45 protein-coding genes and 3 pseudogenes (1 of these 48 running past the window's edge) are annotated in these 47963 nt (G+C 59.7%); 27 read left to right on the top strand and 21 right to left on the bottom strand.

From position 1 onward, the window contains the following. The 5 genes from AACY49_RS14245 to AACY49_RS14225 all read left to right on the top strand — a co-directional run. On the top strand, positions 1-1658 hold a 1658-nt coding region (locus AACY49_RS14245), incomplete at its 5' end, for an RHS repeat-associated core domain-containing protein (protein ID WP_339524543.1). Continuing rightward, on the top strand, positions 1655-2074 hold the full coding sequence (locus AACY49_RS14240) for a DUF6896 domain-containing protein (protein WP_339524541.1): 420 nt from the start codon (positions 1655-1657) through the stop codon (positions 2072-2074). The genes AACY49_RS14245 and AACY49_RS14240, both read left to right, overlap by 4 nt. A gap of 325 nt (positions 2075-2399) precedes the next feature. Then, positions 2400-2735 (top strand): hypothetical protein, encoded by a 336-nt coding sequence (locus AACY49_RS14235; protein ID WP_339524539.1) that lies wholly within the window; start codon positions 2400-2402, stop codon positions 2733-2735. A 356-nt stretch (positions 2736-3091) separates the two neighbouring features. Next, positions 3092-3442, top strand: coding sequence for a hypothetical protein (locus tag AACY49_RS14230; protein WP_339524537.1), 351 nt, complete (start codon positions 3092-3094; stop codon positions 3440-3442). A gap of 350 nt (positions 3443-3792) precedes the next feature. Then, entirely contained in the window at positions 3793-4116 is a 324-nt protein-coding gene (locus tag AACY49_RS14225) for a hypothetical protein (protein WP_339524535.1), read from the top strand. A 98-nt stretch (positions 4117-4214) separates the two neighbouring features. Here the strand turns inward: AACY49_RS14225 and AACY49_RS14220 are convergent, their stop codons facing one another. The 3 genes from AACY49_RS14220 to AACY49_RS14210 all read right to left on the bottom strand — a co-directional run bounded on the left by AACY49_RS14220 (position 4215) and on the right by AACY49_RS14210 (position 8241). Beyond that, a complete protein-coding gene (locus AACY49_RS14220) occupies positions 4215-5807 on the bottom strand; it encodes a DHA2 family efflux MFS transporter permease subunit (RefSeq protein WP_339524533.1) in 1593 nt (530 codons plus the stop codon). After that, a complete protein-coding gene (locus AACY49_RS14215; protein WP_339524531.1) occupies positions 5804-6925 on the bottom strand; it encodes an HlyD family secretion protein in 1122 nt (373 codons plus the stop codon). Before AACY49_RS14215 ends, AACY49_RS14220 begins: the two co-directional genes overlap by 4 nt. Positions 6926-7089: 164 nt before the next feature. Beyond that, a complete protein-coding gene (locus AACY49_RS14210) occupies positions 7090-8241 on the bottom strand; it encodes an MFS transporter (RefSeq protein WP_339524529.1) in 1152 nt (383 codons plus the stop codon). Positions 8242-8409: 168 nt separating this feature from the next. Here AACY49_RS14210 and AACY49_RS14205 point away from each other — a divergent pair, with 168 nt between their 5' ends. Then, positions 8410-9402 (top strand): diaminopimelate epimerase, encoded by a 993-nt coding sequence (locus AACY49_RS14205; protein WP_339524527.1) that lies wholly within the window; start codon positions 8410-8412, stop codon positions 9400-9402. A gap of 101 nt (positions 9403-9503) precedes the next feature. On the opposite strand, the gene codA is transcribed toward AACY49_RS14205, so the two are convergent. The 5 genes and pseudogenes from codA to AACY49_RS14180 all read right to left on the bottom strand — a co-directional run bounded on the left by codA (position 9504) and on the right by AACY49_RS14180 (position 14423). Next, the gene (codA, locus tag AACY49_RS14200) at positions 9504-10748 is read right to left on the bottom strand and encodes a cytosine deaminase (RefSeq protein WP_339524525.1); all 1245 of its coding nucleotides are present in this window, start codon (positions 10746-10748) and stop codon (positions 9504-9506) included. A 13-nt stretch (positions 10749-10761) separates the two neighbouring features. Next, positions 10762-12033, bottom strand: coding sequence for a cytosine permease (codB, locus tag AACY49_RS14195; RefSeq protein ID WP_320393887.1), 1272 nt, complete (start codon positions 12031-12033; stop codon positions 10762-10764). Positions 12034-12283: 250 nt separating this feature from the next. After that, a pseudogene (locus AACY49_RS14190) lies at positions 12284-12589 on the bottom strand (alpha/beta fold hydrolase); the annotation flags it as partial. Between the two features lie 312 nt (positions 12590-12901). Then, positions 12902-13258 (bottom strand): 6-carboxytetrahydropterin synthase QueD, encoded by a 357-nt coding sequence (queD, locus tag AACY49_RS14185; protein WP_258699920.1) that lies wholly within the window; start codon positions 13256-13258, stop codon positions 12902-12904. 85 nt (positions 13259-13343) lie between these two features. Continuing rightward, on the bottom strand, positions 13344-14423 hold the full coding sequence (locus AACY49_RS14180; protein ID WP_258699921.1) for a patatin-like phospholipase family protein: 1080 nt from the start codon (positions 14421-14423) through the stop codon (positions 13344-13346). Between the two features lie 243 nt (positions 14424-14666). Here AACY49_RS14180 and AACY49_RS14175 point away from each other — a divergent pair, with 243 nt between their 5' ends. From AACY49_RS14175 to AACY49_RS14145, 8 genes and pseudogenes are all read left to right on the top strand, one after another. Beyond that, positions 14667-14975: a PepSY domain-containing protein gene (locus AACY49_RS14175; protein WP_258699922.1), complete on the top strand. Its 309-nt coding sequence runs from the start codon at positions 14667-14669 to the stop codon at positions 14973-14975. Next, on the top strand, positions 14975-15295 hold the full coding sequence (locus AACY49_RS14170; RefSeq protein WP_339524521.1) for a PepSY domain-containing protein: 321 nt from the start codon (positions 14975-14977) through the stop codon (positions 15293-15295). Before AACY49_RS14175 ends, AACY49_RS14170 begins: the two co-directional genes overlap by 1 nt. Before the next feature lie 3 nt (positions 15296-15298). After that, positions 15299-15967 carry a response regulator transcription factor gene (locus tag AACY49_RS14165; RefSeq protein ID WP_258699924.1) on the top strand — a complete coding sequence of 223 codons (669 nt, stop codon included), beginning with the start codon at positions 15299-15301 and terminating at the stop codon, positions 15965-15967. Further along, positions 15964-17277: a sensor histidine kinase gene (locus tag AACY49_RS14160; RefSeq protein ID WP_339524519.1), complete on the top strand. Its 1314-nt coding sequence runs from the start codon at positions 15964-15966 to the stop codon at positions 17275-17277. The genes AACY49_RS14165 and AACY49_RS14160 overlap by 4 nt, the downstream gene beginning before the upstream one ends. A gap of 246 nt (positions 17278-17523) precedes the next feature. Continuing rightward, positions 17524-18840 (top strand): Na+/H+ antiporter family protein, encoded by a 1317-nt coding sequence (locus AACY49_RS14155; protein WP_258700694.1) that lies wholly within the window; start codon positions 17524-17526, stop codon positions 18838-18840. Between the two features lie 204 nt (positions 18841-19044). After that, positions 19045-19869 (top strand): annotated as a pseudogene (locus AACY49_RS31835) (cache domain-containing protein); the annotation flags it as partial. Between the two features lie 36 nt (positions 19870-19905). Beyond that, complete coding sequence (locus AACY49_RS31830; RefSeq protein WP_445262642.1) at positions 19906-20727, top strand: methyl-accepting chemotaxis protein; 822 nt, start codon at positions 19906-19908, stop codon at positions 20725-20727. 95 nt (positions 20728-20822) lie between these two features. Beyond that, entirely contained in the window at positions 20823-20981 is a 159-nt protein-coding gene (locus AACY49_RS14145; protein ID WP_086945083.1) for a metallothionein, read from the top strand. Between the two features lie 132 nt (positions 20982-21113). On the opposite strand, the gene AACY49_RS14140 is transcribed toward AACY49_RS14145, so the two are convergent. The 3 genes from AACY49_RS14140 to AACY49_RS14130 all read right to left on the bottom strand — a co-directional run bounded on the left by AACY49_RS14140 (position 21114) and on the right by AACY49_RS14130 (position 23489). Further along, positions 21114-21341, bottom strand: coding sequence for a DUF6555 family protein (locus AACY49_RS14140; protein WP_258699927.1), 228 nt, complete (start codon positions 21339-21341; stop codon positions 21114-21116). Positions 21342-21473: 132 nt separating this feature from the next. Further along, positions 21474-22508: a purine-nucleoside phosphorylase gene (locus AACY49_RS14135; protein WP_339524515.1), complete on the bottom strand. Its 1035-nt coding sequence runs from the start codon at positions 22506-22508 to the stop codon at positions 21474-21476. Between the two features lie 24 nt (positions 22509-22532). After that, positions 22533-23489 carry a nucleoside-specific channel-forming protein Tsx gene (locus AACY49_RS14130; RefSeq protein WP_339524513.1) on the bottom strand — a complete coding sequence of 319 codons (957 nt, stop codon included), beginning with the start codon at positions 23487-23489 and terminating at the stop codon, positions 22533-22535. 308 nt (positions 23490-23797) lie between these two features. On the opposite strand from AACY49_RS14130, the gene selD reads away from it, so the two are divergent. Both selD and mnmH read left to right on the top strand, forming a co-directional pair. After that, on the top strand, positions 23798-24832 hold the full coding sequence (gene selD / locus AACY49_RS14125; protein ID WP_339524511.1) for a selenide, water dikinase SelD: 1035 nt from the start codon (positions 23798-23800) through the stop codon (positions 24830-24832). Then, entirely contained in the window at positions 24832-25932 is a 1101-nt protein-coding gene (gene mnmH, locus AACY49_RS14120; protein WP_339524510.1) for a tRNA 2-selenouridine(34) synthase MnmH, read from the top strand. The genes selD and mnmH overlap by 1 nt, the downstream gene beginning before the upstream one ends. Positions 25933-25977: 45 nt before the next feature. Here the strand turns inward: mnmH and AACY49_RS14115 are convergent, their stop codons facing one another. Further along, positions 25978-26649, bottom strand: a complete 672-nt coding sequence (locus AACY49_RS14115) for a histidine phosphatase family protein (protein WP_408980623.1) — start codon at positions 26647-26649, stop codon at positions 25978-25980. Between the two features lie 317 nt (positions 26650-26966). Here AACY49_RS14115 and AACY49_RS14110 point away from each other — a divergent pair, with 317 nt between their 5' ends. From AACY49_RS14110 to hemB, 3 genes are all read left to right on the top strand, one after another. Then, positions 26967-27674, top strand: coding sequence for a glutathione binding-like protein (locus AACY49_RS14110; protein ID WP_339524507.1), 708 nt, complete (start codon positions 26967-26969; stop codon positions 27672-27674). A gap of 23 nt (positions 27675-27697) precedes the next feature. After that, a complete protein-coding gene (locus AACY49_RS14105) occupies positions 27698-28540 on the top strand; it encodes a PhzF family phenazine biosynthesis protein (protein WP_339524505.1) in 843 nt (280 codons plus the stop codon). A gap of 134 nt (positions 28541-28674) precedes the next feature. Then, positions 28675-29649 carry a porphobilinogen synthase gene (hemB, locus tag AACY49_RS14100; protein WP_258699935.1) on the top strand — a complete coding sequence of 325 codons (975 nt, stop codon included), beginning with the start codon at positions 28675-28677 and terminating at the stop codon, positions 29647-29649. Positions 29650-29779: 130 nt separating this feature from the next. On the opposite strand, the gene AACY49_RS14095 is transcribed toward hemB, so the two are convergent. Continuing rightward, complete coding sequence (locus AACY49_RS14095; protein WP_339524502.1) at positions 29780-31318, bottom strand: FAD-dependent oxidoreductase; 1539 nt, start codon at positions 31316-31318, stop codon at positions 29780-29782. A 198-nt stretch (positions 31319-31516) separates the two neighbouring features. On the opposite strand from AACY49_RS14095, the gene AACY49_RS14090 reads away from it, so the two are divergent. Together AACY49_RS14090 and AACY49_RS14085 are read left to right on the top strand one after the other, a co-directional pair. Beyond that, positions 31517-32611 carry a DUF1615 domain-containing protein gene (locus tag AACY49_RS14090; protein WP_258699937.1) on the top strand — a complete coding sequence of 365 codons (1095 nt, stop codon included), beginning with the start codon at positions 31517-31519 and terminating at the stop codon, positions 32609-32611. A 214-nt stretch (positions 32612-32825) separates the two neighbouring features. Next, entirely contained in the window at positions 32826-33446 is a 621-nt protein-coding gene (locus AACY49_RS14085) for a glutathione S-transferase (RefSeq protein ID WP_339524499.1), read from the top strand. 22 nt (positions 33447-33468) lie between these two features. On the opposite strand, the gene AACY49_RS14080 is transcribed toward AACY49_RS14085, so the two are convergent. Beyond that, positions 33469-33909 carry a CBS domain-containing protein gene (locus AACY49_RS14080; protein ID WP_258699939.1) on the bottom strand — a complete coding sequence of 147 codons (441 nt, stop codon included), beginning with the start codon at positions 33907-33909 and terminating at the stop codon, positions 33469-33471. A gap of 243 nt (positions 33910-34152) precedes the next feature. On the opposite strand from AACY49_RS14080, the gene AACY49_RS14075 reads away from it, so the two are divergent. Beyond that, entirely contained in the window at positions 34153-36513 is a 2361-nt protein-coding gene (locus AACY49_RS14075) for a DNA polymerase II (protein WP_339524551.1), read from the top strand. Here the strand turns inward: AACY49_RS14075 and AACY49_RS14070 are convergent. The 3 genes from AACY49_RS14070 to AACY49_RS14060 form a co-directional block, all read right to left on the bottom strand. After that, entirely contained in the window at positions 36478-36948 is a 471-nt protein-coding gene (locus tag AACY49_RS14070; RefSeq protein WP_339524496.1) for a DUF1810 domain-containing protein, read from the bottom strand. The two genes, AACY49_RS14075 and AACY49_RS14070, sit on opposite strands and share 36 nt — an antisense overlap. A gap of 30 nt (positions 36949-36978) precedes the next feature. After that, on the bottom strand, positions 36979-37800 hold the full coding sequence (locus tag AACY49_RS14065) for an aldo/keto reductase (protein WP_339524494.1): 822 nt from the start codon (positions 37798-37800) through the stop codon (positions 36979-36981). Between the two features lie 110 nt (positions 37801-37910). Beyond that, positions 37911-39059: an aldose epimerase family protein gene (locus tag AACY49_RS14060; RefSeq protein WP_339524492.1), complete on the bottom strand. Its 1149-nt coding sequence runs from the start codon at positions 39057-39059 to the stop codon at positions 37911-37913. A 248-nt stretch (positions 39060-39307) separates the two neighbouring features. On the opposite strand from AACY49_RS14060, the pseudogene AACY49_RS14055 reads away from it, so the two are divergent. Then, positions 39308-39660: pseudogene (locus AACY49_RS14055) on the top strand (hypothetical protein). 249 nt (positions 39661-39909) lie between these two features. Further along, positions 39910-40695, top strand: coding sequence for a sulfite exporter TauE/SafE family protein (locus tag AACY49_RS14050; RefSeq protein WP_339524490.1), 786 nt, complete (start codon positions 39910-39912; stop codon positions 40693-40695). Here the strand turns inward: AACY49_RS14050 and AACY49_RS14045 are convergent. Beyond that, positions 40677-41072 carry a VOC family protein gene (locus tag AACY49_RS14045; protein ID WP_339524488.1) on the bottom strand — a complete coding sequence of 132 codons (396 nt, stop codon included), beginning with the start codon at positions 41070-41072 and terminating at the stop codon, positions 40677-40679. The two genes, AACY49_RS14050 and AACY49_RS14045, sit on opposite strands and share 19 nt — an antisense overlap. 164 nt (positions 41073-41236) lie before the next feature. Between AACY49_RS14045 and AACY49_RS14040 the strand changes: the two genes are divergently transcribed. Further along, the gene (locus tag AACY49_RS14040; RefSeq protein ID WP_258699946.1) at positions 41237-41773 is read left to right on the top strand and encodes a DUF4174 domain-containing protein; all 537 of its coding nucleotides are present in this window, start codon (positions 41237-41239) and stop codon (positions 41771-41773) included. 225 nt (positions 41774-41998) lie between these two features. On the opposite strand, the gene ampC is transcribed toward AACY49_RS14040, so the two are convergent. Next, positions 41999-43153 carry a class C beta-lactamase gene (gene ampC / locus AACY49_RS14035; RefSeq protein WP_339524485.1) on the bottom strand — a complete coding sequence of 385 codons (1155 nt, stop codon included), beginning with the start codon at positions 43151-43153 and terminating at the stop codon, positions 41999-42001. A gap of 160 nt (positions 43154-43313) precedes the next feature. Between ampC and AACY49_RS14030 the strand changes: the two genes are divergently transcribed. Next, positions 43314-44186 (top strand): LysR substrate-binding domain-containing protein, encoded by an 873-nt coding sequence (locus AACY49_RS14030; protein ID WP_258699948.1) that lies wholly within the window; start codon positions 43314-43316, stop codon positions 44184-44186. 39 nt (positions 44187-44225) lie between these two features. Here AACY49_RS14030 and gudD read toward each other — a convergent pair whose 3' ends face one another. Together gudD and AACY49_RS14020 are read right to left on the bottom strand one after the other, a co-directional pair. Then, positions 44226-45569 carry a glucarate dehydratase gene (gene gudD, locus AACY49_RS14025; RefSeq protein ID WP_339524483.1) on the bottom strand — a complete coding sequence of 448 codons (1344 nt, stop codon included), beginning with the start codon at positions 45567-45569 and terminating at the stop codon, positions 44226-44228. Between the two features lie 24 nt (positions 45570-45593). Beyond that, positions 45594-46940 (bottom strand): MFS transporter, encoded by a 1347-nt coding sequence (locus tag AACY49_RS14020; protein WP_339524481.1) that lies wholly within the window; start codon positions 46938-46940, stop codon positions 45594-45596. A gap of 369 nt (positions 46941-47309) precedes the next feature. On the opposite strand from AACY49_RS14020, the gene AACY49_RS14015 reads away from it, so the two are divergent. Further along, positions 47310-47963: the 5' portion of a FadR/GntR family transcriptional regulator gene (locus AACY49_RS14015; protein ID WP_339524479.1), read on the top strand. Its footprint extends 60 nt past the window's final position; 654 of the gene's 714 nt are visible here — the first part of the coding sequence; its start codon is at positions 47310-47312; its stop codon lies beyond the right edge, outside the window.

Genomic DNA, 47963 nt, shown 5'->3' with positions numbered 1-47963 from the left:
GCCGACTGACCAGTGTCGACGACGGCCACGACCATCCGCTGGAATTCGAGTACGACCAGCAGGACCGCCTGATCACCGAGCATCAGGGCTGGGGCACCTTGCGTTATGCCTACGACGCCTGCGGCCAGCTCAACCGCCTGCGTCTGCCGGACGGCAGCAAACTCGATTACCACCACGCCAAGGGTGGCGCACTTACGGCCATCGACCTCAACGGCGCGCGGCTCACCACCCACCAATTCGCCTTCGGCCGCGAGCAGCAGCGTCAACAAGGTCAGCTCACCAGCCAATACCACTACGACGAACAAGGCCGGTTACAAGCCCACGCCATCAACCAGCAATCCAGTCCGCTGTACATGCGTCACTACGGGTACGCAGTCAACGGCAACCTGGCAACCATCGCCGACAGCCGTCATGGCCAGCGCAGCTATTACTACGACGCACTCAACCGCCTGACCCGCGTGCGCCACACCCGCGATGACCCACCGGAAACCTTCGCCCACGACCCGGTCGGCAACCTGCTGATGCAGGACCGCCCCGGCCCGACCACCATCAAAGGCAACCGCCTGCTGATGCAGGGCGACCGCCACTACGACTACGACGCCTTCGGCAACCTGATCCGCGAACGCCGAGGCACCGCGCAAAAACTCGTCACCGAATACCGTTACGACTGCCAGCACCGGCTTATCGGCGTCACCACCCCGGACGGCCGATGCTCCAGCTACCGCTACGACGCCTTCGGCCGCCGCATCGCCAAAACCGTCGACGGCAAAACCACCGAGTTCTTCTGGCAAGGCGACAACCTCATCGCCGAAAGCAGCCGCGAACACTACCGCAGCTACGTCTACGAACCCGGCAGCTTCCGCCCCCTCGCCATGCTCGATGGCAAAGGCCCGCGCAAGGCCTGCCCGTTTTACTACCAACTCGATCATCTCGGTACGCCGCAGGAACTGACCGATTTTGGTGGTGAGATTGTTTGGTCGGCGAAGTACAACGCCTACGGCAAGGTCACGCATCTGGCGTTCGGCGGGGGCGAGCAGCTCGACCAGCCATTGCGTTTCCAAGGTCAATACTTCGACGCCGAGAGTGGTCTGCACTACAACCGGCATCGGTACTATGATCCGGAGGTTGGTCGGTATTTGACGCCGGACCCAATCAAGTTGGCGGGTGGGCTGAACCAGTATCAGTACACCCCGAATCCGACGGGGTGGGTTGATCCGCTGGGGTTGAGTACCTGCCCAGGGGGAGATGGATGTGAGAAACCATCGTTTGGAGAGCAGGATCCGACCGGCAAGGCGGTAATTGACGAAGGTGAGCCTCGTCTGCCTTCTGTGATCCGTGATGTTGATCCAAACAGTCTAAAAAGGACTCATGCGATAGAAGGTAAAGCTTCGACGAAACAAGTAGAAGCAATCGCCAGCAAAATGCAAAAAAATGGGTACGACGATGATTGGCCGATTGATGTTGTGGAGCATAATGGAAGTCACTATATAGTTGATGGGCATCATAGAGCTTCTGCGGCCAGACGAACTCACACAAAAGTTACCATCGTGTTGATAAAGGATCTCGCTGGTCATCACGGTGCTTTTAATGCCTTGGATGAAGTAATGGAGTCCGCTGATAGCGTGGGGCATGACAGATTGATGAGGCCAAGAAGATGAAGAATAAGGATCTGGACTGTTTAATTGACGATTTTTTGATTCAAGTCGATAGAGCTACCGACTTGCTTGAGGAAAAATTTGGTAGAAAATGTATTCTTCGGCTTTGGCGGATAAATGAAATCTCACAGCGAGGTATGGTTACAGATAGTATTGGTTATGAGTTGCATGGAGTCGGTTGTAGGGTGAGTTTTCCGGATATGTGCGTCGACTTCGATTATGGACCCGACGAAAGGGTTGATGGGTTTGATGCATGGAGACTTTATGTGTATGCATGCGAGGTTCCCAGCCTGCATCCGAAGTATATAGATCAGAGTGTATTAGAGCGCGACTTCAAAGAGTATATAGAGCTTGGTAAAGTTGAGAGGGTTTCTGGCTCTATGTCGAGTCTATATTTCAAAAATAAAATGCGATGGTAAAAATGCTTTCAAGAGCGGATTTAGGTGGAATGTATGCAGGGCAAATAAATCTGCCCCCTTTGCCCATACAAACAATCACCCAAGGACGAATCTCCCGGATTCTGACAGATTGGTTTCAGCGGACGGTAAGAGAAGCATTCGATACGGAGCACATGAAATGGGTGGCAAGCCGAGTAAGCATCATTACCACGATGAGAAGTGGACACTCCAGTTAAAGGAGGATGTTATGAACGTTGAAAATACCGTTGTTCGCGTCCCATTACTGAAGAAATAAGTATGAAAATAACCATAGATCTCGTGACTCTCGTTGCTAAAGAAGTTCTAGTTGGGTATTTCAACCAATGTTGGGTCCGCAACCGCAGTATGGCGTGCTGCTCCACCGAAAGTTGGTGAACAGTATGATGTCGAATTAGAAGTCGATGATGAGTTTGTTCGGGGGGAGAATGCTTGTTCTTCGCTCAATAGTGCTCACTCTATTGGAGGGATGGATGGCGTCGTAACTATGACGGGGACTTTAATCTCAAATGATATGGAGGGCGGCGCAGTTGTTGGTGTGGGTGGGTCAATAGTATTTATTGAGTTGATTGGATGTGCGGAAGCTGACTCGGTGTTCGTGGATTTAAAGGTTAAGAGTGTGAATGTTTTTCCGACAGGTGTCTGAAGAGATTCAGCAGTTTTCAATTGTTGTCGCGAAAAATAGTTGGGAGGGTGAGAAGCTACAAATAAATCCATCCCCTCTTTGAATAATCTTTGGTGTGAAAGGGGGCGGCATGCCGAGTACCAAATAAATCTGTCCCATTTCGGTCTGTCCTAAGGGTGAAATTCGGGCAGGGTATTTGCAGTTAATGGGTAATAGTCGAAGAGGTGAAGCCAAATTTGCATTCGTCGGTACGAACAATAGCCAGGAGATTACGACGTTGCATACAAAAAGCGGAAAAGACTTCTGGAGGGCAATAAGCGGTGATGCGCGAGATAAAATTGTGAGACCTGCTAATGACTAAAAAATACGAGGCACTAGTGGTCGAAATCGACGAGGTCATCGAGGAGTCGGTTGTATTGTTTGTCAATGGTGTGATTATTAAATGCTTCTCGAGCTACTGTCCTTTTAAGATTGAGCTGGGGAAACAATATGAAGTGGAATTCGATCTGGTCTTGCCTGATTGTGATTTTGTTGTCGTGGCACAAGAAACGAGTACGCTAGTTGAGATGATTGGAGACGGTTTTTCATGCGCTCTTTATGGATATTTGGATGGAAGTGTTTTCCGATCTTTTGTTGACTTCGCGGATCAAGAGATCCACTACGAATACCCTCACCTCAATGAGCAGTATGTAAAAATCACGGTCGATCGAATTGACGTATCCTTCTGATGGATGCGGGGGAATTTCCGGGCGACGTCGTCGGAAGTTTCCTTCAACTCGTAGCGGTTTCCATGAACTGGTGTGAAATGTTTTCCATCGATAGTCTCTGGTGGTCACTGAAGATTCAGTGGCAGGGTGTAGGAACCCTTCAATACCGTTAGAGCTACATTGACGTCGATGCTTGGTTTGCGGCCGTTAACGTGCGTCCGTAATATCTGTTGCGGCGGCTATGCGCGGGCACGCTTCGGCGTGGTCGAGTTTTGCTCTAAGGGTCTCGATATTCCTACCCCGTGCATAGCTGCCACCCTAGCCTGTAGGAAGGCCTAAGGCAGCTCCATTTCTTCCTTGGAGCATCTCAAATGAAAAATCTTCACCCCGATCCACCCTACGAAAAACCAATTCCCCACCCCAAAAGCCGCTTCATGGCGCTCACCAGCAACTGCACCGACATGCCCACCCTGTTCGTTGATACCCACGCGCCGCTCGATATCCTGACCGACGCCGCCAGCTATCGAATTCGTGCTGTCACCCAAGTGCTCGAAAACATGTCCATGCGCGGCTCGGTCGAGTGCGACTCGATCATCCTCAGCGACTTCGCTTTGCTCTGCGCCATTCCGTTACGGGACGGGTGCGATGTGCTGGATGTGATAGGGCGACGGTTGAGGGCACGGCCTTCGGAGTAGCGGCGGGACGGTGCGGCGTTCCGACAAGCTCCCTCGCCACAGGATTTTGAATGGCCGGGATGTTTTGGGGCCGCTTCGCGACCCAACGGGGGCAAGCCTCAATGAGCATCTGCACTCGGCGCGGCCGGTGGTTGTACCTTGTGCATCAAGGGCACCATCGCCGTGGCGAGGATGAGACAGACCATGATCATCAGGAACGCGTCACCGTAGGTTTGCGTCTGCGCTTCGCGGTAGGTCAGCAGCCACAGCTGATGCAGGCTGGCGGTGACGCCGATGTCACCGCTTTGGCCGAGGGCGGCAAAGTTATGGCCGACCTGGGACAGCCACTGATTGAGTGCTTCGTTGGTGCTGTTGAGGTTCTCCGCCAACCGGGTGAAGTGCAGGTTGGTGCGGTCATTGAGGATCGTGGCGCACGCAGCGATACCCATCGCGCCGCCGAGGTTGCGCATCAGGTTGAACAACCCCGACGCATGTTTGAGCCGTGACGGTGCCAACCCGCCGAGGGTCAGGGTCACTGCGGGTGGCACTGCCAGTTGTTGCGCGATCCCGCGCAGGGCTTGCGGCAACATCAATTCTTTGGCCCCCCAGTCGTGGGTGATCGGGCTGAAATCCCACATCGACAGGGCGAACAGCCCAAGGCCGGTCATCATGATCCAGCGCAGGTCGACGCGGTTGGCCAAAAAGGCGTACAGCGGAATCGCCAGAATCTGGAACACCCCGGTGGAAAAAACCGCCAGGCCAATGTCCAGCGCGCTGTAACCGCGCACGCGGCCGAGAAACAATGGCGTGAGGTAAATCGTCGCGAACAGGCCGATCCCCGTGACGAACGAAAAGAAACAGCCGAGGGCGAAGTTGCGGTCCTTCAAGGCACGCAAATCGACGATCGGGTTGGCCACGTGTAGGGTGCGACCAATGAAGGCTAATCCAGCCAGGCCGCTGATCCAGGCGGTGGTCAGAATCGTGCTGTCGCTGAACCAGTTCCAGCGTGGGCCTTCTTCGAGGGTGTATTCCAGGCAACCGAGAAACACCGCCAGGAACAGCATGCTCAGGTAGTCGGCACCTTTGAGCAGCGACAATTCCGGCTGGTCGATTTTCACCAGCATCGGCACCGCCACGGCAACGAAAATCCCCGGCACCAGGTTGATGTAGAACAGCCAGTGCCAGGGCGAAATGTCCGTGATCCAGCCACCGATTACCGGCCCCAGCGTCGGTGCCAGCGAGGCCACGGCACCAATGGTCGCGGCGGCGATTACCCGTTGTTTGCCGGTGAAGAAAAAGAACGCCGTGGTAAACACCAACGGAATCATCGAACCACCGAGAAACCCTTGCAGGGCGCGGAAGGCGATCATGCTCTGGATGTTCCAGGCCGCGCCGCAGAGCAGGCTGGCTAAAGTGAAGCCCACCGCCGAAGCGCAAAACAACCAACGGGTCGAGAACACCCGGGACAACCAGCCCGACAGCGGAATCACGATGATTTCGGCGATCAGGTAACTGGTCTGCACCCAGGCGGTTTCGTCGGTGCCGGCCGAGAGCCCGCCGCCGATGTCACGCAGCGACGCCGAGACGATCTGGATATCCAGCAGCGCAATGAACATGCCGATGCACATCGTGGCGAAGGCGAACACCTTGGTCGCCGTCGCCATGTTGGCGGCGTTGAACGGCTGCGCGGGGGCGGCGAGGGCGCGGCTCATGGCGCGCTGGCCACGGTTGGGGATTCAGGCTCGGCGCGGGTGTCCACTTCGGCAGTCACCGACAGACCGGGACGCAGATGACCGAGCACGCCATCGGCCGGGTCGAGAAGGATCCGCACTGGCACTCGCTGGACGATTTTGGTGAAATTACCCGTGGCGTTTTCCGGTGGCAGTACGCTGAACTGCGAACCACTGGCCGGCGCGAGGCTGTCCAGATGACCGTGGAATTCACGCCCTTTGAGCACGTCTGCATGAACGATCACACGCTGGCCCGGCGTCATTCGGGCCAGCTGATCTTCCTTGAAATTGGCATCGACCCACAGCCCGCTGGCCGGTACCACCGACAACAGTTGCGAACCGGCCTGGGCGTAAGCACCAACCCGTGCCCGGCGATTGCCGATCACGCCATCGACGGGGGCTTTCAACTCGGTGTAACCGACGTTCAACTGCGCCAGATCACGCTCGGCCCGCGCTTGTATCAACGCCGCGCGGGCTTGCTGTTTCTGGGTATCGATCACGTTCAACTGACGTTGCGCGGCCAGCAGTTCGGCCTGGGCCCGGGCACTCTGCGCCTGGGCAGTCTTGAAGGTGGCGTTGGCTCGTTGGGCGCTCTCCACCGAGACGGCGTTGCTGCCAACCAGTTTTTTGTAGCGAGCATCATCGTCCCGCGAGCGGGCGGTTTCAGCGCCTGTGGCATCAATGCCGGCACGGGCCTGGCCGATCACCGCGTGTTGCAGTTGTTCGGTGGCGTCGAGGTTGGCGAGCAGCGCTTCTTCGGCGGCCACCGCACCTTCGGCCTTGGCCAGGTTGGCGCGGTAATCGCGGGCGTCGAGACGAATCAGCACATCGCCGGCCTTGACCCTCTGGTTGTCGGTGACCAGCACCTCTTCGATGTAACCCGCCACCTTCGGCCCGATCACCGTCACATCGCCGCCGATGTAGGCGTCGTCGGTTTCTTCGATGAAGCGGCCGGCGGTCCACCAGTGAGTTGCGTACAGCCCGGCGAACACCAGGGTCGCGATGGCCGCCGTTAGCAGGATCAGCCGTTTGAGCAGGGGAGGCTTGGGTGGGCTCACCGGGACAGCAAGGTCGGGTTCAAGGCTGGGCATGCTGGTCATGGAGATTACCTGTGAGAAACGCTTCTTTATTACGAGCGTAATATGTCGCAGGTAATATTTACTGGCAATGGGTATCTGCTGCCGGTCGTCGTTTATTTAATCCACGCGCCAGGGGGGATGCCGGTCATGTCCTTGAAGAACGCCATGAATCAGTTTGCGACGTCTCAAACCTTCAACACCTTCCCGCCAATCGCCACGGCCACCAGCAATACCGCCATCAACCCAAAGGCAAAACTCAAACTGCTGCCATGGGCGATAAAGCCGATCACTGCGGGCCCGGCGAGAATTCCTGCATAGCCCAACGTGGTAATGGCCGGCACGGCGATGCTTTCCGGCATGACGGTCTGTTTGCCCACGGCGGTATAGAGCACCGGCACAATGTTCGAACAGCCAGCCCCCAGCAGCGCATAACCCACCAGCGCCGCTTCCCAGCTTGGTGCAAGTGTCGCCAATGTCAGGCCCGCCGCGGCCGTCAGGCCACCAAACACGATCACTCGTGTGGCACCGAGGCGCCGGACAATGGTATCGCCGGTCAAGCGCCCGACGGTCATGGTCAGCGCAAACGCCGCATAACCCAGCCCCGCATACGCCGTGTCGATCCCACGCTCCTGCGCCAGGAACACCGCGCTCCAGTCGAGCGCCGCGCCTTCGGCCAGGAACACGATGAAGCACATCCCGCCAATAAACAGCACGATGCCATGGGGCACGGCAAACGCCGGGCCGGAGCTTTCACTGCCGTAAGGCAACAGGTGCGGCGCGGCTTTAAGCAATGCCAGCACTAGAACCACGATCACCACCAACATCGCCCCCAGCGGCGAAAAACCCAAACCGAGCAGGGCGCTGACACCCGCCGCGCCGACGATCCCGCCGAGGCTGAACAGCCCATGAAAACCCGACATCATGGTCTTGCCGCTGGCTCGCTCGACGATCACCGCCTGCAGGTTCACCGTCGAATCCACCGTGCCCAGCCCGGCGCCAAACATGAAGAGCGCGGCGATCAACGCCGGAATCGTAGACACCGTAGCCAACAGTGGCAGTGCCGCGCAGATCAACAAGGTCCCGCCGCTCAACACCCGACGGCAGCCAAAACGCGAAGACAAAATCCCGGCCATCGGCATCGCCAGAATCGAGCCCACCCCCAGACACAACAGCAACAGCCCGAGGGTGCCTTCATCCAGCCCCACCCGCGCCTTGGCGTAAGGCACCAGCGGAGCCCAGGCCGCGATGCCGAACCCGGCGATGAAGAAGGCGATGCGCGTGGACATCTGCTCCAGACGTCCGGGAACGAAGGTGGCTTGGGTGTTGAGGTTGGTCATATCGATCCTTGGCAAAAAACGTCGCGTCCCCAAAGGACAGTGAGCAACCGCATAGGGTTCGATCGTCACGTCCGGGTGGGTCGCAGTCAGGCAGGGTGACATCCTTGCACAGCCAGCCGTTGTTTCGCGATATTGTCGACGGATCAATTGTTCATGCAGGGGGGCGCCATGACGCGGATGTACGATGCTCGGGGCAATATCTACGCGGTGGTGGCGCCTGACGCCCTGCGCAGTAGCGGTATCAAGCTGCCTGAACAGGCTAGCCAGGCCGCGCAAACCCGTGAGGCCTGGGCGTTGCCGGCCATCGAGGCATTCTGCGCCTGGGCGCCCGGTACGCAACCGCCCGGCAGCAAGGCGCATCGCTGCGATGGCCTGCTGGTGGGGCCGTTTCAATCGTCGCCGCCCTTTGACCTGCTGATCCTCAACACCGACGGCACTCTGGCCGAGCGCAGTGGCAATGGCTTGACGATTTTTTCCCAGACCCTTAGCGAACAAGGGCTGATGCCGACGGAAGAGGCCTGTCTGCTCCGGGTTCATCACGACAAGAGCGATGCGGTTTCGCCAGTGGAGACTTCAGTGAAACCCGCTGAAATCGATGGCGTGCAAGGGTTCTGGCTGGACCTGGGACAGCCGTCGTTCGGGCCTGAAGCGGTGGCTGCGCAAGGGGTTGAACCCGTGACGTTGATGGGGCGCGAAGTCAGTCATGTACGGCCGTTGTCGGTGCTCGATCCTGCCTGGAATCACAGCCAGTTTGTGCGCATCGGCAATTCGCATTGCGTGACATTGGTAACAGGCGCCGATGCGTTGCCGAGTAACGCGCAGATGCGCGAGCCAGAATTGGCCGAAGGATTGACCCGCATCGCCTATGCCATGCCGACCGGGGCAGGGCAGCCGTGTGTGGCAGGGGTGAACCTGCAATGGGCGATGCTTGAATCCGAGGGGCGAATCGTTGCGCGGGTGTTCGAGCGTGGCGAAGGGCCGACCGCGTCCTCAGGCACCAGCGCCAGTGCGGTGGCGTGCGCGGCATGGCGCGTGGGGTGGGTGGCGGCCGGGGAAGTGAAGGTGGTCATGCCTGGCGGCACGGCGCCGATTTTGCTGGAAGAACGGGGTGGTGAATTGAGTCGGGTGAGGTTGTTTGGTACGGCGCGGTTGATGGGGTGAATTCAACATCGCCATCGCGGGCAAGCCCGCTCCCACAGGTTCAGCGTGACCCCTGTGGGAGCGGGCTTGCCCGCGAAGAGGCCCGCACAGTCAGCGAAAACTCAGAGCTGATCCGCCCATTCCACCACCGGCATCTGCCGCTTCATCAACACCTTGCCCCCACGAATCGAATACAGCGGCAGACCCTGGCTGCGAATCACCTCGTAATCGCTGTCCGCCGACAGAATCAGCAGATTCGCCGGTCGCCCTTGTTCCAGCCCATAGTGGTCGCCCAGGTTCATGGCCTTGGCGCTATTGTCAGTCACCAGGTCCAGCGCACTTTGCAGATTGCGATAACCGAGCATGTGGCAGATGTGCAACCCAGCCTCCAGCACCCGCAGGATGTTGCCGTTGCCCAGCGGATACCACGGATCGACGATCGAATCCTGGCCGAAACACACGTTCATCCCCGCCTCGAGCAACTCATTCACCCGGGTCACGCCCCGGCGTTTCGGGAAGCTGTCGAAGCGTCCTTGCAGGTGAATGCTTTCGGTGGGGCAGGAGACAAAGCTGATCTCCGAATGCCCGAGCAGCCGAAACAGTTTGGCGCAGTAGGCGTTGTCGTAAGAGCCCATGGCCGTGGTGTGGCTGGCGGTGACGCGCGAACCCATGTCGCGGCTGCGGGCCTCTTCGGCCAGCACTTCAAGGAAGCGTGAGTGCGGGTCGTCGGTTTCGTCGCAATGCACGTCCACCAGACAACCGGTGCGCTCGGCCAGATCCATCAGGAACTTCACTGAACTCACGCCCTGATCCCGGGTGTATTCGAAATGCGGAATGCCCCCGACTACATCGGCGCCCAGGCGGATTGCTTCTTCCATCAGCTCCCGGCCGTTGCGGTACGACTCGATGCCTTCCTGAGGAAACGCGACGATTTGCAGGTCGATCAGATGACGGCTTTCCTCGCGGACTTCGAGCATTGCCTTGAGCGCGGTCAGTTCCGGGTCAGTGACGTCGACGTGGGTGCGCACATGCTGGATGCCATGGGCGGCGAGGGTCTGGATGGTCTTCTTGGCGCGGGTCTTGGTGTCTTCCTGGGTGATCGTTGCCTTGCGCTCGCCCCAGCACTCGATGCCTTCGAACAGCGTGCCGCTCATGTTCCAGCGCGGCTCACCGGCGGTCAGGGTGGCATCGAGGTGAATGTGCGGCTCGACGAAGGGCGGCACCACCAGATTGCCGCCAGCGTCCAGATCATCAGGCCCCAGGGACGGGGCTTCGGTTTGCCGGGCGATGGTGTGAATCAGGCCGTTTTCCAGGTGCAACTCATGCAGGCCTTCTTGGTTGCGCAGGCGGGCGTTGATGATGTGCATCAGGCGAATCCTTTTAGAGATCTTGGAGTGGTGCGTCGGCGGTACGGGCACCCAGTACCCCGGTCAATAGCACATACGTTAGCGCGGCGGCGGCAATCCCTACCAGTGGCGCGACCCACGGCGAACTGAATGCCGCCACTGTGCCGACCGCGTAAGCGCTCAGCCCCGGCCAGTTGAACGCGGGCAACTGTGTGTCGGCCAAACGAGGGTAGCGGCCTCGATAGCGAAAGAAAAAGTCGGCCATGATCACCCCGCCAATCGGCGGAATCACCGTGCCCAGCAGAATCAGGTAAGGCACCAGCATGTCGTACATGCCCAGCAGTGCCAGCAGCGTGCCGATCACCGCACCGGCCAGGGTCACGGTTTTGCGCCGGCTGGTGCGCAGCAGGTTGCAGCCGGCGACGGCGAAGTTATAGATGGTGTTGTCCTGGGTGCTCCAGATGTTGAGCAGCAACATCGCCATCGCGGCCATGGCGAAGCCTTGCAACAGCAGCACTTCGACCACGTCTGGTTGCTGATAAACGATGGCCCCATAGGCACCGATCAACACCATCAGACCGTTGCCGACAAAAAACCCGATCAGGCTCGCCAGCACCGCCACCCGCGCCGAACGGGAGAAGCGCGTCCAGTTCGTTGCCTGCGTCGCGCCACTGACGAACGTGCCGAACACCAGGGTAATGGCGGTCGACCAATCCAGGGTTCCCGTCGGAACCACCGCGAGCAAACCCTCGAGGCCGCCGACTTTCACCGTCGCGGCCCACATCGACAGCATCAGCAGCAACATCATGGCCGGCACGGCGATGTACGACAGAATCTCCAGCCCGCGATAGCCGATGTACGCCGTGGCGCAGAAACCCAGGCCGAACAGCGCCATCAGCCCCAGAACGGTGCCCTCGCTCAGTTCGAAATATTTGCCGAGTACGACGGCGGCGGTCGCGGTGCCCCAGGCGTACCAGCCAATCTGGGTGAAGCCGAGGATCAGGTCGCTGAGCTTGCTGCCCACTTCACCGAAGCAGAAACGTCCCATCAGCACCGAGTTGAGGCCGCTCTTGAAGGCGATGTAGCCAAGGCCCGCAGCGTAGATGCCCAGCAGCAGATTGCCGAGGATTATCACTGTCATCATCTCGCCGAAACTGAATGCCACACCGAGTTTGCCGCCGGCAAACATGGTTGCGGTGAAGAAGGTAAAACCCAGCAGCACCATGGCCGTGGAGGCGAGCCCTTTGCGGGCATGCATCGGGACTTCGCTTAAGGGGTAATCGTTGCCCGGATCGTTCTGCGTCATGTGGCGTTCCTTGCTGGATGGAGGACGCGGGGGGTGTTGCAGTGCTCGTGCCAATGACGCGAGGGTGCTGTTACTTATAGCCGAGCAGGCGAATTTGGCCGCAGAAGGGCTCGAAAGCGGTGCACCTGAAGGAACACAGGACTCATGTGGGAGCGAGCCTGCTCGCGATAGCGGTCCGCCAGTCACCCTTGATGCTGGATGTGCCATTGCTATCGCGAGCAGGCTCGCTCCCACAGTCAATGCGGTTTTTTCAGGGGGATGTGTGTTGCGGCAAAAACCGCAGCAGCGCCGCCACAATCACCTCTGGGGCATCCTCCTGAACCAGATGCCCGGCATTGGGGATGGCATGAAACTGCGATCCCGCAATCATCTGATGCAACGCCCGTCCGCGCTCGATGGGAATCCACTGATCGTCCTCCCCCCAAAGAATCTGCACCGGGCAGCGAATCGTCGGGTACAGGCCTTCAACCTCGCGGGTATAACGTTCATCCATCTGCGCGATCTGCCGATAGAACGCCGCTTGCCCCGGCTCCCCCAGCCAAGGCCGCACGTACGGCGTAGTGAACGGAGTGCCCGTTGAAGCGATAGGTTTGAGCCAGCGGCCAGTCAGTCATGGGGGCGTCCTCTTGGCGTGTGCGAACCCAAAAGCATAGGCATAAAAAAACAGCCATTGAAGGCTGTTTCTTTATTCACTGACGAAACGCAGTTCTTGTGTGATCGGCTTTTGTGGGAGCTGGCTTGCCTGCGATGGCATCAACCCGGTTCGACATTAAACCGAGCCGTCTGCATCGTCGGATCGCCGCCCGGGGCAAGCCCGACTCCCACACAAGCCGATCACACAAGGGATTTTCGTTGTCTTTAGCTCGGTTCACTCACCGCGATAGATGCAGCCGCTGGTGCAGGTCTCATGAATCCGGATCGTGCTGAGTTCCGGCAACAACGGCTTCAACTCATTCCAGATCCACTTGGCCAGTACTTCGCTGGTCGGGTTTTCCAGGCCGGGAATGTCGTTCAGGTAATTGTGGTCCAGGCGCTCGTAGAGCGGCTTGAAGATCTCTTTGATCTCCGAAAAGTCGCGGATCCAGCCTGTGTGTGGATCGAGGTCGCCGCTCAGGTGAATCGCCACTTTGAACGAGTGACCGTGCAGGCGGCCGCACTTGTGGCCGTCCGGCACATGGGGCAGGCGGTGGGCGGACTCGAAGGTAAATTCTTTGAAGATTTCCACAGTGATGTTCAGCTCTTTCAGGTGGCGATCGCCGCGGCGATGCAGGCAGGAGGCGAGTTTACCAGAGCTCTGGGCAAAACACTGACTAAAGGGTCAGCAAGCGCTCGCCGAGGCGACCGTTGGCGGCCAGTTCAAGGAACTCATCGCCCAGGCGACGGCTTTCGTCCATCGTCGCGCGCCAGTACTTCTGCCGGCTCGGGGCATCGCCCATGAAACGCTTGAAGTCGTTACGGTCCGGCAGTTTGCCGTAGGGCAGGCGCGACAGGTATTCCTTCGAAGGCGCCAGCAGCAGAACATCCTGCAAGCGCGCCGGGCAGGCGCGGCGCCACGGCAGCGTCTTGTCGAACCAGCCGGGAATCACCCGGTCGGTGAAGTGCGGGTACAGCACGATGTCGTTGCCGCTGTAGGGCAGGTCGAGGTGATAGTCCAGCAGACCGCCATCGCGGAACGTCCCCGCGCCTGCGCCCGGCAGGTCGCGCACACCTTGCATGACCATCGGGATCGAGCCCGAGGCGAGCAAGGCCTGGCGCAGGTTCCCGGCATCCAGCGAGATGAAGCGCGACGGGAAGTCATTCAGCGCGTTAACCGGTGGTGACAGGCGAGGGTCGTGGATGATCAGCCGCTCGAAATGCCGTGATAGCCGTGCGCGACCGCGCAGGTTGTCGGCGATCACCGACGACAGGCCCAACCCCAGTCGGCCGCGATGATCGTCGGCCAGCAGGCCGTGGCTTTTGACCACCATGATGTTCAGTCGGTAGTGGGTATTATCCAGAATCGAGGCATCGCGGCCGTCGAGCAAGTCATCGAGCATGCGCCGGGAACTCTGGCTGATCTGCGCCATGGTCACACCCTTGGCGAAGTTCTGTTCGGTGTACAGATGACCGAGGCGGCGCAGGCCTTCGGCGGCATCCGGCAGGCAGGCGCTGGCGAACCGCCAGGCACCCACCGACGCGCCGATCAGCGAGCGCTCCCGGGGCGCCGCCGGCAGCCACTCGCCGAACAGCGCCAGGTCCAGACCCTGAATCCCCAGCGCTTTCGGACCACCGGCGGCGCCTGGCAGCGTACCGACATCGGCAGCGCTCAAACCGTTGGCACGGATGCGCGCCAGGGCACGTGGGCCGGCCTTGAGGGTCAGGGACGGGAACTTGATGTGGAACGCGGTCATACCGGTCTCGATGTCTGGCAAGCGGGGGATTATGTGGGAGCGGGCTTGCTCGCGAAAGCGCTGTAGCAGTCGACATTTTTGTTGAATGTTGAACCGCCTTCGCGAGCAAGCCCGCTCCCACAGGTTTTGTATCGGGCTGCGATGTCGTGTTGCCATCTTTGATGATGGCAATTCAGTTTCAATTAAGTTCGAATCGCTAAGGTAGCTCCCGTAGGCAACACATAAAAAATACGGAACCACCCCATGAAAATCCTGACTGCCCTGTTCACCGCCTCCATCATTGGCCTGACCGCCAGCATCGCCCACGCGCGTGACCTGGGCCCCGACGAAGCCCTGAGGCTGCGCGACGCTGGTACCATTGTGTCTTTCGAGAAGCTCAACGCTACCGCATTGGCCAAACATCCCGGTTCGACCGTCACCGAAGCCGAGCTCGGAGAAGCGTACGGCAAGTACATCTATCAAGTGGAATTGCGCGACGCCCAGGGCATTGAGTGGGACCTGGAATTGGATGCCGTCAGCGGGCAGGTTCTCAAGGATCATCAGGACACGTAATGAAGGTGTTTTTTTTAAATCGACGTACCAGCAGTCGCATGGCGCTGGTACTTCTGGCTTTTTGCTCGACGGTCATGGCCCGCGACCTGGATCAGGACGAGGCCCTGCGCCTGCGCCAGCAAGGGGTGATCCTGCCGCTGGAGCAGCTGTTGCAGCAAGCGCTGGACCGTTACCCCGGGGCCAAGCTGCTGGAAGCCGAGCTTGAAGAAAAACACGACGTTTATATTTATGAGGTCGAGCTGCTGACCACTGAAGGCGTGGTGCGCGAACTGGACCTGGACGCCATCACCGGCCATTTATTGAAAGACAAGGAAGATTGACCGATGCGTTTGCTCCTGGTGGAAGACCACGTGCCGCTGGCGGACGAATTGATGGCCGGCCTCAACCGGCAGGGTTACGCCGTGGACTGGCTGGCCGATGGCCGCGACGCGGTGTACCAGGGCAGCAGCGAACCGTATGATCTGATCATCCTCGACCTCGGCCTGCCGGGTTTGCCGGGGCTCGAGGTGCTGGCGCAGTGGCGGGCCGGTGGCCTGGCCACGCCAGTGCTGATCCTCACGGCGCGGGGTTCCTGGGCCGAACGGATCGAGGGCCTCAAGGCCGGCGCCGACGATTACCTGAGCAAACCCTTCCATCCGGAAGAACTGCACCTGCGCATTCAGGCGTTGTTGCGCCGCTCCCACGGCCAGGCCAATCAGCCGACGCTCAAGGCCGCCGGGCTGCACCTGGACGAAGGTCGCCAGTGCGTGACCCGCGACGGCGCCGACATCCAGCTCACCGCCGCCGAGTTCCGCCTGCTGCGCTATTTCATGCTGCACCCCGAACAGATCCTTTCCAAAAACCACCTCGCCGAACACCTTTACGACGGTGAAACCGAGCGCGATTCCAACGTGCTGGAAGTCCACGTCAACCACCTGCGGCGCAAGCTCGGCCGCAGTGTGATCGAAACCCGGCGCGGTCAGGGTTATCTGTTCGGCGGGCAAGCCCAGTGAGGTCGATCCAGCGCCGTTTGAGCCTGGGCCTGATCAGCGTAATGGTGATCGTCGGCCTGGTGCTGGCGCAAACCAGCCTGTGGCTGTTCGAAGTGGGTTTGCAGCGCTACCTCGAAGCCGGGTTGCGCAACGACAGCGAAAACCTGCTGGTGGCGCTGGTGCGTGGCCCGCAGGGGTTGCAACTGGATGAGCGGCATTTGGCGCCGGCCTATCAGCGACCGTTTTCCGGGCATTACTTTCGCATCGACTTTGCCGACAGCCAATGGCGTTCCCGCTCGTCATGGGATCAGGACCTGCCGCGGCTCGACCATCCCGGCTTGCACAGCAATTTGCAATTGGGGCCGGGAGGGCAGCAGTTGTTGGTGTTGCGTTCGGACTATCGTCGGCTGGGCCAAGCGATCTCCATCAGCGTCGCTCAGGATTACACCCCGGTGCGTGAGAGTTTCCGGCGCATGCAACAGGTCGGCCTCGGGCTGGGGCTGGCGGGGTTGTTGCTGATTTTGCTGTTGCAGCGGATCACCGTGCGCCGCGCCTTGCGCCCGCTGGAAAAGGCCCGCGAACAAATAGCCCAGTTGCAGCAGGGTCAGCGTTCGCAACTCGACGAAGCAGTGCCGGTGGAGCTGGAACCGCTGGTGGCGCAGATCAACCATTTGCTGGCCCACACCGAAGACAGCCTCAAACGTTCGCGCAATGCGTTGGGCAACCTCGGCCATGCCTTGAAAACGCCGTTGGCGGTACTGCTGAGCCTGGCTTCAAGCGAGCAGCTCGATGCGCACCCGCAGCTGCGCAAAGTCATTCAGACGCAACTGGAACAGGTCCGGCAGCGACTCAATCGCGAACTCAACCGCGCCCGCTTGTCCGGTGATGTGCTGCCGGGGGCATTGTTCGATTGCGACGCCGAACTGCCGGGGCTGCTGGCCACGTTGAGCATGATTCACGGTGAACACCTCGACCTGAGCTACCGGGCGCCGGCCGGTTTGCAACTGCCGTGGGATCGCGAAGATTTGCTGGAGTTGCTGGGCAACCTGTTGGACAACGCCTGCAAATGGGCGGATGCCGATGTGCGCTTGAGCGTGGTCGAAACGGCAGAAAGGTTTGAGTTGAGCGTGGAAGACGATGGACCGGGGATTCCCGAAGACCAGCGCGAACAGGTGTTCAGTCGCGGTACCCGGCTCGACGAACAGACCGATGGGCATGGACTGGGGTTGGGCATCGTGCGCGACATCGTCGACACTTGGGGCGGGGTGTTGCAGTTGCAGGAGAGCGAGTGGGGCGGGTTGAAGGTGACGATCGAATTGCCAAAGCGCTAACACCACTCTGAAGGACCCCACAGTGGGTCTTCAGTGGACGCAGAATTTACGTCACACGCGAAACTGATCCATCAAGCGCTGTTGCTGATTCGCAATCCATTACATATCGGCAATGGCCGTTCGCTTTGACAAGGGAACGATGCTGCGGCACAGTGCGCGCCCTCTAATAAAACCCTTCCTTTAATCCGCTGGCGGCTCATGCAGACTGCCGGCCGGACTCATTCCGTTTGCCTTGAGGTAACGATGATTAATGCAGTAATTGCCGCGGTCGGCATCATGCTGATACTCAGCCTGTCCCGCGTGCATGTGGTGATCGCGCTGATCGTTGGCGCGCTGGTGGGTGGCTTGACCGGTGGTCTGGGCATCGACGCGACGCTCAAAGCCTTCAACAACGGCCTCGGCGGCGGGGCGACGGTGGCGTTGTCCTACGCCTTGCTTGGCGCGTTCGCGGTGGCCATCGCCAAGTCTGGCCTGGCCCATGCGCTGGCCGACAAAGCCCTGGCCATGGTCGATCGCCAGCACGCCAACGGTGGCGGCAATGTCAAATGGCTGCTGATCGGCTTGCTGTGGGTGGTGGCCATCGCCTCGCAGAACATTTTGCCGATTCATATCGCTTTTATCCCGTTGCTGGTGCCGCCTCTTTTATATGTGCTGACCAAACTGCAACTGGACCGTCGGTTGATCGCCTGCGTCATCACCTTTGGGCTGATCACGCCGTACATGTTCCTGCCCGTGGGCTTCGGCAATATCTTCCTCAATGAAATCCTGCTGGCCAACGTCGCCCGTAGTGGCGTAGACATCAGCGGCATCAACGTCACCCATGCCATGGGCATTCCGGCGCTGGGCATGGTGTTTGGCCTCGGGGCAGCGTTCATCAGTTACCGCAAGAAGCGGGTTTACGACCTGGAAAAGATCGAGCAGGTCGAACAGGTCGCGGTGCAGTACAACCCGTTGAGCCTGATGGTCGCCGGGCTGGCCATTGCCGCCGCGTTCATCATTCAGCTGCTGCTGGACTCGATGATTATCGGGGCGCTGGTGGGTTTCCTGATCTTCTCGGCATCGGGCATCGTCAAGTGGCGTGAAACCGATGACCTGTTCACCGAAGGCATGAAAATGATGGCGATGATCGGCTTCATCATGATCGCCGCGTCCGGGTTTGCCGAAGTGATGAAAGCCACCGGTCATGTGCAGACACTGGTGGAGTCCTCGGCCTCATGGATCGACCACAGCAAAGGCATCGGTGCGCTGTTGATGCTGCTGGTGGGCCTGTTGGTGACCATGGGCATTGGCTCGTCGTTTTCCACGGTACCGATTCTGGCGGCGATTTTCGTGCCGTTGTGCGTACAGCTGGGCTTCAGCCCGATCGCCATCGTGTGCATCGTCGGCACTGCCGGCGCATTGGGCGATGCCGGCTCACCGGCGTCGGATTCGACCCTGGGCCCGACCTCCGGTCTGAACATCGACGGCCAGCATCACCACATCTGGGACACCGTGGTCCCGACTTTCCTGCACTACAACCTGCCGCTGCTGGCGTTCGGCTGGGTGGCGGCGATGGTCCTGTAAAACACCCCGGATCAAATGTGTGCGGGCTTGCTCGCGAAAGCGGTGTGTCAGGCGGCATCAGTGTTGACTGTGCCACCGCCTTCGCGAGCAAGCCCGCTTGAGTCTTGCGCAGGACTTAGACTCCCACAAGGACCACATTCAACTTTTGCTGCGGCGTGCCGTTATAGCCTTTAACCACGCCAACAAAATCACAGAGTGAACGTCATGCGCATGAGTCTGAAGGCCAAAGTTCTGTCCCTTGCCGTCCTCCCGGTGCTGCTCTTTGCGCTGGTCATCAGCCTGACCACACTGTTCATTCTGCAAGAGCAGGCCAGCAAGGAAGTCGAGGAGACCCGTCAGCGCCTGCTCAGCGATGCCAAGGCGACCTTGCAAAGCTACGTCGCCGTGGCCATGACCACGATCAAACCGCTCTACGACGCGGCCGCCCCCGGCGATGACGCGGCGCGGGCCCAGGTGATCAAGTTGCTGTCGAGCATCACCTACGGCAAGGACGGCTACTTCTTCGGCTACGACTCCAACATCGTGCGTCTGTTCAAGGCCAACAGCCCTGAAGGCCTGGGCCAGAGCTTCAAGGACAATCGCGACCCGAACGGGGTCTACATCAACCGCGATCTGGTGAAAGTCGCCAAGGACGGTACCCACTACCTGCAATACAGCTCGACGATGCCCGGTAACACCCAAGTGCTGGTACCCAAGCTTGGCTACACCGAATACCTGCCCAAGTGGGACATGGCATTCGGCACCTCGATCAATCTCGACGGCATCGAGGCTCAAGTGGCGGTGGTCGAGGCCAAGGTCCAGGAACGCATGCAAGGCGTGGTGCTGAGCATTGTCGGGATTGCCGTGGTGGTGCTGCTGGTGATCGCCGCTGCCGGGATGCTGCTGGCCAATACCATCCTGCGTCCGCTGAACCTGATGAAGGCCAACCTCGATGACATCGCGGCGGGCGAGGGCGACCTGACCCGGCGCCTGACCATCACCAGCCAGGATGAACTCGGCGAACTGGCTGGCTCGTTCAACCGTTTTGTCGACAAGATCCACGGTTTGGTGCGTCAGATCACCGAAATGACCTCGCAACTGACCGGGTTGGTAAATCAGGTGTCCGATCAGGCTCAGCGCTCGGATCAGGCCATGGAACGTCAGCGGCACGAGACCGATCAGGTGGCCACGGCGATCAATGAAATGTCGGCGGCAGCCCAGGAAGTGGCCAAGAGCGCGCAAAACGCGGCAGTCGCGGCCCAGCAGACCGACGAAGAGGGCCAGGCCGCCAAGCGCGTGGTAGCCGGCAGCATCGTGAAGATTCATGCGCTGGTGAACGACATTCGCAGCAGCGGCGTGTCCCTCGACAGCCTGCAGAAAGATGTGTCGTCAATTGTCAGCGTGCTCGGGGTGATCCGCTCGATTGCCGAACAGACCAACCTTCTGGCGCTCAACGCCGCCATTGAAGCGGCCCGCGCCGGTGAGGCCGGGCGTGGTTTTGCGGTAGTCGCCGACGAAGTTCGGGCGCTGGCCAGTCGCACACAGATCAGCACCCAGGAAATCCAGGGCATGATCGACCGCTTGCAGGCCGGCACCCAATCGGCGGTCGAGTCCATGCGCCGCTCCAGCGAGGCCGGCGACGGCACCTCGGCCCAGGCCAACGAGGCCGGGGCCTCTCTGGACGCCATGGCCCAGCTGATCGGCACCATCAACTCGATGAATGCCCAGATTGCCAGCGCCGCCGAAGAGCAAACCGCCGTGGCCGAAGAGATCAACCGCAGCGTGCACCAGATCGCCGTGGCGGTGGACAGCGTCGCCGACGAAACTCAGCTCGGCGCCCAGACCTCGCGCAGCTTGGCTGATCTCGGCCAGCGCCTGGGGCAACTGGTCGGGCAATTCCGCATTTGATGCTGTGAACAGGGCAGGGCTGACTGCAACTCCTACACTGGTAATACGGTGCGCATCCGTCGCACCCGGACGACCATCACCATGGAGTCAGACTCATGAACGACGGTACCTGCGACTGCCCCAAATGCTCATGCAAACTGGGTGATCACCCCATCGTGCGTCACGGCAAGCACTATTGCTGTGAAGGCTGCGCCAAACATCACGAACACGGCGAAGAATGCTCTACCAAAGGCTGCAAGTGCGCTAAGCACTGACTATTCAGCCAAAAAAGTGGAGCCATTGGGAGTCTGTTAAGGGGCGGAACCTGTGGGAGCGAGCAAGCCCGCTCCCACAGGAATTGCGTTTAGCTGCCCAGCATTAGCTCAATGGCTCCTCCCTTTCAAAGCTCAACTCGCCGGTCGCCAGGTAACGTTCTCGACGCCGAATTTTTCCGCCAGCGGTTTACTGGTCTTTTGCACCTTCTCGCGGCCAAAGCGCGGGATCCGTCCGACTCCGGCGTCGCAACTGGCCCAGTGCCAAGCCTCTGCGTTGTCCATTTTCTCCAGGCGAATAATGAAAGACTTGGGTTTGCCGTGAAGGGTGTACTCAATGACGAATAGTTTTGCGTTGTTCATAAAGCCTGTTTTCCTCCCTGTTGTAATAGAAGGATCGCGGGGCGGGCGAAAAATTCAGTCGGATTGTCAGTTGCCATAACCCAATCAAAGTGGGAGCAAGCTTGCTCCCACTTTGGGTTTTGTAGCGTCAGATCAGGCTTCAGGCACGCCTTTTTCCCAAACCGACCAGTTCTGCAAAATATCCTGCACCAGCGGATTTCCCGTGCGGTACAGGTTCTCCAGTGCCGGCACAAACCCGCCCTGATCGGCATATTTGAGCAAGTTATCCACCTCGCTCTGGCCCGGTGCCGGTCGGTCGAAGTCGGAACCGGCGCGCACCACCGCCAGGCGCCGGGCATCCACCAAGCCTTCGCGGCTAGCGCGCAGTAGCGCCTCGTAGGTGGAGTTGTCTTCCTGCTGAGTGGTGCAGTAGACACCTTCGTTGTTGGTCAGCAGCCGGGTCCAGACTTCCGCCCGCTCACTCAACCGCGTTCCGGAAAACCAGGTATTACCCGCCAGCGTGTCGCACCGGGTCACTACCGGCGGCTGATTGGCCGGGGCCGACGGGTACTTCAAGCGCCACGCCGCCGACTCCTTGCTCTCGCTCAGCTCGACCTTGTGGCTCAGGGCGAAGGCCTTGGCCTGCAACTTCGGATTGAGTTCGAACACTTCAGTCTTGTAGTCCAGCGGCGGCTTTTCGTTCGGGCCTTTGGTGTTGATGCCCAGATAACCGGTCGGCCAGTCTTTCGGCGCGTCCCGGGAATCCAGTTCCCACTGGGTGCCGAACTCCACCAGATAGTGCGCCCACGCGGTGGTGCCGAGGGTGCCGTGTTTCGGGCTGATACCGGCAATCCCGGCGATCAGGAAGTAACTTTTACGCAGGTCGAATTTCGGCGACAGCGCCAGGGCCAGGGTCGAGGCGGCGGCGTTGGTCTGGCCCATGCCGGTGACCATCAGGCACACCTGTTGGGTGTTGCAGCGAATATTCGGGTACTCGGCGGACAGGCCCGGTACGCGCACTTCTTGCTTGAGTTCCAGGCGATCGATCCAGTTCTGCGCCTCGGGGGCGAACATGGTGATCAGCATCACTTTCGGCTGGATCGGTGCTTCTACCGCCCAGGCAGAGGAAGAGAGCAGGGTGCTTACCGCAAAACCGACAGACAGGGAACGACGCGTCATTGCCTTCATAAAATCTCCTGATTCAAATAAGCCTTAAAACTGATAGCCAACACCGGCGTAGTAGCCCCAGCCGTTGGAACGGGCGCGGAAGTTTCCGTCGCCGAAATTCAACTCACTGCCGTCCTCCCAGTTGCCGCCGTTGTGGAAGTAACGGCCGACCAGGGTGAATCGCAAGTGGGTGAAGGCGTATAGCAACACGTTGGTGGCCACGGTGGCATTGGCGGTACGGGCCGGGTTGTCCTTGTGCAGGTCGGAGCCGAAGTCGAAGTTGGTGAAACCGATGTAGGTCAGCGAAGCGCCGTTGCTGAAACTGCTGATGGGCACGATGTATTTGAGCTGGGCGCGGTAGCCATCCCACGAATACTCGTTGCTGGCGCCGTAGTTTTCCCACTGGTAACGACCATAGAAGTTGGCCGACAGGTTGACCCGCGAATGGGTGTCGATGTCGGTGCCCAGGCCGCTGTACAGCGTGTTGGCGCGGTTGGCGCTGTTGCTGCCGTGGTCGTAGATCCAGTCGAACGCCACGTACCATTCCTTGAATGGCCCGACGGCCAGGCTGCGGCCGGCCAGGTAGTCGATGGAGATGCGCGGTTCGTGCTCCATGAATACCGGCGAGCCGTGGTCCCACACGCCTTTGTCATGGCTGTTGCCGATGTCGAAGATCTTCGGAATGTCGATGTAGCCGTACAACTCGAACGGCCCCTTGCGACCGAAGTACTCGTATTCCAGATAGATATCGTCGGCCGGTTGCGGGCCGAAGCTGATGTCTTTGCTGCCGATGACGGTCAGGTCCTGGTTGAACCAGTCCGACAGGTACGCGCCTTTTTTCGGCGGGTTGGCTTCAGGGCTGAGGGCTTCGCCCTGGGCGGATTCTTCGGCGGCGGCCGGTTGGGCCAAAACGTGGCTGCTGAGTAGTCCTGTAACGCTGGCCAGCAGCAAGGAAACAGCAAAAGTGCGTGAGCAAGTCACGCGGCTGGAGGTGCAATGCATTAAAAATCCCTTTTTGTGCGGATCGAAAGCCCGGTGGTGCGGGTTTGCGCGGTTAGGTGGCGAACAGGCCGGTATCGGCGACTCGCAAACGTTTGCACAAGGCATACCAGTTTATTCAATACGCTGAAAAATAGAGGGAATTGGTGGTTTTGCTGTCCTTTCGGTCAAGGATCTCGGGGAATAGAGCAAAGGAGACCTACCTGAGTGCACCAAAGCGAGTGTCGTTGCACAAAGATCGTACTTACGCGCCCTCCTACAAATGGGGGTTGCTGTAGAATCCTGGGCATTGACTTCACAAGGTGCATCCCATGAGCGAGCCGATTCGTCTGACCCAATACAGCCACGGCGCAGGTTGCGGCTGCAAGATTTCGCCCCAGGTGCTGGAAGTGATTCTGGCCGGCAGCGGGGCGCAGAATCTGGACCCGAAACTCTGGGTCGGCAATGCCTCGCGCGATGACGCGGCGGTGTATGCCATCGACGAAGAGCGCGGCGTGGTGTCGACCACTGACTTCTTTATGCCGATCGTCGACGACCCGTTCGATTTCGGCCGCATCGCCGCCACCAACGCCATCAGTGACATTTACGCCATGGGCGGCGATCCGTTGATGGCGATTGCGATCCTCGGCTGGCCGGTCAATGTGCTGGCACCGGAGATTGCCCGGGAAGTGATTCGTGGTGGGCGTTCGGTCTGCGATGAGGCGGGGATTCCTCTGGCCGGTGGCCATTCCATCGACGCGCCGGAACCGATCTTCGGCCTGGCCGTGACCGGGCTGGTGGAAAAGCGCCACATGAAGCGCAACGACACCGCCACCGCCGGGTGCCTGCTGTACCTCACCAAACCCTTGGGCATCGGCATCCTTACCACGGCCGAGAAGAAGGGCAAGTTGCGCCATGCCGACATCGGCCTGGCCCGCGACTGGATGTGCACCCTGAACAAACCCGGCAGCCGTTTCGGCAAACTTGACGGCGTGACCGCAATGACCGACGTCACCGGTTTCGGCTTGCTCGGGCACTTGGTGGAGATGGCCGACGGCAGCAACGTGACTGCCCGCATCGGATACGACCGGGTGCCGCGCCTGCCGGGTGTCGAGTATTACCTCGATCAGGGCTGCGTACCCGGCGGCACGCTGCGCAATTTCGACAGTTACGCCAGCAAGGTCGGCCGGCTCCAGGAGTTGCACAAACGCGTGCTCTGCGACCCGCAGACCAGCGGCGGCCTGCTGATTGCGGTCACGCCCGAAGGCGACGAAGCGTTCCTGGCGGTGGCGGCCGAACTCGGTCTGGCCCTTGAGCCGATCGGCGAACTGGTTGAGCGACAGACTAACGCGGTAGAGGTGTTTTGATGTCCATCGACTTCACCGATTACCGCGACATCTTTCTCAACGACCGGCCGATGATGGATACCCGCGCGCCGGTCGAATTCCTCAAGGGTGCATTCCCCGGCGTGGTCAATCTGCCGCTGATGAATGACCTCGAGCGGCAACGGATCGGCACTTGCTACAAGCAGCAAGGTCAGCAAGCGGCCATTACGCTGGGGCATCAATTGGTGGCCGGCCAGATCAAGGCCGAGCGCATCCAGGCCTGGGCCGATTTTGCCCGGGCGCATCCGGATGGTTATTTGTATTGTTTTCGCGGCGGCTTGCGTTCGCAAATCGTTCAGCAATGGCTGAAGGACGAAGCGGGTATCGACTATCCGCGGGTCGGTGGCGGCTACAAGGCCATGCGCACCTTTTTGCTCGATACGCTCGATCAGGCCGTTGCCCAGTGCGATTTCGTTTTGCTGGGCGGCATGACCGGCACTGGCAAGACCGAGGTGCTCACGCAGTTGAGCAACGGGCTGGACCTTGAAGGCCACGCCCATCATCGCGGCTCCAGTTTCGGCAAGCGCGCCACCGGCCAACCCTCCAACATCGACTTTGAAAACCGTTTGGCCGTGGACGTGCTGAAGAAGCGCGCCCGCGGCATCGAACAGTTCGTGCTGGAAGACGAGAGCCGCGCGATTGGCAGTTGCGCCTTACCGTTGCCGCTGTATCAGGGCATGCAGCAGTTTCCGATGGTTTGGCTGGAAGACAGCCTGGAAGGGCGGGTCGAGCGGATCCTGCGTGATTACGTGGTGGACTTGTGCGCCGAGTTCATTGAAGTGCATGGCGATGAAGGCTTCGCGCTGTTTTCCGAACGTTTGCTGGCGAGCCTGAACAATGTCCAGAAACGGTTGGGTGGCGAACGTCATCAGCGGATGTTGACCTTGATGGAAGATGCGCTGGCAGAACAGGCGAACAGCGGTGCGGTGGATTTGCACCGGGGCTGGATCGAAGGGTTGCTGCGCGAATATTACGACCCGATGTATGCGTTTCAGCGGGAGAAGAAGGGTACGCGGATTGAGTTTGTCGGGGAGCGGGGGGCTGTCATTGAGTATCTGCGGGAGCGGGCTTGCCCACGATGAGGCCGAGAAAGGCACTATAAAACTCGAAGCCACCACGATCACAGCTTACGTCGGACAGCTCTCCCGACCGTTATCCAGCCCCTGCTTGTAGCTGTGACTCTGCAGACTGGCCTTGCCGTTGTGCCAGGTCAGCGTGAGCACGTACAGCGAGTCGTAGTCGCTCGATTCCCAGTCATCGGTAATGTTCTGTTTTGTACCGACGGCTTCCCCGGCGACTTTGTTGATCAGCTCGGGCAGATAGCCGTGGGACCAGGCCGTATAAATGACCGAATTGTGATACTTGTCGTGCAGCAGTTCATCCGCCAGATCGCTGGTGTCGTTGGCCGAGAAGTTGATGTTCACCGGCAAGCCGAGCTTGATCGCGCTGGGGCTGATGGTCATCAGGGGGCGAATGTAACTGTAGGAGTTATCCAATTCGCCTTCCTCGACATTGCGCGTCGGGTTGGCGGCAAACACGTAATTGGCTTTGCCGAATTTTTCCGGCAACAAGGTGGCCAGGTCGATGGCGCGGTTCAGCCCCTGACAATTGAGCTGACCCAGGCCGCCGGCGGGTTTTTCCGCGTGGCGCAGAAATACCAGCGTCTGAGTGCCGTCCGCCGGTTGGGCGCGGCTTTCGCTGGACTCAAGCGACAAAAACAATGCGCTGACCGCCAGCAGGGAGGGCAGGAAGACGTAGGCGCGATGTTGGAAACGTTTGGCGAATTTCAAAGGATTCATCATCGAATTAGTGATCTTCAGCGCATTCGGTTAAGGCTGACAAACCTTGACACCGCGAGCTTTCAGCATCGGGTGTATCCCATGTCGTTGACCCGGTCCGTTTTCTACAGGGCAATGCTCAGAGTCCTCCGAAGCCCTTTGGTTCGATCCGAGCGAGGTGCCTGGCACTTTAGCGGCAACCTTGAACGGATTGGGGGAAAGGTTATCGACAGGATGTTGCGGATTTAAGTAAACCATTGGTGGCCATGAAAAGATTACAACCGTCGGTCGGCGATCCTGGATTATGCTCAGCCTTTTCTTTGTACCGGATGCCCCTCATGACCGATTTGTCTGTATTCCCCATCACCCGAAAATGGCCGGCCCGGTACCCGGAGTGGATTCAGCTCTATTCCTTGCCAACGCCCAATGGCGTCAAGGTTTCGATCATGCTCGAAGAGATCGGGATGCCCTACGAGCCGCATCGCGTGGGCTTCGACACCAACGATCAGCTGTCCCCCGAATTTCTGTCACTGAACCCCAATAACAAGATCCCGGCGATCCTCGACCCCCACGGTCCGGGGGACCAACCGCTGGCGCTGTTCGAGTCCGGGGCGATTCTGATTTACCTCGCCGACAAGAGCGGGCAACTGCTGGCGCAGGAATCGGCGGCGCGTTACGAGACCGTTCAGTGGTTGATGTTTCAGATGGGCGGTATCGGGCCGATGTTCGGTCAGCTCGGTTTCTTCAACAAATTCGCCGGCAAGGACTACGAAGACAAGCGTCCCCGTGATCGCTACGTCGACGAAAGCAAGCGCCTGCTCAACGTCCTGGATGACCGTCTGCAAGGGCGTGACTGGATCATGGGCGAGCGCTACACCATCGCCGACATCGCGACCTTTCCGTGGGTGCGCAACCTGATCGGCTTCTACGAGGCCGGCGATTTGGTGGGCATCCAGAATTTCCCCAATGTCACCCGCGTGCTGGAGCGTTTTCTGGCAAGGCCGGCGGTGATTCGCGGGCTGGAAATCCCCAAACAACCTCTTTGAACCCCTCACCACCAAGGCAGGCAATGAGCTCATTCGATTTCAAGCAAGTAGATGTCTTCAGCCGTGTCGCGCTCAAGGGCAACCCGTTGGCGGTGGTGTTCGGCGCCGACGAGCTCAGCGATGAGCGCATGGCGGCGTTCGCAACCTGGACCAACCTCAGCGAAACCACTTTCGTGCTCGAACCCCTGGACCCCCGGGCCGACTATCGGGTGCGTATCTTCACCACCCTGCGAGAGTTGCCGTTCGCCGGTCACCCGACGTTGGGGACCTGTCATGCCTGGCTCGAGGCCGGTGGGGTGCCCAAGGGCGAGGAGATCATTCAGGAGTGCGGTGTCGGCCTGGTGCGGGTACGTCGGCAGGGGGCGGAGCTGGCGTTTCTCGCGCCACCGCTGATCAGGTCCGGCCCGGTGGACGCCGAGCTGGTCGAGCGCGTACGGCGCGCCCTCGGATTGGCGCCGGGCGCGATTGTGCGCACGCAATGGGTCGACAACGGCGCCGGCTGGCTGGCGGTGATGGTCGAGGATCGGCAGCAGGTGCTGGACTTGCAACCGGATCATTCGCAGATGCTCGGCCTCGCGGTCGGTGTCATCGCACCGTGGCACCCCGAGCGCGATGGCGCTGATGCGCAGTTTGAAGTGCGTGCGTTCATCTCCGGCGACGGCATGCTGGAAGACCCGGCCACTGGCAGCCTGAACGCCGGAATTGCCCAATGGTTGCTCAACGAACGGCTGGCTCCGGCGTCTTATGTCGTCAGCCAGGGCCTGACAATGGGGCGCGCCGGGCGGATTCAGGTGGAGCAGGTGGGGGATGAGATCTGGATTGGCGGCGCGGCGGTGACCTGTATTACAGGGACGCTGACGATTTAACCTGTGGGAATGCGGTGATTGTTACCGAAGCGGTAAGGGTTTTTCTGCTGCGCAAGGTTTGTGCGCTGTGCCGCACTGGGCATAAGCTTCGCCCCCTACGACTTTTGTCTCACCCGCCGTTTTCAGGAGGGCCCATGCCCAGTCAGTTCCCCGAAGCACGTCCACGCCGTCTGCGTCGCAATGCGAGCCTGCGCAGCCTGTTCCAGGAAACCGAGTTCAGCTTGAATGACTTGGTGCTGCCGATTTTCGTCGAGGAAGAGATCGACGAATTCGTGCCGATCAAGAGCATGCCCGGCGTGATGCGCATTCCCGAGTCGAAGCTGGCCGGTGAGATCGAGCGTTACGCCCGGGCCGGGATCAAATCGGTGATGACGTTTGGCGTGTCCCATCATCTGGACGGTAACGGCAGCGATACCTGGCACGACAACGGCCTGGTGTCGCGCATGTCGCGCATTGCCAAAGACGCCGTGCCGGAAATGATCGTGATGTCCGACACCTGTTTTTGTGAATACACCGACCATGGCCATTGCGGCGTGCTGCACCACCACGAAGTCGACAACGACCAGACCCTGATCAACCTCGGCAAGCAAGCCGTGGCCGCCGCTCGGGCCGGTGCCGATGTGATCGCGCCGTCGGCAGCCATGGACGGGCAGGTCCAGGCCATCCGCCGGGCGCTCGATGAAGCGGGGTTCAGCCAGACCGCGATCATGGCCTATTCGACCAAATTCGCCTCGGCGCTCTACGGTCCGTTCCGCGAAGCCGGCGGCAGTGCCCTGAAGGGCGACCGCAAAAGCTATCAGATGAACCCGATGAACCGCCGCGAAGCGGTGCGTGAATCGTTGCTGGACGAACAGGAAGGTGCCGACGCGCTGATGGTCAAACCGGCTGGCGCGTACCTGGACATCATCCGCGACATCCGTGAAGCGTCGCGTCTGCCGTTGTCGGCATATCAGGTGAGCGGGGAGTACGCGATGATCAAATTCGCCGCCCAGGCCGGGGCGATCGATGAGGATCGTGTGGTGCGTGAGAGCCTGGGGGCGATCAAACGGGCGGGAGCGGATTTGATCTTCACTTACTTCGCGATGGACCTGGCCTTGGCCGGGATCTAAAAACCACCCCATAACCCTGTGGCAGCGGGCTTGCTCGCGAAGGCGGTGTGCCAGTCGAAATTGATGGCGACTGATACACCGCCTTCGCGAGCAAGCCCGCTCCCACAGTTGATCTTCGTTGGCCTCGGGTTCAACTGATGAAAGGCCGTATCCCATGATCGCGGAAGTACCGCTCGATCACCTTCGGATCGGCGCTGTAGTCGGCGATCGCCACATAGGTATCCGGCCGCAGCAGGTAAAACCCGTTGCGCGCCAGCCCCACTGTTTCAAACACCGGTCGCCAGTCGAACACCTGCAACGGCAGGCGATGCTCGAGGCACCAGGCGATCATCTCGTCGCTGGTGTCGCCGTAAACATGCACCTGCCAGGTCAGGTTTTTCAGCGACTCGAAATTGTCCCCTTCATCGTCGTGGGCCCAGGGCAGGCGATCACCGCCGTGAACATGGCCGGCAACGCCCTCGCTCAACGGCATGCCACGATAGTTGAGGGTGGTCTGTGACACCGTGCGAAACATGAACTCCCGGGCTGCCTCGAACGAGATCATTTTCGGGATCAAAAAGGGGGCCACGCGTATGCGCATCACGTCGGCAATTGGCCCATCGGCGGTGACGAAATTGAACACCCGGTCAGTAGTGGCCACCAGGCGCCGGGCAAAGGCGATGCGTTCGGTTTCATAACTGTCGAGCAGTTTGGTCGTGGCGCTGCCACTTAACACCGCCGCGAATTTCCAGGCCAGATTGATCGCGTCGCCGATCCCGGTGTTCATGCCCTGGCCACCCGCCGGGCTGTGGACATGGGCGGCATCGCCCAACAGAAACGCGCGCCCGGTGCGAAAGTGATCCGCTACCCGGTGATGCACGCGGTAGGTCGAGAACCAGTTCACCTGATCGATCTGCACCTTTAAATGCTCGATGGCCCGGCTGCTGACGTCTGCAAACTGGAGGGTTTCGGCACGGTCGGCACGGTCGGCGCGTTCGTCGCGAACCGTGCCGATCAGACGGGCGCGACCTTCGCCGTCCAAGGGGAAAATGGCGAGGAAGTCGGCTTCGTCGAGATCCACATGCAATTCACCGTTGAACGTCGGGCCGCGGGCCTGTACATCCGCCACGTAGAAAATCTGCTGGTAGGTGCCCCCCGGAAAACCGGTGTCCAGGGTTTTTCGCACAATCGAGCGGGCGCCGTCGCAGCCTGCCAGGTAACAGGCCTGACAGGTTTGCTGCTGGCCATCGGGCAAGCGCAGCGTTGCGGTAATGCCGTCGCCGGTTTCCTCGAAATCTTGCAGTTCGGTGTTGCGCTCCACCGTAATGCCGAAGGTCTCCAGGCGTTCGATCAGCAGCTGTTCGTGCTCGTCTTGCGGATAGATTTCCAGGAACGCATAGGGCGTCAAACCCTCGCCGATGGCGCTCAGCGGCAGGTGTGCGACCGGTTCGCCCTTGACCCAGAAATTCGCTGCGCACACTCGATGGCCGTTCTGCACCACGGCGTCGCTGAGGTCGAGCTGGCGATACAACTCCAGCGTTCTGGCCTGTACTGCCAACGCGCGTGAGGTGGTGCCGGGGGCCGAGGTCTTGTCGATAATCCGCACCTCAATCCCCAGTTTGCTCAGCCACAGCGCCAGTACCAGCCCGGTCGGGCCGGCGCCGATGATCAGAACGTCGCTACGGTGCATGAGCCTGTCCTCCTCGGTCTGTGGATCAAGTATGGTTCAACCCGAATGCCCCCGCCGCTCGGCTGCCCAAAGGCCCCTCCGTAGCAGCTGCCGAGCCTGCGAGGCTGCTACGGAACAGGGAGAGGGCGCCACAGTCATAGCCTGCGCCATGCCATTGATCGTATGGTTAACCCGGCTCAACGGATTTGATGGAGCATCATGCAAGTCAATCGATTGATCGTGAGTGTCGCGGCGCTGTTGGTACTGGCCGGTTGCGGTACTCAGCGCACTCAGGAACCGCCGGCCCGCAAGCCTGCCGAGGTCAAGGCCGAGATCGTGCGTCTGCTGCCGGCCAAGACGGTCGACCGCCAGGGCTGGGCCACGGATATTTATGCAGCGTTTGCCGCACAAAAGATTTCGCCGACCACGCAAAACCTGTGTTCGGTACTCGCGGTCGCCGAGCAGGAGTCGACGTTTCAGGCTGATCCTCCGGTGCCTGGCCTGGGCAAGATCGCCCGAGACGAGATCGACCGCCGCGCCGCCAAAGCCCATATTCCCAGCCTGCTGGTGAGCGGCGCCTTGCAGGTCAGTTCACCCAATGGCAAAAGTTACAGCGACCGGCTGAATGCCGCGCGCAGTGAAAAAGAACTCAGCGCGATTTTCGATGACTTCATCGGGATGGTGCCCATGGGCCGGACCTTGTTCGGTGGGTTCAACCCGGTGCACACCGGCGGACCGATGCAGGTCAGCATTGACTTTGCCGAACAGCAGGCGCGGGATTATCCCTACCCGGTGGACGGCTCGATTCGCCACGAAGTGTTCACCCGTCGCGGTGGCCTGTATTTCGGTATCGCCCACTTGCTCGGTTATCCGGTGAGCTACAAACAACCGCTCTATCGCTTCGCCGATTTCAACGCCGGTTGGTACGCCAGCCGCAATGCGGCGTTTCAGAACGCGGTCAGTCGTGCGACGGGTATTCCGTTGGCGCTGGATGGCGATATGGTGCGCTACGGCTCGATCATGCCCGGCACCACGGAACTGGCCGTGCGCACCCTCGGCAAGCAATTGGACATGCGCAACCCGACCATTCGGGATCAGTTGGAGGAGGGAAAAGGTCTCGAATTCGAGGACAGCCAGCTCTATCAGCGCGTCTTCGCCCTGGCTGAACAGGCCGAAGGCCGGCCATTGCCCCGCGCAGTGTTGCCGGGAATCGTGCTGCAAAGCCCGAAAATCACCCGCAAACTCACCACGGCGTGGTTCGCCAAGCGGGTCGATGAGCGTTATCAGCGCTGTATGAAGCGCGCGGGGGGGTAACCGAGCTGCCAGTTTAGGTGCGCAAATTGTGGGAGCGGGATTGCTCGCGAAGTCGGCGGCACAATCAACATTGACGTCGCCTGACACACCGTCTTCGCGAGCAAGCCCGCTCCCACAGGGTTCGCGCCCTGACTGATTGGTATTGGCTGATCAGGTATTCGAGCACAATCTTCGGCAGCTGCTACAAAGAGAGAGTCGCAGAGGAGATTTAGTCATGTACCAGCTCTACGGGCATCAGAATTCGGGTGCGGCCGCCATCGAAGCCGCGCTGGAGCTGTGCGAGGTTCCTTATCGCTTCATCGATGTATCATCGTCCCCGGAGGCGATTCAGGCGTTGGAGAAGCTCAACCCGCTCAAGCAGGTTCCCACTCTGCAACTGCCCGATGGCGGCGTTCTCACCGAGAGTGCGGCCATTCTGATTCATCTGGGCCTCACGTTCCCGGAGTCGAACCTGCTGCCAGACAACCCGCTCAAGCGTGATCAGGTGATTCATGGCCTGGTGTACATCGTGAGCAATTGCTATCCCGCCATCGGCATCATCGATTACCCCGAGCGCTGGCTGGCCGAGGCAGACGAGTCGTCCAGAGAAAACCTCATGGCCGGTGCCCGCCAGCGCCTGCATTGGCATTGGGAGGTGTTTGCCGATCAGTTCGCCGGCAAGTTGTACCTGGGCGAGGGAGCACCAGGCGCGCTGGATATTCTGGCGGCGGTGGTGACGCGCTGGGCGGGCACCCGGGAGCACTTGCGCCTGGCGCGACCGGGTTTTTTCGCCTGGGTCGAACGCTTCGACCGCCACCCTGCATTGGCGCCGGTCTTCTCACGGCATTGGCCATAGGAACACCGCTCCCACAAGGGGATCACTCGCCGCGAATGTACTGTTCCAACTGCCGAATCAGTTCAGCCTGTTCAGCGATGGCTTCCTTGACCAGGTCGCCGATCGACAGCAAGCCCAGCAACTCGCCGTTTTCCACCACTGGCAAGTGCCTCAGGCGTTTGTCGGACATGATGCCCATGCAGGTTTCGACGGTTTGATGGGTGTCCACGGTGATCACCGGCGACACCATGATTTCGCTGACCGGTGTGCCGACCGAGGAGCGCCCCTTGAGCACCAGTTTGCGAGCATAGTCCCGCTCGCTGATGATGCCGACGACCTTTCCATCCTTCAGGACCGGTAACGCCCCGACGTTTTTTGCGGCCATCACCATCAGCGCTTCCAGCACCATTTGATGGGGCGCAATGGTATGGACTTCCTGATTCTGTTGGGCCTTTAACTTGAGCAGTTGGGCGACGGTTTTCATGGCAGTTTCTCAGGTGTAGTCGTTGTTCTTGAAGAATCGTAGAGACGGGCTCACAGAGCAAGGCGCAAAGCGGCAGATAACACGCAAAAAGCGTCATTCAGCGATTTTTCTTTGATAGAAGTCCGACACCTACAGATTTGTGGGGAGGGGGCTTGCCCCAATGCCAGTCAGTCAAGGTATGAAACCTGTGGGGTCGATCACGCGTAGAATCACCACTTGAATCAGATTGTTGAGGTTGCAGTGGTGGATTTACAGCAGGGCTTCGTCCTGACCCGGCATTGGCGCGATACCCCGGCGGGCACGGAAGTCGAGTTCTGGCTGGCGACCGATGCCGGTCCCCGGCGTATCCGCCTGCCGCATCAACCGTCGGTCGCATTCATTCCGGCAGCCCTGCGTGAGCAAGCCGAAGTGCTGTTGCGCGGCGAGAAGAACGTCGAGCTGCGACCGCTTGCCCTTCAGGATTTCGAGCACCGCCCGGTGCTTGGCTTGTACTGCCAGCAGCACGGTCAGTTGATGCGTCTGGAAACGGCGCTGCGCAAAGCAGGCATCGATGTATTTGAAGCCGACATCCGTCCGCCGGAACGCTACATGATGGAGCGTTTCATCACTGCCCCCGTTTTGTTCGGCGGCACACCCAGCGCCGATGGCCTGCTGCTCGACGCGCAAATGAAACCCGCGCCCGGTTACCGACCGAATCTCAGGCTGGTCTCGCTGGACATCGAAACCACCGCCCAGGGTGAGTTGTATTCCATCGCCCTGGAAGGCTGCGGCGAGCGTCAGGTGTACATGCTCGGGCCGCCCAATGGTGATGATGCCGAGGTGGATTTCCAGCTCGAATACTGCGACTCGCGAACCCTGCTGCTAAAAAAACTCAATGAATGGTTCGCCCGGCACGACCCCGACGCCATCATCGGCTGGAACGTCGTGCAGTTCGATCTGCGCGTACTGCACGAACATGCTCGCCGCCTGGCGGTGCCGCTGAAGCTGGGGCGTGGCGGCGAAGAAATGCAGTGGCGCGAGCACGGCAGCCGTAATCATTATTTCGCTTCGGCCGCTGGCCGGTTGATCATCGACGGCATCGAGTCGCTGCGTTCGGCGACCTGGAGCTTCCCGTCGTTCAGCCTGGAAAACGTCGCGCAAACCCTGTTGGGCGAGGGCAAGTCGATCGACAACCCGTACCAGCGCATGGACGAAATCAACCGCATGTTCGCCGAGGACAAGCCAGCCCTGGCCAAGTACAACCTCAAGGACTGCGAATTGGTGACGCGGATCTTCGCCAAGACCGAGTTGCTGACCTTCCTGCTGGAGCGGGCCAGCGTCACCGGTTTGCCGGCGGACCGCAGCGGCGGCTCGGTGGCGGCGTTCACTCACCTGTATATGCCGTTGATGCACCGTCAGGGCTTCGTCGCGCCGAACCTCGGCGGCAAACCACCGCAGGCCAGCCCCGGCGGTTTTGTCATGGACTCGCAACCAGGGCTGTATGAATCGGTGCTGGTGCTCGACTACAAAAGCCTCTATCCGTCGATCATCCGCACCTTCCTGATCGACCCGGTGGGTTTGATCGAAGGGCTCCGGCATCCCGACGACAGCGAGTCGGTGCCGGGCTTTCGCGGTGCCCGTTTCTCAAGAACCCGGCATTGCCTGCCGGCCATCGTCGCCCGGGTCGCCGAAGGCCGCGAAACCGCCAAGCGCGAACACAACGCACCGCTGTCCCAGGCCCTGAAGATCATCATGAACGCGTTCTACGGTGTACTCGGTTCCAGCGGTTGCCGTTTCTTCGATACACGGCTGGCCTCGTCCATCACCTTGCGCGGGCACGAGATCATGTTGCGCACCCGCCAGTTGATCGAAGCCCAAGGGCACACGGTGATCTATGGCGATACCGACTCGACCTTCGTCTGGCTGCGCCGCCCCCACGGTCAGGCAGAGGCCGCGCAAATCGGCCACGCGCTGGTGGACCATGTCAACCAATGGTGGCGCGAGCATGTGAAACAGGAGTACGGGCTGGAAAGTGCCCTGGAATTGCAGTTCGAAACCCACTACAAACGCTTTCTGATGCCGACCATTCGCGGCGCCGAGGAGGGCAGCAAGAAGCGCTATGCCGGGTTGGTCACCCGCGCCGATGGCACCAATGAAATGGTCTACAAAGGCCTGGAAACGGTGCGCACCGACTGGTCGCCGCTGGCCCGGCAATTCCAGCAGGAGCTGTACCTGCGCATCTTCAATCGCAAGCCCTATCAGGATTACGTACGTGACTATGTGCGCAAGACGTTGGCCGGTGAGTTCGACGAGCGCCTGATCTACCGCAAACGCCTGCGTCGGCCCCTCGATGACTATCAACGCAACGTGCCGCCCCATGTGCGGGCCGCGCGCATCGCCGACGATTACAACGACCGGCAGGGGCGGCCGCGGCAATATCAGAACGGCGGCTGGATCAGCTACGTGATCACCGTCGCCGGCCCCGAGCCGCTGGAAATCCGCAGCGCGCCCATCGATTACGACCATTACGTCACCCGGCAGCTGCAACCGGTGGCGGACGCGATCCTGCCGTTCGTGGATGACGATTTCTCAACGCTGATTGGGGGGCAACTGGGCCTGTTTTGAGTCCAGCAGCGACAGCGTCCAGTCATCCGGTATGCCGTGAAAGTATTGATCCAGTGCCTGATGGAACAGGCTGCCTTTTGGCGACACTTGGGCGAACAGCGTCATCGATGAGTGAAACTTGAGGTCGTCGGGATGCCCGAAAATCTTGCCAATCGAGCTTTGAGGGATGTCCAGGACCAATTGCGTGCAGGTATGCAAGCGTGGGCCCAGTAACGGATGCTCCAGGTACGCTGCGGCTTCCTTGCTGGAGCGAATGGCAAAGTGACGGGACATCTCGCTGTCGCCCAACCCGGAAAACTGCGGAAAGATAAACCACATCCAGTGCCGGCGCTTCTGGCCGGCGCGCAACTCCTCCTGTACCCACTCGAACACAGGGTCCTGCGCCTGAACGAAGCGTGGCAAATTGAAAGTGTCGAGCTGATCGGTACTTCTCATGCCGATGCCCTCTTACAGAACCGCGATGGCTCAGACCATGGCCAACCGCTGCTTGCGTTGTGGCGCGCGAAACGCTTGGTCCAGCGCCTCCAGATCCCCCGCTTCAAGGCGCAATTGCACTGCTTGCGCGTTGAGCTGCACATGCTCGGGACGGACCGCTTTGGGGATGGCGATCACGTCGTTCTGACGCAGAATCCATGCCAGCGCTACCTGCGCAGGTGTCGCCTCATGACGGGCGGCCACCTGCTTGAGCGTCGAATTGGCCAGCATGGCCCCGCCCTGGCCGATCGGACAATAGGCCATCACCGGCATCCTTTGATGCTGACACCAGGGCAGCAGATCGAATTCGATGCCGCGCTCTTCCAGGTTATACAGCACCTGATTGGTGGCGCAGGCCGGTGAGGCCAGTTCATCCAGGTCGTTCAGGTCGAAGTTGGACACGCCCCAACGGCCGATCTTGCCGTCTTCACGCAGGCGTTCGAAGGCTTCGACGGTTTCCTCCAGGCGATACTCGCCGCGCCAGTGCAACAGGTAGAGATCGATGTAATCGGTATTGAGCCGCCGCAGGCTGCGCTCGCAAGCCTGGGGGATGCCTCTGCGGCTGGCGTTGTGGGGGTAGACCTTGCTGACCAGAAAAACCTGATCGCGCAGGCCGGCAATGGCTTCACCCACCACCTCTTCGGCGCCCCCTTCAGCGTACATCTCAGCGGTGTCGATCAGGGTCATACCCAACTCGATGCCCAGGCGCAGCGCTGCAACTTCCTTCGTGTGCCGGGAGCGCTCCTCTCCCATGTGCCAGGTTCCTTGGCCGATGACCGGCACAGGGCTGCCGGCCAACTCAAGAGTACGCATGAATCCTCCTTGTCGAAGTCCGATCGATACTACAGTTGGCAGTAAAATAGCAGGGTGGTTCCGTCCGGTAAGATCAAAAGATCGCAGCCGAAGGCAGCGATCTTTTGATCTTACCGGGCGGAAAACCTGAACACGGTGGTCTGGGCATAGGTCTTGCCCGGATCCAGCCGCGTGGACGGGAAGCCCGGCTGGTTCGGCGAGTCCGGATAGTGCTGGGTTTCCAGAGTAAAGGCACCCCAATGCGGATAAATCTTGGCAGCCTTGCCCTTGACCGTGCCATCGAGGAAGTTGCTGGTGTAGAACTGCACGCCGGGTTCAGTGGTGTAGAGCTGCAACCGACGGCCAGATTGCGGATCGCTGACATCGGCGGCGAGTTTGCCCACATCGCCCTTGGCGTCCAGCACCCAGTTGAAGTCAAAACCACCTTGTTTCGGTTCAGCGAATTTCAATTGCGGGTGATCGACCTTGATGTGTTGACCGATGGCCGTCGGTTGGGTGAAGTCCATGGGCGTGCCGGCGACCGGGGCCAGTTCACCGGTGGGGATCAGTTTGCCGGTGACCGGCGTGTAATGGGCGGCGTGCAAGGTCGCCAGTTGCTTCAACACATCGCCGTTACCCGCGCCGGCCAGGTTGAAATAACTGTGGTTGGTCAGGTTCAGCACTGTGGGCTTATCGGTGCTGGCCTTGTAGTCGATGCGCAGCTCATTGTTCTCGGTGAGGCTGTAGGTGACCTCGGTTTTCAGGTTGCCGGGAAAGCCCATTTCACCGTCCGCCGACAGATACGTCAGCGTCACGCCCACCGAATCCTTGCCCTTGTTCGGTTCGGCTTTCCACACACGCTTGTCAAAACCTTGAGCTCCGCCGTGCAGCGAATTGCTGCCGTCGTTGAGTGGCACCTGAAAACGTTTGCCGTCCAGCTCGAAGGCGCCGTTGGCCAGGCGATTGCCAAAGCGGCCGATGGTCGCGCCGAAGAACGCCGTGCCACTTTGATAACCCTGCACGTCGTCGAAACCCAGCACCACATCGTCGAGCTTGCCGTTTTTGTCCGGCACTTTCAGCGACTGGAGGATCCCGCCGTAGGTAATGACCGTGGCCTGCAGTCCATGGCTGTTGCGCAATATGTATTGCTCGACGGGCGTGCCGTCATTGGTTTTGCCAAAGGCACTGCGTTCGCTGGATAAGCCGGTGGCGTGAGCGGGGAGGGTGGCGATCATCAGGGACAGTCCGAGGCCGGAGAGCAGGTGTCGAGATTGAAGCATGGTTGACCTTCCTTTTTGTTGTTTTTAAGAAGTAGTCATACTAATGATCGTGTTTTAGCGCGATCAAGGAAGGATTTATAGTCTATTCCTTGAATATTTCAATTATAAAGTATGACTAATTTGTGTCGCCTTTACGGTAGCCAGCGCTCACGGACCACCGGCACTGCACTTTTTCAGCTTTCACGGTTCTACCCTTGGCCAGCCTGCGGCGATCCCCACCGCTGGCCCATGCCCAAGTTCAAGAACCCATGGCTCGAGTTTTACCTTGCGTTACCCTGCGAATTCGCCGTCATTGCTTGCTGCTGATGAGCCTGTCGATACTCTTCGCCAGTGGCTGCAGCCATCAACCGGGCAACGATGTCGTCAGCCAGTTTCGCAATGGCAAACCCCAGGAATTCCTCCAGACCAGCGTCGACCGCATGGCGACCCTGACGATGCGCGACAACCTCGAAAGCCTCTACCTGCTGATGAACAAGCTCTACCTGCGCAACCCGTCGCGCGGCTGGACCTGCTGACCCAGATGCTCGACGAGCGCTACCGGCGGATCGGCCTCAACTACGCCCAGAGTCTGCTGTTCCTGAATTTTTTGCCGGTGCAATAAAACGAGTGCTGAACCCAATCCCCTGTGGGAGCGGGCCTGCTCGCGAAGACGGACTCACAGCCAACATCATTGTTGGATGTTGGACCGCTTTCGCGAGCAGGCTCGCTCCCACAAGGGATATGTTCAGGAAAAAACCGTGTTCCGGCTCAATGAATTGGCATAACGATAGACCGCATCGATATAAGTGGTTATAAGAAAAATCGCTATGCTGCGGACCGGTTTATTTCATGCGATTTTCTGGGCGTATTAATGGAATTCGGTAATTTCGGGTTGGTCGTTGCAGGTCTGGTGGTCGGCTTTATTGTCGGGATGACCGGGGTCGGGGGCGGTTCGTTGATGACGCCGATCCTGCTGTGGTTCGGCGTCAACCCGGCCACGGCGGTGGGCACGGACTTGCTGTACGCGGCCATTACCAAATCCAGCGGTGTGCTGGTTCATCGCAAGAACAAGAACATCGACTGGGCGATTACCGGTTGGCTGACCCTCGGCAGTGTGCCGGCGGTAGCCCTGACGCTGTGGTTCCTGAGCACTTTGCAGACCTCGCCCGACGCGATGAACGCCATCATCAAACAAGCGCTGGGCTTCGTATTGTTCGCTACGGCACTGGCGATTTTCTTCAAGAAACGCTTGCTCGATTTCGCCCACAAACGGGCGGGCGGCCACTACAACCCCAGCGGCTCCCGGTTGAATGTACTGACCGTGATCACCGGTCTGGTCCTCGGCACCATGGTGGCCCTGACCTCCATCGGCGCCGGCGCCCTGGGCACCGTCGCGCTGTTCATCCTGTATCCGCTGTTGCCCACCCGTCGCCTGGTCGGCACCGAAATCGCTCACGCGGTGCCCCTGACCCTGGTCGCCGGCCTGGGCCACGCGAGCATGGGTAACATGGATTGGCACGTGTTGGGCTTCTTGCTGGTCGGTTCGCTGCCAGGGATTTACCTGGGCAGCCATTTGACCGGGCGCATCTCCGACGAACTGCTGCGTCCGTGCCTGGCGACGATGCTGGTGCTGATCGGCTATAAACTGGCGTTCTGATCCGATACCGCTTCCCGAGTAAAAATCTCCAGCAGATGCCCGTCCGGGTCATCGAAATACACCCGCCGGCCACCGGCGTAATCATTGATTTCGTTCGGCCGCTGCTTGCCCGGATCGGCCCACCAGGGCTGTTTGAGCGCTTGCAGACGAGCGAAGGCCGCATCGAAGTCGTCGTCGCCAATCAAGAACGCATAGTGCTGGGACGCGATGGGCGGGTCGTTGTTGTAGAAATCCAGCGACACCCCGTTATCGAACTTGACCACCAGCATCGGCCCGAACGGCTCGGGATCAGGCAGGCCGAGGAGGTCGGTCAGGTAGTGCGCCGAGGCCTGTTTGTCACGGCACCACACGATTGTGTGGTTCAGCTGAGCGCTCATGGATAAACCCTCACGATGAATCAGCTATGAGATTAGCTCAGGCTGTTGCGCAATGACCGCCCTGACCTAAGCTTGGGCAAGGCGGAACACAATCGCGGTGCATCGCCCGGAACGATCACCGCGATGCGCAATCATTAGAGCGTGGATATCAAAAGGAGATGCGCATGCTCATCAGGTCTTTGACCCTGGCTACTCTGTTGGCTTTCGTCGGTCCTTCATTCGCCGCCGATGACGATTCCCCGCTGGTTAAAGACGTGGGCAGGGCCCGTCCGCTGATTGTCATCGCGCCCAGTTCAGTCGACCCCACCTGGCTCAACCTGAAAAAATCACTGGACGACTCCGCCAACCGCAAGGGTTTCACCGATCGAAACATGGTGCTGTACACCGTGATCAATACGATGGGCCAACGGGATGGCAAAGACCTCGACCCGCAATCGACGATGGCGTTGATCCGCTCGCTCAAATTGGGTGCCGGTGCGAAGAGCAAAATCATCCTGATCGGCAAGGATGGCGAAAAGAAGCTTGAGCAATCGAATACGGTCGAGTTGAAAGAGATTTTCAACACCGTCGACCAGCTGCCGACCGCCGAGAAGGAAGCGACAGTACCGGTGCCAGCGCCAGTGGCTGAAGTTGCACCGGCCAAAGGTGCCAAAGGCAAACCGGCGAAGCCCGCTAAGCCGCCTGAAATGCCGGATGATTGAATTTTCTGTTGAACCTTTGTGGTGAGGGGGGGGCTTGCGCCAATGCCAGTCAGTCAAGCCCGCTCCTACAGGTTCTGTCTCGGTGATTTGATGGATGTGATCGGGCGACGTCTGCAGGCGCAGGTTTCAATTCAGTAACGAAAATGGGCGACCTCAGAGGTCGCCCATTTTGTTTGCCACCGCTGAACCCTGTGGCGAGGGGGCAGCCTCAATGAGTGGTTGAGATCATTCAGCCAGCGCACTCAATATTTCGTGGGCGATTCTGACTCGCTCCGGGTTCGGGTAGTTTTTGTTGGCCAGGATCACGATGCCGATGTCTTTGGCCGGGATAAAGGCGACGTAGGCGCCGAAGCCGCGGGTTGAACCGGTTTTGTTGATCAGCACGGTGTCGCGTTGAGGTTGCGGCGGGGTCAGCCACTGGACTTCATGAGCCTCAAATGCCATCTGCGACGAGTTGCCGGCCAGTAATGTGTTGAGCGTCACCGGGTAGTTGTAGAACTCCCAACCCAACCCTTGAGTCATCTCGCCAACCTTGTAATAGCCGGTGTGAGTGGTGGCGATGGCCTGCTGCAAGGGTTTTTCCAGCGAAGCGGGATTCATGTTCGCCTCAACATAGCGAAGCAGATCCGCGGCGCTGGTTTTCACGCCATACGCTTCGGAATCCAGCGCACCCGGCTCGACCCGCGCAGGCCTGTCCTCCTTGGTGTAACCCTGAGCGTAAAGTGCCATCTGATCCTGCGGAACCTTGAGGTAGCTGTGCTTGAGGCCCAGTTTCGGCAGCAAGGTTTTTTCCATCAACTCATCGAACGGCGCACCCATGCTGCGGGCCGCCAGGTAGCCGAACAACCCCAGGCTGGGATTTGAATACTGGCGATGAGTGCCGGCGGCGTAGGTCGGTTTCCACTGTTTGAAGTAGCCGAGCATTTTGTCCTGATGGTCTGCCTCACTGGGGAATTGCAGCGGCAGGCCGCCGGCGCTGTAGGTGCCGAGTTGCAGCACACTGATACTGTCGAACACGCTGCCGCGCAAGGCCGGCAAAACCTGACTGGCGTTGTCCGACAGGGCCAGTTTTCCGGTCGCCTGTGCATAGGCGGCGAGGGTGGCGGTGAAGGTTTTGCTCACCGAACCGATTTCGAACAAAGTGTCTTTGGTGACGGCTTTGCCGTTTTCCTTTGAGGCCACACCGTAGTTAAAGTAATGCGGTTGGCCATTGACGGTAATTGCGACCGCGATGCCGGGGATTTGCTGTTGCTGCATAACCGGTTCGACGGCAGCCTTCACGATGGCTTCGATGCGCTCGTCAGCAAAGCTGTGACTGACTCCGAGGAGAAGTGCGAAAGCACTGTAGGACAAGAGCTTGTTCTGATTTTTCTTAGGCATGATTGAGTCACTTTCCATGATTGTTCGTGGTGTTAACCGCTACACTCCGAGCGGTTTTTCAAGCCGGTCCGCTGCTGGGCGAGCCAAATCTAGGCAGTTTGGCGAGCGCCGACAAACGACGATATTTCGGATGAGCCATTAGAAAATTTTGGGAGTGGGCATGATTCGACCTCATCTGCCGCTGAATGCGCTACGTGCTTTCGAGGCTTCGGCGCGCCATTTGAGTTTCACGCGAGCGGCGGTGGAGTTGTGCGTCACGCAGGCGGCGGTGAGTCATCAGGTCAAAAGCCTTGAAGCCCAGCTTAACGTGACCTTGTTCAAACGCCTGCCCCGCGGCCTGATGCTGACCAGCGAAGGTGAAACCCTGTTGCCGGTTTTGCGCGAATCCTTCGACCGGATCGCCGAAACCCTGGAGCGTTTCGAGGGCGGGCATTTTCGCGAGGTGCTGACGGTGGGCGCTGTGGGGACTTTCGCGGTTGGTTGGCTGTTGCCGCGATTGGCGGACTTTCAGAAGAAACATCCGTTCATAGATTTGCGCCTGTCGACCAACAACAACCGGGTGGACGTGGCCGCCGAAGGCCTGGATTACGCCATTCGCTTTGGCGCGGGGGCGTGGCACGGGATTGAAGCGGTGCGGTTGATCGAGGCGCCGCTGTCGGTGCTCTGCGTTCCAGAGATCGCCCGGCAATTGCACACGCCTGCGGACCTGTTGCAACAAACACTGTTGCGCTCCTACCGCACGGACGAATGGCCGGAGTGGTTTCAGGCGACCGGTTTTTCGGCCCATGCCGTGCTGCCCCGGAGTATCGTCTTCGACTCGTCGCTGGCGATGATGGAGGCTGCGCTGCAAGGTGCGGGCGTTGCCTTGGCGCCGCCGCTGATGTTTGCCCGGCAACTGGCGGCGGGTGCAATCGAGCAACCGTTCGCCATCGGTATCACCACCGGCAGCTACTGGCTGACCCGCTTGCAGTCGCGCGCCGAAACCTCCGCGATGGCCGTGTTCAAGGACTGGTTGCTGCAAGCTTCGATTTAATACAAAACCCTGTGTGTGGGCTTGCAGTGTTCTCGAGGCCTAGCGCACCAGGCACGGCCGCTTGTTATCGAATGTCCACCCCGGAATCAGAAACTGCATCGCCACGCTGTCATCCCGCGCGCCGAGCCCCATGCTTTTGTACAGCTCATGGGCCTTGGCCAGTTGATCCACATCCAGCTCAACCCCCAGGCCAGGTTTTTTCGGCACCTGCACGCAGCCGTCGACGATGTGCAGCGGCGCTTTGGTCAGGCGCTGGCCGTCCTGCCAGATCCAGTGGGTGTCGATGGCCGTGATCTCACCCGGAGCAGCCGCCGCGACGTGGGTGAACATGGCCAGGGAAATATCGAAGTGGTTGTTGGAATGCGAACCCCAGGTCAGGCCCCATTCATGGCACATCTGCGCCACCCGCACCGAGCCCTGCATCGTCCAGAAGTGCGGATCGGCCAGGGGAATGTCCACCGACTGCAACTGGATCGCGTGGCCCATTTCCCGCCAGTCGGTGGCGATCATGTTGGTCGCGGTTTTCAGGCCCGTGGCGCGACGGAACTCGGCCATGACTTCACGGCCCGAGTAACCGTTTTCCGCACCGCAGGGGTCTTCGGCGTAAGCCAGAACGTGATGTTGATCCCGACACAGGCGGATGGCTTCCTTGAGCGACCAGGCGCCATTCGGGTCAAGGGTGATGCGCGCATCGGGAAAACGCTCGGCGAGGGCCGTGACCGCTTCGATTTCCTCGTCGCCGCTCAACACACCGCCCTTGAGTTTGAAGTCCTTGAAGCCATAACGGGCGTGGGCGGCTTCGGCCAGGCGCACTATGGCATCGGCACTCATGGCTTTTTCGTGGCGCACACGGAACCAGTCAATGTCGGCGTCCGGTTCACTGCGGTAGGCCAGATCGGTTTCGTTGCGATCACCGACATAAAACAGATAACCGAGCATCTTCACTTCGTCGCGCTGCTGGCCTTCGCCAAGCAGCGCGGCGACCGGCACGTCCAGGTGCTGGCCGAGCAGATCGAGCAGGGCGGCTTCCAGCCCGGTGACTGCGTGAATGGTGATGCGCAGGTCGAAGGTTTGCAGGCCGCGACCGCCGGCATCGCGATCGGCAAACGTCTGACGTACTTGATTGAGGATCTTCTGGTAGGTGCCGATCGGGCTGCCGACCACCAGTGCGCGCGCATCTTCCAGCGTTTGACGAATGCGTTCGCCACCTGGCACTTCGCCGACACCGGTGTGGCCGGCGCTGTCCTTGAGGATCACGATATTGCGGGTGAAAAACGGGCCGTGGGCGCCGCTCAGGTTGAGCAACATGCCATCGTGGCCGGCCACCGGAACTACCTGCATGCTGGTGATGATCGGGGCTTTTGCGGCTTCTTGTGGGTTCATTTTCTTGTCCTTCAAAACCAATGTTCAGGCGTGATTAGGTGCTGGTTTGCCCAGGGCAACCACGGGTGCGGGTTTCGGTTTATTGCGCGCGGCGAAGACGATGATCGCGGCGATGATCGAGGTGGCGGCCAAGCCGTAGAGCCCGCCCTGGATCGAACCGGTGTGTTCTTCCAGCAAGCCGAAGGTGGTCGGCGCAACGAAGCCGCCGAGGTTGCCCACCGAGTTGATCAGCGCAATCACGCCGGCGGCGATCCGCGCATCCAGGTACGCCTGAGGAATCGGCCAGAACAGCGACGAGGCTGATTTGAAACCCAATGCAGCAAAGCAGATCGCAACGAAGGCGAAAATCGGCCCGCCAATGGTGGACATGAACATCCCCGCAGCAGCGATCAGCAAGGCAGCGGCGACCCAGGCTTGCTGGTGCTTCCATTTGCCCGACAGCGAGGCGAAGGCGTACATGCCGACGATCGACAGCAGCCACGGAATCGAGTTGAACAGGCCGACCTGGATGTCGCTCAGGTCGCCCATCTTCTTGATGATGCTCGGCAGCCAGAAGGTCGCGGCATAGATGGTCAACTGGATGAAGAAGTAGATCAGGCAGAACAGGATGATCTGGCGATCCTTGAGCAGCGTGCCCAGCGACGGTTTGATCGGCGTCGCGGCTTCGCGGGCCAGTTGTTCGTCGTCGATGGCTTTGACCAGCGCGTCCTGCTCAGGAACGGTCAGCCATTTGGCGTCGTGGGGTTTGGAGTCCAGCCAGAACCAGACGAACACGCACAGCCCGACCGAGAACATGCCCTCGATGAAATACATCCACTGCCAGCCGTGCATACCCAAGCCGTTGATTTGCAGCAACAGACCGGACAGCGGGCCGGAGATCAGCGATGCGATGGCCGAACCGCTGAGGAAGATCGCAATCGCCTTGCCGCGTTCCACGCCGGGCAACCAGCGGGTGAAGTAATAAATCACCCCGGGGAAGAACCCGGCTTCGGCGACGCCCAGCAGAAAACGCAGGATGTAGAAGTGGGTTTCGTTCTGAATGAACGCCATGCAAGCGGCCACCAGGCCCCAGGTCAGCATGATGCGGGTCAGCCAGATTCGCGCGCCAATTTTTTGCAGGAGGATGTTGGAGGGGACTTCGAACAGCGCGTAACCGATAAAAAACAGGCCGGCACCGAGGCCGTAGGCGGCAGCGCCAATTCCCAGGTCATGTTCCATGTGGGCGCGGACGAAGCCGATGTTCACGCGGTCGATGTAGTTGACGATGAACATGATCACGAACAGCGGCAGGACGTGGCGTTTCACTTTTGAGATGGCGGATTGCAGGACCGAATCGGCGCCATCGTTCATCCCGGGTATGGATGTATTCACTTATTTTTCTCCCACTCGTTATTTTTATGCGGGGTGTGGCTGGGTGCTGCGTTGTTGATAGACATCATACAACTAGGTTTTTTTGTCCTACAAGTGCGGTCTCTCAACAAAATGGTGCTGGGTGGGAGGGTTTTTATTCGTTTAATAGGTTTTAATGGCGTATTTGTTGGGTTTGTGTCGGGATTTGTTCAGTCGGTGATTTTTTCTTTATTACGACAGGGCGCTTGGATTCGATAGTTTAAATCCTCTGTTTTGGCGTGTTTATTGAGTGTTGTCATACAAGTTTGGCGCCGTTTAATCGAAAATCCGGTCACCGAGGAGCGAGCGCAGTGCTACGATCCGAATAGCCCTGCTTTACGGATAATCACCATGCAAGAAGGCCTCGAGGCACCTGCCCGCAAACGTTCCCACAACCTGGCCCATGACCTGGTGGCCGAGCTGACGCAGAGCATCCTGCTGGGGCAGATGCTGCCGGGGGACAAGCTGCCTTCGGAGAACACCATTGTTCAGAAACATGGAGTCAGTCGCACGGTGGTGCGCGAGGCGATTTCGAAATTACAGGCTTCGGGGCTGGTGGAAACCCGTCATGGCATCGGCACCTTTGTCCTCGAGCGTGCGCCCGATCAAGGGCTAAGGCTCAATGTAGATACCGCGCTGGGCGTGCGCAGTATTCTGGAGTTGCGCATGGGCCTGGAAACCCAGGCCGCCGCACTGGCGGCGATCCGTCGCACAGACCAGCAGTTGGCGCAAATGCGTGAAGCACTGGACGACTACCAACGTTTGCTGACCAACAATGACAGCTGCGTCGAGGCGGACAAACGCTTCCACCTGCTGATCGCCGAGGCCACCGGCAACGTATGTTTCACCGAGATCATGCAGCACCTGGGCAGCGCCATGATCCCCCGGACCCGCGTCAATGCCGCCGAGCGCGGGTCGGCGGACTTGAGCAAGCTCGGGCAACTCGCCAACCTTGAGCACGAGGCGATTCTCAACGCTATCAAGCGCCAGGACCCGGATGCGGCG

Source organism: Pseudomonas sp. EL_65y_Pfl2_R96 (genome assembly GCF_963970905.1).
Classification (GTDB): Bacteria; Pseudomonadota; Gammaproteobacteria; order Pseudomonadales; family Pseudomonadaceae; genus Aquipseudomonas.
The sequence above is the reverse complement of the archived record's forward strand: the minus strand, read 5'-3'. Positions and strand labels throughout refer to the sequence as shown.

Coding starts and splice junctions, on each gene's coding strand:
- AACY49_RS14175 (WP_258699922.1), top strand. CDS start 14,667: ATGAAAATCCTGACTGCCCTGTTCACCGCCTCCATCATTGGCCTGACC.
- AACY49_RS14085 (WP_339524499.1), top strand. CDS start 32,826: ATGTACCAGCTCTACGGGCATCAGAATTCGGGTGCGGCCGCCATCGAA.
- AACY49_RS14145 (WP_086945083.1), top strand. CDS start 20,823: ATGAACGACGGTACCTGCGACTGCCCCAAATGCTCATGCAAACTGGGT.
- codB (WP_320393887.1), bottom strand. CDS start 12,033: ATGACGCAGAACGATCCGGGCAACGATTACCCCTTAAGCGAAGTCCCG.
- AACY49_RS14050 (WP_339524490.1), top strand. CDS start 39,910: ATGGAATTCGGTAATTTCGGGTTGGTCGTTGCAGGTCTGGTGGTCGGC.
- AACY49_RS14090 (WP_258699937.1), top strand. CDS start 31,517: ATGCAAGTCAATCGATTGATCGTGAGTGTCGCGGCGCTGTTGGTACTG.
- AACY49_RS14095 (WP_339524502.1), bottom strand. CDS start 31,318: ATGCACCGTAGCGACGTTCTGATCATCGGCGCCGGCCCGACCGGGCTG.
- ampC (WP_339524485.1), bottom strand. CDS start 43,153: ATGCCTAAGAAAAATCAGAACAAGCTCTTGTCCTACAGTGCTTTCGCA.
- AACY49_RS14205 (WP_339524527.1), top strand. CDS start 8,410: ATGACGCGGATGTACGATGCTCGGGGCAATATCTACGCGGTGGTGGCG.
- AACY49_RS14165 (WP_258699924.1), top strand. CDS start 15,299: ATGCGTTTGCTCCTGGTGGAAGACCACGTGCCGCTGGCGGACGAATTG.
- AACY49_RS14240 (WP_339524541.1), top strand. CDS start 1,655: ATGAAGAATAAGGATCTGGACTGTTTAATTGACGATTTTTTGATTCAA.
- AACY49_RS14140 (WP_258699927.1), bottom strand. CDS start 21,341: ATGAACAACGCAAAACTATTCGTCATTGAGTACACCCTTCACGGCAAA.
- AACY49_RS14115 (WP_408980623.1), bottom strand. CDS start 26,649: ATGAATCCTTTGAAATTCGCCAAACGTTTCCAACATCGCGCCTACGTC.
- AACY49_RS14045 (WP_339524488.1), bottom strand. CDS start 41,072: ATGAGCGCTCAGCTGAACCACACAATCGTGTGGTGCCGTGACAAACAG.
- AACY49_RS14170 (WP_339524521.1), top strand. CDS start 14,975: ATGAAGGTGTTTTTTTTAAATCGACGTACCAGCAGTCGCATGGCGCTG.
- AACY49_RS14070 (WP_339524496.1), bottom strand. CDS start 36,948: ATGAGAAGTACCGATCAGCTCGACACTTTCAATTTGCCACGCTTCGTT.
- AACY49_RS14080 (WP_258699939.1), bottom strand. CDS start 33,909: ATGAAAACCGTCGCCCAACTGCTCAAGTTAAAGGCCCAACAGAATCAG.
- gudD (WP_339524483.1), bottom strand. CDS start 45,569: ATGAACCCACAAGAAGCCGCAAAAGCCCCGATCATCACCAGCATGCAG.
- AACY49_RS14180 (WP_258699921.1), bottom strand. CDS start 14,423: ATGACCGCGTTCCACATCAAGTTCCCGTCCCTGACCCTCAAGGCCGGC.
- AACY49_RS14105 (WP_339524505.1), top strand. CDS start 27,698: ATGAGCTCATTCGATTTCAAGCAAGTAGATGTCTTCAGCCGTGTCGCG.
- codA (WP_339524525.1), bottom strand. CDS start 10,748: ATGCACATCATCAACGCCCGCCTGCGCAACCAAGAAGGCCTGCATGAG.
- hemB (WP_258699935.1), top strand. CDS start 28,675: ATGCCCAGTCAGTTCCCCGAAGCACGTCCACGCCGTCTGCGTCGCAAT.
- AACY49_RS14040 (WP_258699946.1), top strand. CDS start 41,237: ATGCTCATCAGGTCTTTGACCCTGGCTACTCTGTTGGCTTTCGTCGGT.
- AACY49_RS14225 (WP_339524535.1), top strand. CDS start 3,793: ATGAAAAATCTTCACCCCGATCCACCCTACGAAAAACCAATTCCCCAC.
- selD (WP_339524511.1), top strand. CDS start 23,798: ATGAGCGAGCCGATTCGTCTGACCCAATACAGCCACGGCGCAGGTTGC.
- AACY49_RS14110 (WP_339524507.1), top strand. CDS start 26,967: ATGACCGATTTGTCTGTATTCCCCATCACCCGAAAATGGCCGGCCCGG.
- AACY49_RS14060 (WP_339524492.1), bottom strand. CDS start 39,059: ATGCTTCAATCTCGACACCTGCTCTCCGGCCTCGGACTGTCCCTGATG.
- AACY49_RS31830 (WP_445262642.1), top strand. CDS start 19,906: ATGACCTCGCAACTGACCGGGTTGGTAAATCAGGTGTCCGATCAGGCT.
- AACY49_RS14130 (WP_339524513.1), bottom strand. CDS start 23,489: ATGCATTGCACCTCCAGCCGCGTGACTTGCTCACGCACTTTTGCTGTT.
- AACY49_RS14030 (WP_258699948.1), top strand. CDS start 43,314: ATGATTCGACCTCATCTGCCGCTGAATGCGCTACGTGCTTTCGAGGCT.
- AACY49_RS14220 (WP_339524533.1), bottom strand. CDS start 5,807: ATGAGCCGCGCCCTCGCCGCCCCCGCGCAGCCGTTCAACGCCGCCAAC.
- AACY49_RS14065 (WP_339524494.1), bottom strand. CDS start 37,800: ATGCGTACTCTTGAGTTGGCCGGCAGCCCTGTGCCGGTCATCGGCCAA.
- AACY49_RS14135 (WP_339524515.1), bottom strand. CDS start 22,508: ATGAAGGCAATGACGCGTCGTTCCCTGTCTGTCGGTTTTGCGGTAAGC.
- AACY49_RS14215 (WP_339524531.1), bottom strand. CDS start 6,925: ATGACCAGCATGCCCAGCCTTGAACCCGACCTTGCTGTCCCGGTGAGC.
- AACY49_RS14210 (WP_339524529.1), bottom strand. CDS start 8,241: ATGACCAACCTCAACACCCAAGCCACCTTCGTTCCCGGACGTCTGGAG.
- mnmH (WP_339524510.1), top strand. CDS start 24,832: ATGTCCATCGACTTCACCGATTACCGCGACATCTTTCTCAACGACCGG.